Raw genomic sequence first — 53,570 nt, forward strand, 5'->3', positions numbered from 1 at the left:
TCCCCCGTCTCGATGTCGTCGGGAACGTCGAGATAGCCGAGGTCGGTTTCGAGGCGCTCGCCCGGCTCACGGAGGTACTCACGACCCTCGCCGACCAACAGGACGGCGGTCACTCCAGCCGCGAGACCGCCGCCGCGAGGTCGCCGTCCTCGGCTTCGAGGGCTTCGCGCGCGGTCTCCTCGGTCGCGCCGGTGCGCTGGGCGACGATCTCGACGTCGGCGTCCGGAATGCCGCCGGCATCCCCACCGGAATCGGCCGACTCGCTCCCGTCGTCGAGCGGGGTCGCCTCGACGGTGTCGCCCGCCGCGCGGCTCTCGGGCTCGCCGGTGATGGTGTAGGTCGCCTGGCCCTGGGCGTCCATCCGCTGGACCTCGGCGTCCGTGAAGACGAGTTCCTCGTCGGGGGTCCGGATCACGATCTCCTCGGCATCGATCTCCTCGATGTCGATCCCCATCTGTTTCATCATCTGCTGGAGCTTCCGCGGATTCATGCCGCCGCCTCCTCCGAACATGGTTCGACAGAACGAAGCCAGCGACTTGTTCCTTCCGGACCCACCTTTTGCTGCGGTCGCTCACTTCGCTCACGAGTCACTTCGTTCCTCGTTCGCATCCGAGGTTCTCCCTTCGGTCGAACCTCGCACCGCTCGCTCCCTGGCAAAATGTGGATCAAAAGCGCGTCGGGTTCCCTCCGGTCACCCTCGCGCTCGCTCACTCGCTTCGCTCGTTCGCGGTACAATTCCTAACGCCCTCCCTCCGCACCGCACAGCACCGCACCGCCGAAGCCCTCGCGCCCTCCGGGCGCTCGCCCTTCATCCACCAGGAGAGCACAGCTCTCCTGAGCCTCGGCTCGCTCCCGCTCGCCGAGACACCAGGACCGCCCCACAATCGCCAATCGCACCGCAACCGCCGACCGCACCGCGGCCGCTCGGCGACAGCCGAGCACCCGCGAATCCTACCGCTGGGTCGTGTTTCCGACCGGGAGATGCCGTCGGAGCCAGCGGTCCCAGCGCCACGTAATGGCGACCATCCCGAGACCCAACAGCGCGCTCCCGATCGCCATCGCCACGAGATCCGAGATCATCGCACGCACCTCGTCACGCACCGCCCGACGCGCTACCTCGTACACCTCACGCTTCTCCTTCGGATCCATCTTTCATCCACCACTCATCACTTGCGTGTAAATAACCATTTCCTGCCACCAGAATAGCACAGGGATCCCCGCTACCGTTCGAACAGAACCGCCTTAGACCAGCTACTCGACCGCGCTCGCCGCCCGGATGATGCTCTCCTCGCCGAAGGCCGGGCCGACGAACTGCGCGCCGACCGGCAGGCCGTCCGCCGTGCCCGCGGGCACCGATATCGCGGGGAGGTCCGCGAGGTTCACCGGCACCGTGTTGGCGTCCATGAGGTAGAGCTGGAGCGGGTCGTCGAGGCTCTCGCCGAGTTTTGGGGGCAGGACGGGCATCGTCGGCGAGGCCAGCACGTCCGCCTCGGCGAGCACGTCGTCGAAGTCCCGCTTGATCCACGCGCGGGCGTCCTGGGCTTTCTTGTAGTACTTGTCGTGATACCCCGCCGAGAGCGCGTAGGTTCCGAGGAGGACCCGGCGCTTCACTTCTGACCCGAAGCCCGCCTCGCGCGAGCGAGCGAACGCGTCGTTCCAGTTCCCGTCGTAGTCGCCCTCGTCCGACGCACCCGAGACCCCGTACCGAACCCCGTCGAACCGCGCGAGGTTCGAGGAGGCCTCCGACATCGCGATGACGTAGTAGGCCTGGACGGCGTGGGCGAGCGAATCGAGGCTCACCTCGCGAACCTCGGCTCCCTGGGCTTCGAGGTCCGCGATGGTCCCCTCGAAGGCCGCGGTCACGCCCTCGTCGGCTCCCGAGACGAGCTCCGAGAGCACCCCGATCGTCATCCCGTCGACGTCGCCGTCGGCGGCCGCCGCGTAGTCGACATCCCTCTCCTGCTTTCGCGTCGTCGCGTCGTGCTCGTCCGGCCCCGCGACCACGTCGAGGAGTTCGGCGGCTTCCTCGACTGTGGGCGCGAGCGGCCCGATCTGCTCCAAACTATTGGCGTAGGCGACCAGCCCGTAGCGCGAGACCAACCCGTAGGTGGGTTTGATCCCGACGACGCCGCAGAACGCCGCCGGACAGCGTACCGATCCTCCAGTGTCCGAACCGAGCGCGAGGTCGGCCTCGCCCGCCGCCACCGCCGCGGCGCTCCCGCCCGAGGACCCACCGGGAACGCGCTCCTCGTCGACGGGATTCGTCGTCGGCCCGAAGTGGGAGGTCTCCGTGGTGGTGCCCATTCCGAACTCGTCCATGTTGGTCTTGCCGACGATGGTCGCCCCCGATCCCTTCAGCCGCTCGACGACGGTGGCGTCGTAGGGCGGCACGTAGTCGGCGAGCATCGCCGAGCCGCACGTGGTCTCGACCCCTTGCGTGCTGATGTTGTCCTTCACCGCGACCCGTTGGCCGTCGAGCACGCCGGACTCCACGGCTTCGATCGTCTCGCGGCTGATGAACGCGTCGTGGCTCATCCGACCGGCGGCCCCTCGAAGTAGCCGTTCTCGGTCGCCGATGCGTTGCTGAGGGCGTCCGCCTGGGACAACCCCTCCCGTACCTCGTCGGTCCGGAGGACGTTCACGAGGTCGGGCTCGGCCTCGACCGCGGGCACCTCGTCGAGCGCCGCGAAGGAGTCGAGGATCTCGGCGAACTGCGCCGCGAACCGCTCGCGCTCGTCGGGCGTGAGGTCCACCCGCGCGAGCTCGGCGACGTGCTCGACCGTCTCGGGGTCGACCGCCGTTTCGCTCATATCCGACGACGGCGAGCACGACCACTAAGCGTTTCGAATGTCCGACCAACACGGGGATGCCACGTCCCCTTCCCGACAACTCTCCGGGACCGGAAGCTCGAAACCCCGACCGCTCGCCGCTCTCGTATGGAGACGACTCGGCACTTCACCGCCACCGTGTACCTCGTCAACGACGGCGCGGTCGCGCTTCACCACCACCCCAAACTCGGCATTCGGATCCCGCCCGGCGGCCACGTCGACCGCGACGAACTCCCGCACGAGACCGCGGTCCGCGAGGTTCGCGAGGAGACGGGGTACAAGGTCGACCTGCTCGGCGACGCCCCCGCGGTCGACGCCCCGGACGGTCGCGCGCTCCCGACGCCACGCTACCAGCTGTGCTACGACATCGACGTGGGTCCCGAGGGCGTCTATCACCAGCACATCGATCAGGTCTACTTCGCGCGGGCTCCCCACCGCGAGATCGCCCCCGCCGGTGACGACGAACCGGGCCCCGAGGCGTGGGACTGGTACACCTCCACGGATCTCGATGCGGAAGCAGGTAGCGACTCGCTGGGACGTGATACGGTCCGGATCGCGAAGGAAGCGCTCGCGGCGGCTGAGCGCGCCGATTGAGCACGCCGGCGGGAGCGACGGCGGCTAGACCGCCGAACTGCGACGTCCGTCTCGTCCCCGAAGCGGGCTATCCGGCCCGGTGGAAGGGTTGTCTGGCCACCGTCGCGGAGAGCGCCGAGAGGGCTTCGCGGTCGACGCCCTCGGCGAACTGCTCGACGATCGCGAACACTTCGGCCTGGGAGACCTTCACGCCGCCCTCGCGGATCACGTCCTCGGGTCGGTCGGTGAGTTCCCGGAGCGTGCCGACCGCGAGGAGGTAGGGGACCGCCCACGCCGCGAGGGTGTTGCCGCTGGTCTCGGGTGTGGCTTCGAGGTAGGTCCGCGCGCCGTCGAGATAGCCCGTGGCGTGCTCGGCGACGCGGCGAACGACGGACGCGACGGCCGGGACGTTCTCGTCGGCACAGACTCGCTCCTGGTCGACGTCGTGCTCGCGGAGCCACGCCGCCGGGAGGTAGACGTTGTTCTCCTCGTAGTAGTCGTCGGTGACGTCCTTCGCGACGTTCACGAGTTGAAGGAGGAGGCCGAACGCGCGGTCGTGTTCGCGGAGGTGGCGGACCCGCTCGGGTGGGGCGTCGCGCGCGAGGAGGTTGGTCACGAGGGTGCCGACGGTGCCCGCGACGTACCAGCAGTACTCCTCGAGTTCGTCGAGGCTCTCGATGCGGATGCCGCCCGTCTCGGTGTGGCGCTCGACGAACATCGCCATCCCGTCGACGAGTTCGCGGATCGGGTCGCGGACCGCCGCCTTCGCCGTCGGGTCGAGGCCGTCGAAGGTCCTGCCGACGCGGTCGGCTCGGGCGACCACCGTCCAGTCGTCGTCGAGGTCGGCCGGAAGCCACGGTTCGACGGCCGCCACGAACGCCTCGATCTCGGTGGCGTCGTCGGGGTCGAGCGCGCGGCTGTAGGTCGAGAGCAGTTCGGCCTGGTCCTCGTCCGGGATGTGACCGGCGTCCTCGACGGTGTCGGCGACCCGACAGAGGAGGTAGCTCACGCAGACCTCGGTCGCCATCGGTTCGTCGAGCGCCGAAACCGTGAGTGCGAACGTCCGGGAGGTGCCCTGCAGCGCGTCGTGGCACCACCGTCGGTCGTCGGCGTCGGTCGGCTCGCTGGCGGTGGAGGTCATTCTCACCCTCCCTTCGGGATCACGTCACAAAAGCCCTCACAAAACCGTCGGTCAGCGCACATCGATTTCGGATCTCGTCCGGCCTACCCGAAGAGACCCGTGACCCGGCTCCGGATCCGGCGTTTGACCCCGCCGCTCGCCTGCCGGAGGCTGATCCGCCACGGGGTCCGTTTGCCGATGACCTCGGTCCGTCCGGCCGTGACCCCGTCGAGCACGCCCGAGACGGTTCGTTCGGCGGCGTCGACCTTCGTCACGGCCTGACCGACCATCTCCGCGATGTGGGCGTCGCTCCCCGCGGTCATCGGGAGGTCGTTCGCGCGGGCGAACCGCTCGGCGTGGCGGTTCGAGCGCCCGGTCAGGAGTCGCGAGTTGTAGATCTCGATGGCGTCGGCGGTGGCGAGCTCGGCGCGCGTGATGTGGGGCGCGACCCCGGAGCGCGAGCGCTGGAAGGGATGGGGGACCACCGCGATGCCGCCCTGGTCGCGGATCGCGGCGAGGGTCTCGCCGAAGGAGAGCCCCGCCGGGACCCGCTCGTTGATCCCGAGCGCGAGGACGTGGCCCGCGGCGGAGGTGACCTCCGAACCGGGGATCCCGACCAGCCCGTAGTCGGCGGCCCGGTCGGCGGCCGCGAGGCTGGCGTCGATCTCGTCGTGGTCGGTGATCGCGAGCGCGTCCAGCCCGACTGCTTCGGCCTGGGCCAGGAGGAGGTCGACGGGGTCGCGACCGTCGAACGACAGCTCGGAGTGACAGTGTAACTCGACCGACAGCACGGGTAGCGGTTTGCGCGACGGAGCAAAAAGGACTCGGTGTTCGACCGCTCGCCCGGACGTACATCCGATCTCAACCGAGCGACTCTCGGTTCCAATCGCCGGTCGCTGTGGCGCGCGCACGCGTCGGCGCGAACGACAGTGAGCGCCGAGCGCGAATCGGCGTGCGAGGGATGAGCGGAGTGAGCGGTTGCGAACGGAGCGAATCGGTTGGGGAGGCGTGTGGCCGATGCGGAGCGGAGGCGGTGGTGGGGCGGTCCCTCGTTTGCATCGGGATTTGGGAATTATCCCTGTCACAGCTCGATGTAACGTACTCGGAGTCGTGTGGTTCAGTACTCGCGCATCAGGAGTTCGCCCCAGGGCTCGAAGCCGTGACGCCGGTAGACCCCGTTCGCGGGGCCGTTGTCGGGGTCGACGTCGAGCGCGACCCGGTCGAGCGGGAGGTCCTGGGCCTCGACACACGCGAAGGCCGCGTCGAGCAGGTCGTCGACCAAGCCAGTTCCACGGTGAGCCTCGCCGACGTAGAGTTCGTTCACCACCCCAGCATCCCAGATCATCGAGAGCTCCTCGGGGAGCACGAAGACGTAGCCCGCGAGGTCGTCCCCCCGCTCCGCCGGGTCGGCCACCGCGATGCAGTCGGGGTTCTGCTCGATGCACCACTCTGCCCAGTCGAGGTAGCGCTCGCGATAGCCCTCGGTGAGCTTGCCGTCGTAGCTATCGGCCTTCGCGTCGCCACCGAGCCCCCCGAGTTCCCGCTCGAAGCGCTCCTTCAGCCCCCACAGTACCCCCGAATCCTTGGCCGGGTCGTATCGCCTGGTCTCCATGCTGACCCGTGGCCGAGAGCGCAGTTACGCGTTCCGAGACCACCGGAAGGATTATTCGGAGTTCCTGTTATGCCGAACTGTGTCCCGACTCTCGGTGCTCGCCAGATACGTGCTTGTGTTTCTCGGGCTGTTCGCACTCGTTCAGCCGTTTCCGATGTTGACCGTCCCGCCGGATCCGTTCTCGGGGCTACTCGCGTCCGGAGTCGCCATCGTTCTCGCCGCCGCGGCGACGATAGTGTTCGTGCGGCGGTCGCTATCGGTCCAGCGTCTCTTCCTGTTCATCCTCTGTGTCTACATCGTCGCGTTCGCGGTGCTCGTGACTACCTCGTTCGTCTTCACTGGTCTCGGGGTTTCGGACGCGACCCTGGTGAGTTACAGTCTCTCGTCGGTCGTCTTTCAGGCGTTCTTGCTCCTCGTCTCGTACGCCATCGCCTTCCACCTCGTCTACCGTGGCGGCTACGCCCGACTGAAAGCCCGGTTCGCGTAGGTCTGCCGCCGCTCCCGGATTCGTGCGAAGGCCAGTAGGGTTTTATTCGGGCCGTAGGTGTGGTGGGTATGACCGACCGCGGCCCGCGCCGGGAGCTCGCGAGCAAGATCGCCGGCGACGTGGTGCTGAGCGACGACCCCGGCGCGACGATCCGAAAGTGGCGCACCGACTTCGACGTACCCCAGACGGCGCTCGCCGACGAACTCGACATCTCGGCCTCGGTGGTCTCCGACTACGAGAGCGGTCGGCGGCAGAGCCCCGGCATCGGCGTCGTCAGACGCATTGTGACCGGTCTGCTCGACATCGACGAGGCGCGCGGCGGCGAGCACCTCCGTCAGTACGCCCGCCTCCTCTCGGCGGGGTTCGACCGCGAGGTCGTCCGCGACCTCCGGGAGTACCCGACCCCGGTGCGGCTCAACGGCTTCTACGACGCCATCGACGCAACGGAGGTCGTCACGGGCTCGCACGACACCGTCGCGGGCCACACGGTCATCAACTCGATCGAGGCGATAGTGCGGCTCTCCACCGAGGAGTTCTACCGGCTCTACGGCCAGAGCACGAACCGTGCGCTCGTCTTCACCGGGGTCTCGAACGGCGAGGGGGCGCTGGTCGCCCTCCGCGTCGTCACCCCGACGCCGACCGCGGTGGTGCTCCACGGCCTCGACACCGAGGACCTCTGGGAGCACGCCCCGGCGCTCGCGCGTGCCGACGGGTTCTCGCTCGCGGTGGCCGACGGCGACCTCGAAACGATGCTCGACGCCCTCGGCGGGATGACCTGAGTTCGCGGTCCGATCCCGGATCGGTGCCCCGCATGGCGAATCGTTAAACCGGGTTCCCACGAACCCGGGACATGGCCGTACCCCAGGGACAGAACCGGTCCGTTTTCGACATCAGTCACACGGAAGCGCCCGACTCCGAGACGCTCGTCGTTGGTTTCGCGGAGTTCGGGCTCGCGGGGCTCACCGCCGCCGACTACCTCGTCGACCACCTCGAACTCGAGGAGATCGGCCACGTCACCACCGAGGGACTGCCGGCCGTGACACCGTTCGAGAACGGCGCGCCGCGCCACGCCTCGCGGCTGTTTTCTAGACCCGACCTCGACATCACGGTGTTCATGAACGAACTCTTCGTGCCGCCGTGGGCCACCGACGCCGTCGCGGAGTCCGTCCTCGACTGGACCGAGGCGAACGACGTCGACGAGATCGCGGTGCTCTCTGGTGTCCCCTACCAGCACGGCCCCGACGAACACCGGACGTTCTACGTCGCCACCGAGGACTACCGCGACCATCGATTGGGCGACACCGAGATCCCGCCGATGCCCGGTGGCTTCTTCAACGGCCTCAACGCCAAGCTCGTCGCCCGCGGCATGGAGTCGCCGCTCCGGACGGGCGTGTTCGTCACGCCGGTCCACGCCCAGGTCCCCGATATCGAGGCCGCGATACGGCTGCTGGAGGCGGTCGAGTCGGTCTACGACCTCGCGGCCGACACCGACCCGCTCCGGACGTACGCCGCGAACCTCCAGCAGTACTACGCCGGGCTCGCCGAGCAGCTCGCCCCCGAGACGGACGACTCGCCCGACTGGATGTTCGGCTAACCGGCACGAGTTCGGTTCGGTCCGACGGCCGATGCGGATCGGCCCCTGTGTCAGCGGCGACAGAACTATCGTTTCGCTCCGCCGACCAGGAGTATGATCAGCCGCCGAACGCGCGCCCGGTTCGAGTTCCTCGTCAGCCTCTGTTCGCTCCCCGTGTTGCTGGCGTGGGGACGGCTCGTGACGGACGAGGAGGAGTCGACGTTCCCGGACCCGCGCTGGCTGGTCGCCGGCTTCGTCTACCGGGTCGGCTACTCGTGGGCTTACGACACCGACCGCGGCGACCTCCGGACGTCGCGGACGCGGCGAGCCGGCGTCAAGGGGGGCGTGAACACGCTCGTCCGTCGACTGCCCCAGGGCCGGTCGGCGGCGCGCTGGAGCTTCTCGCTTGGGGCGCGGTTGGGTCGCGTCGTCTATCGACTTCGCTATGGCGTTCTCGGTTCCGTTCCCGACGACGAGAACTGAAAAGCCGGTCGGAGTTCTCGAACGGTATCCCGACTATTCGACGTACTCGTAGACCCGTTCGTCCATCGGGCCGCGCCCGCTCAGGACGAACTCGGCGTCGGGCGTCGTGAACGCCTCGAAGTCGGTCTCCTTGTCGTGGTTGTGGACGTCGTGGACCTGCTCGTACTCCTCGAAGGAGATGTCGTAGCGCGCCGCGAGCTGGTCGTCGATGTCGAGGGCACCGATCTCCTCGGCCCAGCCCTCGCGGACGGTCTCGGTGTGGATCTCGGCCTGCGCGCCGCTGCCGTAGGAGCCGACGAGGAGTTTCTCGTTCGTCATGTCGACGTCGTCTTCGAGCGCGCGCTTGAGCGCGCTCGCGCGGGCGACGTGCACAGAACCGGTGTACCAGTTCCCGACGTGGCGCGCGATGTCGAGGGTCGGTTCGATGGCCCCCTCGTACCACTCGCGGTACGCCTCGGTCTCCTTCAGGTCGTCCATGTAGTCACGGACCGCGTCCATGAACTGTTCCTCGTCGTCGAACGCCTCGATCCGGGGCTGGCGACCGATCTCGGGTGCGAGGTCGTCCTCGATCGAGGAGTCGCGGATCATGTGGCGGTAGCCGAGCATCGCGGCCTTGCGCACCATGCCCGGGAACGGCGTGTGGAACGGGATGTAGCGGAACTGGTCGGGGTGCGTGGGTTCGGCGACCGACTCGTAGTCCTCCAGCGCCTCGCGCATCCGGGCGAGGTAGACCTGGACCGACCGTTTGCCGTCGACGCTCGGGAACTGCTGGTTGGGTTTGAGGAAGTCGGTCTCGTCGGCGCTCCCGAAGCCCTGTTCGGGGCTGAGTTCGACCAGACTCGGGTCCTCGGTCACGAGCATCGCCACCGCGCCCGCGCCCTGGGTGGCCTCGCCGGCGTCGCCGCGGGCGTAGAGCGCGGTGTCGGTCGCGATAACGAGCGCCGCGCGGCCGCGGTGGCGGCCGGCCCGGATCCAGTTGTAGGCGTCGTCGAGGCTCTGGGTCCCCGAGATACACGCGAACTTACGCTCGCCCTTGTTTGCGTGGTGGAAGTCGCCCTCGTAGACTTGTTCGAGACAGCCCGCGATGTAGGTTGAGACGGGTTTGGAGTTGTCGAACGCGCTCTCGGTCGCGACGTCGATCCGGCCGATGTCGTCGGGTTCCAACCCTTTCCGGTCCAGCAGCCGGTGGGCGGCGTTCGCCCCCATCGTCACGATGTCCTCGTCGACGTCGGGGAACGAACTCGCGTGGAGGCCGAGGCCCTTGGTGTACTTCTCGGGTGCTTCGTCCATCGCGGGGGCGAACGTCTCCGCGAGGTCGAGCCTGAGCTTTCCGGCGTGGATGGCGACCGCGTCGATGCCGACGCTGTTCATGGACCCCGGTGGGACGAGCGGTCATATGCCTCTGTCGATTCGAATATCGTCGATCGTCGAAATCGGAGACCGATCAGTCGGAGGTCGAACCGTCGCCCTCGGCCGAGGTGGCGGTCGTCGGTTTCCCGATGTAGTTCCCGAAGAGCCAGTCGTTCCAGTCGAGGTCGGTCCGGTTGTACGCCCGGCTCTCGTGGGTGTGGCTGTAGTTCAACAGCGCGACCAGCACCACCCCGCCGACGGTGTTGCCGAGCGTCGCCGGCACGAGGAACTCGGTGAAGAAGGCGAGGAGGGACTCCTCGCCGGAGAAGACCACGTAGAGTGTCTCGCCCGCGCCGACGATGCAGTGGGCGAGCTCGGCGGCTCCCACGGCGTACGTGAGCGCGAAGATGACCAGCACCCGGGCGGCGGTGTCACGCGCGGCGTGGATCAGCCAGACCATGCCGGCGATGAGCACGCCAGCGAAGACCCCTTTCCAGAAGATGGCTCCCCACGAGAGCTCGAAGAAGTGGTGACCGATCCGGCTGGCCATGGTGGCGGCTTCCGGTTCGAGGACGTGGGTGTTGGCGAGGACGTACGCGCTCGCCGCCACCCCGAGGATGTTCGCCGCGAAGACGACGGCCCACACGCGGAGCATGGCTGGGATCGACGCGACCCGTGTCATCACCAGCGTCACCGGCGTCAGCGTGTTCTCGGTGAACAGCTGATAGCTCCCGAGCACCACGAACATGAACCCGACCGGGTAGAGCAGGTAGCCCGCGGCCGAGGAGGCCCCGTTCTCGCCGGGGATCAGCCCCGAGAGCGCGGCGACGCCGATGAACGAGAGGCTCATCGCGAACCCCGCCGCGAGGCCGCTCAGGAAGAGCAACCGAAAGCTTCGGTTGAACTCCTCGTCGGCGGTCGCGAGGATCCGTTGGAAGATCTCGTCGGCGGAGAACCGGTCACGAACCGCCGACCCCGCGGCCGGTGCCCCCTGCTCCGACTTGTCGATCGTGCTCCGGAGCGCGTCTTCCGTGGCGCTCTCCTCCTCGTTCTGATCCTCGTCGTCGAGTGCCGGTTCGGAGTCGTCGGTCGTGTTGGGCGGGCGCTCGCGGTCGCTCATTCGCCTTCTTCCCTACCGGTCCGTGTCCAGAACATCGTGTGCGGATCTCGTGATCAGCGCATCTAAGCGTTGGGTTTGCGGGCGATCCGGGTCTCGCCGGACACGGCACATGCAGGCACCACACCCAAGTATATTCGTTCCGCTCTCGGCCCGGAATCTTCGTGTCGCGAGGAACCCCGCTCGACGAGCGGGGACGACGGACGCAGCGAGGCCATCGGATCCCGGTATCCCTCAGCGGCCCGGATAGGAGGCCTCCGAGAACCTGACACCGAACGAAGAGGTGTTGCAACGGCGATAGACGGGGCCGACCTCACTCCGCGGTCGTGTTCATCGCTCCTCACCTCTCGCACCGCCGCCGAACATGCTCATGCCGGGGGGAAGTCCCTCACAGGTCGCCGCTGAACTCGCGGTCCGTCAGGCGAGCGGCCGTGTCGGCGTCGCCACGGATGACCGACGGCGAGTTCACCGTCGCCCGATACGCGTTGTAGGTGGCGTAGGACTCACCGTCGATCTCGTGGGTATCCGTCCCCCGCTCGCCACCGAAGACCGCCCAGTCGGACTCGTCCACCCCGGACTTCTCGGTGTTGAACCAGTTCACCATCCGGACGTCGTTGTCGTCGGCGAACGAGAACAACCGCCGCACCCACCGTGCCTTCGCCGACGGGGTGTAGTCGTCACCCCGGAACGACGACGAGGCGACCTCGGGGAGCGCGACCGGTTTCGCGGTCAATTCCCGCATCCGTTCGAGCATGGACCCGAATATCTCCTCGGGCGTCCGCCACTCCGAGTACGACTGGGAATCCCCGAAGTTGAACCCGTCGAGACCGACCCAGTCGACGTAGTCGTCGCCCGGGTAGTAGGCTTCGGCCCGCACACCGCCGATCTCGTCGGCGTTCGGTGACCACATCCACTGGGTCGTCGTCTCGTCCAGCCCGCTTTCCGTGAAGATCGTGTGGATCCGTCTCCACATCTCGATGTAGTCGTTCGTCGTCGACGACGAGTCGGCGCTCCACGGGAACCAGTTGCCGTTCATCTCGTGGCCGGGCCGGAAGTAGAAGCGCCGCTGAGTGCCATCGTCGATGGTCCAGTCCCTGAGTCGTGTCGCCCACCGCTCTATGAGCGCGTCGTGGTCCCCGTCGGCGACCTCGCGCGCGATGTCGTCGGCGGTCTCGGTGGTCGTGCCGGTCGATGGAAGCCATGTGACGACGGGGACGGAGCCGGCCTCCCAGATGGGTGTCATCCGATTGGCGAGGAATCGGCTCACGACGTCCCTCGATCGCAACCCCTCGACGAACTCCATCGTGAGTGCGGGCGGATGGCCGAGCCAGCTCTCGAACAGTTCGAGATTGCTGGCGTACGACCCGGAGCCACCGATGTAGGCCCCTGTGAGGAGCGGATCGGAGGGCGCAGAGGCCGCGTCCGCCGTCGATGTCGTCGTCGGTGTGGACGTCGACTCCGGGGTGGTCGTCGATCCGGTCATCGAGGCGGAAGCGGCTGTCGTCGGGGAGCGGACCCCGGTCCCAGTGGAGCACGTCGACGATCCGGGGAGGGTCCCCGTCGGCGAGGACGTCTCAGCCGTCGACTGGGAGCACGGACCGCTCGTTCGGCGGGTCCAGTTTCGGACCGTCGCGCCGTTGGTGGAGGACCGGTTCGACGGTGTGTCGGCCGTCCCCGGAATGGGAGTCGGTCCGACGGCGTCGGTGGTGATGATGGACTGCTGGCGCGGGTCGGTCGTGACCTCGGTTACGGTGGTCGCCTCCGGCCGCGTCTCGGTCGTCGGGGCCCCATCGTCGTCCGACGAACAGCCAGCACTCATCACGAGCGTTCCCACACCGATACCCTTCAGAAGTCCTCGACGCGAAACTGCTGCCCCTCGGCTATCCGGCCCGGGCTCGGTCATCGTATAAAAGTCAGCCAGCAGGTTCCATTAAGTGTTCGGCTTGGTCGATCGAACGTATCGATCGCCGACCGAAGCGTCCGTGTGGCCTAGATCAGATCCCTGACGAGCTCGAAACCCATCCCGGTTCGAGGAGAGTGGCTGTTGGACGGTGTGACCCCGCCGACCTCGGTAGTCAATGCTCTCACGGCTGGTCGGCTTCGGCGGGAAGTCGAAACGTGAGCACCGTAACGACGGCCATGAGCAGTGCCAGTGAAAGATACCCCTCGTCGAAGAACCCCCGCTCGGCTACCGCACCGAAGAGCACCGGTCCCATCGACGCGAGCAACGAGGCGCTCGACCTGACGGCCCCCAATCCGGTGCCCTCTATCTCCGGTGGGATCGTCTCGGAGAGGTACGACTGGGTGATCGCACCTGACCCCAGCATCGAGCTGATGAGGACCGTATCCGCGGCGAGCAACCAGAACCGATCGAGGAAGGGGAGGAGGGCGAAACCGACGACCGCCCCGCCGAGGATGACCGGGAGCGACCGCCGGATCCCGATCGCGTCGTACGCGACCCCGGCGAGCGGTTTCGCGACGATGCCGAAGGCGAAGAACAGGCTGAACAACGCGCTCGCCGTCGTCGCGGAGAACCCCTTCTCGTCGATCAGATACGTTGGATAGAACGCTGAGAACGTCTGCAGAACCCCGATGTACAGGGTCAGGATGACGACCATTATCACCAACGTTGGGTGGTAGAGCTCCCCGAGCACGTCCGTGGCCCGCTGGAGGGTCAGCTCCGTGTCCGCCGTCTCGGACGGGGCGGCCGGTGGGAGCGCTCGCCAGACGGCGACCGCGACCACCACGAGGAGGGGCACGACGAAGCCGAGGCCGACCTGCCACGCGAGGCCGACGAGAACGCCGGCGACCAACGGAAGGACCGTCTGGCCGGTGTCGCCCGCCGCCATCGTTATCCCCAACACACGACCGATCCGGTCGGGATAGAGGTCCGAGAGAGCGGTGATCCGTGCGACCGGATACAGGGAGAGCCCGACACCCACCAGTCCGGTTGCCGCGAACAGGCTCCACGTCGTCGGGGCGAGAACGACCAACGACACCGCACCGGCGACGATCACCAATCCCGTCGCCAGGATCGTCCGCTCACCGTACCGGTCGGCCAGCACACCGCCCGGGACTTGCCCGATCGCATAGGTGATCCAGATGAGGGTAACCAACAGGCCAGCGGTGGTGAGCGTGAGGTCGAAGCGCTCGCTCAGCGACGGCAACAACACCGGATAGATCATCCGCGTCCCGTTCAGGAGGCCCCAGCCGAGCGCTATCGCGACTAGCTGCTTCCCCTTTCCGCCAGCCCACAGTGTTCCTAGTTCCCGTCGAAGAGAGATCAGCGTGTTCAAGGACCCCAGTTGTTCGCCTCTACCCCGGTCGGGTCAATAACGCTTGCAGTGCCAGCACGAAAATCCGGTTACTGAGACGGAACGAAAAACTTCGAAGGGTGTAGCACCGTGGTTGATCGCGGATATGGCCGAGCGTGTGGGACCAGACGTCACGTGACTGCTGACGAAGGATGACCAATACCCTCCCAAATTCCGGCTGCCGACCGGTCGATAGCTGGACGACGCGAGAGCGGTACGACACGCGAATACCCGCTTGTCGTCGAGACCTTTTATGCGACGAGCGCCAAGCGAGGCTATGGGTGAGCGTGCGTGTTACCTGGCCATCTGTCCCCGCTGTGACCTCCGGGTGTCCATCGCGGAGACGGAGTGCCCCGACTGTGGGGCCGAGATCGACGAGGGGAATTCCTGAGAACTGTGTACTCGTATCTATGACGGAACGGGTACTCGTCCCGCTCACGGACTCGAATCACGCATGGCCGGGGCTCGAGTACGCACTCGAATTGTATCCGGAGGCGGACGTCACGGTGATAAACGTCGTCGACCCGGCTGGAGCAGGCTATGGAGAACGTTCGTCCGGCGACGAAAACGAACGAGGGACTCCGGAGGACCAAGCAGCGGAGTTGTTCACGGCAGCGACCGACCTAGCGAACGAATCCGGGCGGGACCTCACCACGACCCTCATAGAGGGTCGCCCCGCTGCGGCGATCGTCGACCACTCGGAGGACCACTCCTTCGATGCGATCGTGATGGGGAGTCGCGGGCGGTCCGGCGTCTCCCGCGTCCTCCTCGGAAGCGTCGCCGGAACCGTGGTGGAGAACGCTTCGGTGCCGGTCACCGTCGTCCCGTGAGTCCCCGTTGGCCGGAGCGATGAACGACCGGATAGCGACGAGCCTTCACACGGGACTCCTGATCGCGGTCCTGGGGACGCTCACGTGGGCGAGTGGGCTGCCGACGTTGTTCCCGAGTTTGGGCCCGTCGGCGTTCGTCCTCGCGATGTTCCCCGAGAGCGAGGCGAGCAACCCGAAGCGAGTGATCGGAAGCCACGTCCTCGGGGCGGTCGCTGGCTTTCTCGCGTACCATCTGTTCGCACCGGGAATCGTCGTGACGGGCCACATCCCCCCGTTTTCGCTCGTCGGACTTCGATTGGCCGTGAGCAGCGTCGTCGCCATCGTACTGACCGTGACCGGTATGCTCCACTTCGGGATCCGCCACCCGCCAGCCTGCGCGACGACGCTCATCGTCGCACTCGGGTTGCTCCCGACCGTCTCCGACGGGGTGGTTATCATCGTTGCCGTCGTCGTCATCGTCGCCGTTCAGTTGCTCCTGCTTCGTATCGACGAGTTCCTCGGCGACGTCACGAACACGAGCCTCTCGTAGGCCGGAACGAACCGTCAGGAGTCGCCGGTCGTCTCGGCCTCGAAGTCCACGTCCTGTCGTTCGCCGGCGAGTTCGATGTGGCCGTAGTTGAGCAACCCGACGAAGACCGCTCCCCCGATGACGTTCCCGACCGTCGTCCAGAGGAGGAAGTGCACGAAGTCCCCGATGGTCACGCCCTGGCCCAGGAACATCGCGGAGACCACCTCGGTCGTCCCGAGGATGGCGTGATGGAACGGGCCGAAGCCGATCGCCCCGGTGACGACCAACGTGAACACGATCCGTCCGACCGTATCACGGCTGGCCGCGACGAGCCACGTGGTCATCCCCATGAGCCAACCGGCCACGACGCCGCTCAGGAGGATCGTCCACCACGGGAGAGGGACTAATGCATCCGCGAGCGTTCCGAACGCCGACGGCGAAACGATCCCCATCGACGGCCCGAGAACGGCGATGAGAGCAGCGAATAGCACGCATCCAAGCAGGTTCGAAACGTACGTTGCACCCCAGAGTCCGCCGAGGTCGCCGAGCGAAGCCCGGCGGTCGAGAACCGGGAGCACAGCCATCGTGGAGTGGGCGGTGAACAACTCCGTTTGCCCGAGAACCACGAACAGGAACGCTATCGAGGAGAGGCTTCCCAGCGCGACCTGCTGGACCAACTCGGATTCGAACCCGCCGGAAAACGTCAACGCCATCCCCATGAACAGCGCACCGAAGCTCAGGTTCAACCCCGCCGCGAGCCCGGACAGGAAGACTCCCGCCGTCGGGCGAGCGATCTCCTGAAGCGCTTCCTCCATCTCCCGTTCGAGGATGTTCTGGTAGGAGAGGGACCCACCGGAGGGCTCGTCGCTCCCCGTCTCAGTACTCATTCGAGGGACACCAACACGGTTCGACGACGATACCAGTCCCGATGGTAAGTCGGTTGGGCTTGCTGGGACCGACCCAGCTCGAAACGATCGCCGAACAGTTGTTCCTGGAGTAGTTCGGCGAGTGGCCAGCCTACGACGGCGACCCGTACCCGGGGGTTCTCGAAGGACGAACGGTTATTCGACCGACGTCCGTCGCTCACCACGGAGAACGGTCCCGACAGAGCGAGCGGTGACCTACCCTTGAGCACGTCACTCGGTGAACGTCCCGGCCTCGAAGGTGACCGGTTCGAGCGGGCCGACGGACAGCCGTTCCCGCTCGGCGAGTTCGTTCGCGAGCGGTTCCGAGACGACCAGCGTGTCCGGTTCCATGGTGTTCTCGATCCGAGCCACCTGGAGGTCCGTCGGGTCGGCGACCCCCGTGGTCGAACAGGCGAGGGTCAGGGCCGTCAGGTCGTCCGGTACCACGAACGGGAGTCGCGCCCGAGAGGGTTCACCGCTGGTCGCGATGTTGGTGTACAGGTCGTCGAGGTCGAGCGCGGCGACGGCGTCCCGGTGGGCGAAGTCGGCGAGCCCGATCCCGAGCCCGTTGCCGTGTGACGCCGGCGTGATCGAGCGAACGTAGATCCGGGTGATGTTCGGCGAGTCGGGTTCGCTCTCGCCGTGAAAGCGCACCCGACCGACCACGTTGGTGTCCATCCCGGTTCCCGAGACGTCCTTCCCGATCTCGTCGAGGACCAACAGGTCGAGGTCGTCGACGGGCAGCATCGGGAGTTCCGCGCGAGCCCGGTCGAGCAGTTCGGGCTCCCGGTCGGGGATCCGGTCCGGCGGCACGCCCTCGACGACCGTCGCCCGGTCGGCGGCGTTCTCGACCAGCGCGACCCCGCCGACGACGCACTCGTCGACGATCATCCGGGCGCGCTCCTCGATGACCTCGCTGAAGTCCGCGGCGAGCCCCGCGTTGTGGAGCGACTCCGCACCGCGACGCTTCCCGAGCCCGATCACGGCCATCTTACAGAGGCCGCTCTCGACGGGGCCGTGGAAGTCGGTGTGGGGTTTGACGCGGTTCGCGAGCACGACGCCGTCGGCGGCCAGCGCGTCGTCGGCGACGTAGACCGGGCGGCCGAGCGAGTCCTCGCCGATCGCGGAGACGGCCATCGACGAGCGGATCGGACAGCCGAGGCGGTCCTCGGTGACCCCGAGCGTTTCGAGCGTCTCGCGCTGGCCGTCGGCGGTCGCGCCACCGTGTGACCCCATCGCCGGCATCACGAACGGTTCGAATCCTCGACGACCGAGCCCGTCGACGACCCCCGAGAGCAGGGCGGGCATGTCGTGAACCCCACGGCTCCCCGCCGTGACCGCCACCTCGGCACCCGAACACAACGAATCGAGGGCGAGGTCTTCGACCGCCTCGCGACCCGCGGCTTCGACGTCGTCGATCGAGTCGAGGTCGCGGTCGCGCTGCACACGGGCGAAGCGGGGGAGGTCCTCGCGCGTCACGTCGTTGGCCGCCCGCAGCGTTTCGGCGTCGGGAAAGTCGAGGTTCACGCGGGTTCACCCCGACGTTCTGCGCGGTCCTGACTACTGGCCATCTCGGCGGCCACCTCCACCGCATCGACCAGGCTCGCCTCGCTCGCGACCCCCTCGCCAGCGATGTCGAACGCGGTACCGTGGTCGACGCTGGTGCGCACGATTGGGAGGCCGATGGTGACGTTGACGCCGCTCACCGCGCCATCCCCCTGGAAGCCGAGCATCTTGATCGGGATGTGCCCCTGGTCGTGGTACATCGAGACGACACAGTCGGCGTCGCCGCGGGCGGCCCGGACGTAGACTGTATCCGGCGACTCCGGTCCGAACACGTCGATACCCTCCTCGCGAGCCCGCGAGACGGCGGGTTCGATCTCGGCTTTCTCGGTGTCTCCAAGCAACCCACCGTCGCTGGCGTGGGGGTTGAGCCCCGCCACTGCGACCGTTGGATCGTCGACGCCGAGGTCCGCGAGTGCGTCGTCGGTCACCCGGATCGTCTCCAGCACCGCCGCCTCGGTGACGAGGTCGCAGGCCTCGGAGAGCGGAACGTGGGTACTGACGTGGCTCACCCGGAGGTCCGCTTCGATCAGCATCATCGAGTAGTTCTCCGTCCCGGTCGCTTCGGCGAGCAGCCCGGTGTGGCCGGCGTGCTCGCTCCCCGCGAGCGCGGTCGCCTGTTTGTTGATCGGGGCCGTCGTCATCGCGTCGATCGAGCCGTCCAGCGCGAGTTCGATCGCGTGCTCAACGTACGCGAGACTGGCCCGTCCGTAGGACTCCCGGATCGTTCCCCGGTCGATCTCGTCGACGTTGTCGAGGTCGACGACGGGGATTCGGTCGGCGGTGAACGTAGCATCCGTCGGCGTATCGACGCGCTCGACGTCGAGGTCCGACGCACAGACGCGACACGCCGCTTCGAGCACGCCCGCGTCGCCGATCACGATTGGGTCCGCCACCTCCCGCAGCGCGCGGTATCCGTTGACGAGTATCTCCGGGCCGATTCCGGCCGGGTCACCCATCGTGATCCCGACCGTGGGTCGGTCAGTCATCGTCGCTACGGAGGGCGTCCAGACAGTTAATCACTGTTGACGGGGAGCCGAACCCGCCGGCCTTCGTGACCACTGGAAGCCCGTCGGCGGGACCGCCCGCGATCCGGCTGTGCGGGATCCCGGTCTCGACCGCCTCGCCCGACAGGACGAGTTCCGTGGCATCCAGTGTGTCGAGAACCGCCATCGCCACGTCCCCGCCGGTGACGAACAGCCCGCTCGCGTCCTCGACGGCTCGACGGGCGCTCTCGGCGAGCGCGCGTGTGACCCGCTCGCGGATCTCGGATTCGGCGAGGCCCAATTCGTTACCGACCGCGAGCGTCCGTTCGACCGCCGGCCGGTCCGGTGCAGCGGTGACGACCGTCGACTCCCCGTTCGTGAGACGCTTCACGGTCCGGTTGCCCATCCGTAGACCCGCCCGTTCGGGATCGGCGAGCAGCGACTCGGGACCGAACGAGAGCACTCGATCGTCGGGCAGCGCGGCCAACTGCTGGAGGGTCGTGTCGCTGACGCTGCCGACGATCCCGAGTGCACCGCCGCTGGTCGTCGCGTCGAGCACCGGAGGTTCGACTGTCGGTTCGTCGGTGTCACCCGGAATCGGGATCTCCGCCGCGAGTCCCGTGCTCCCGACGTAGACGACGCGGTCGTCGAACGACGCGCCCGCGCGGGCGACGGTCGCGAGGTGGCACGGGTGGGTGACATCACAGACCAGGAACGCTCGCTCGGGTGCAACGTCCGCGATCGCCTCGACGACGGCCTCCCTCCCGCTCGCGACCGTCCCGATGTCGAGGTGGGCCACCGGATACGTCGACTCGGAAAAGAGGGTGGGCAGGTGTGCCGTCGTCGGGTCGTTGGCATCGTCCGCGTACTCGGTGTCGGTGAGGAGGCGGCCGTCGACGAGATGGTAGCCGCCGGCCGTGACGCGCCCGAGCCCGGGCGCTGCGGGGGCGACGATCCCGAACCGTGCGTTCGTCGCGTCCATGGTGGCCTCCGCCTCCACGACGACGTTCCCGCGGAGCGTCGAATCGACCTTGCCGTAGACCAGTCCATCGAAGCCATCGACCGCTCTCGTGACTCGGTCGGCGGCGGTCCGGGGGTCGACGTACCGCGAGTCGGTGTTGACCACGCGGACGTTCGGGTCGACGACGGCTCCCTCCAGGGGTCGGACCGCCACACGGGTCGCCGCACCGCGGACCGCGAAGCTGTGACCGGTGTCGGTCGCCCCGGTGAGGTCGTCGGCGACGACCGTGACGCGTGGCATAGCCTCGTTTCGTGACGGACACTAATGTATCCGGAGGGAGCGAAGGTTCATGGCACGGGCCGGGGTTCGCGTAGTATGGACGTCCTCCTCACGGGCGCGGGCGGTGTCGTCGGCGGCGCGATCCTCGACCACCTGGGCGACGATTCGGCCTACTCGTTCACGTGTCTCGACACGGATCCGCTCCCCGACCGCGAGACGGTCGTCGCCGACGTGACCGACTACGAGGCGATCCGGCCCGCGTTCGAGGGTCACGACGCGGTGGTACACCTCGCCCTGGTCCCGGGGACCGGCGGAGCCAGCGCTCGCGACGTCGGGTGGTCCGCTCCCCTCGCGGCGAACCTCCGCGGGATCAACAACGTCTACGAGGCAGCCGTCGAGGCCGACCTCGATAGCATCGTCTTCGCCTCGTCGAACCACGCGGTCGGAATGGTCGAGGTGCGGAACGCACCTGGGGTCTACACCTCGGACTCCGGGGTAACGGCCGACGAAACCGAGCCACACCGACCGGATTCGGCCTACGGTCTCACGAAGTCGTACGGGGAGGACCTCGGTCGCCTCGCCGCGGAGGCCCACGACGTCCGCTTCTACGGGCTCCGTATCGGGGCGTGTCGGGAACCCGACTACGACCACCCGTACGGCGATGCCGAGCGCGGCGTCGACGATGGCACCATCGAACGGGGAAGCGACGAGTACGACGAGCAGGTCGCCCGGATGAAAGGGCTGTGGCACTCCCGGCGTGACCTCGCGCACCTCGTCGAGTGCTGCCTCCGGGACGACACGGTCGAGTGGGACCACTTCTACGGCGTGAGTGCGAACGACCGCCGGTGGCTCGACGACCTCGAACACGCTCGTGAGACGATCGGCTACGAACCACAGGACAACGGCGAGGAGTGGAGCTCCCCGCCCGAATAGCTCCGCTCCCTCGGAAGTTTCGAGGGTGATCCCGGGCTCTGACCTGAGGGGAGTCATCCGTCAGGACCGGTTACTCCACGCTCGCCTTCGATTTCGAGTCCTCGTGAGTGCGACCGTCGGCATCCGCCTTGTAGCGGACGGAATTTCGCGCCTGCTCTTTCTTAAGAGGATTATGTTGCCGCTTTCGGCCACCTGATATCGACGTCCGCCGACAGAGTATGCGCATGAGTGACGCACGAAAACCGAACGAGACGTCGACCGATGAGGCACAGCCGGGTGGCTCGGAGGGGCCGGGCTACACGACCCCGCAAGCCGCTATCGAGGAGTCCACCCCCGAAAAGGTCGCCTACGTGATGGGTCTCTACGTCGGCACGGACGTCGACGCGCCGGACTTCCTCGGCGTGGTGGACGTCGACCCCGATTCGGAGAGCTACACCGAGGTCATCGACCGCGTCGAGATGCCGAATCGCGGCGACGAACTCCACCACTTCGGCTGGAACGCCTGTTCGTCGTCCTGTCACGTGGAGGGGCTCGAACGCCGCCATCTCGTGATCCCCGGCCAGCGTTCCTCGCGGATCCACATCGTGGACACGAAGGACCGACGGAACCCCGAACTCACGAAGGTCATCGAGCCCGAGGAAGTGTTCGAACACGACCTCTCAGCGCCACACACCGTCCACTGTATCCCGGACGGGAACGTCCTCATCTCGATGCTCGGCGACCGGGACGGCGACCTCCCCGGCGGGTTCCTCGCGCTCGACGAGGACTTCGAGGTCGAGGGGCGGTGGGAGCCACCCGGCGAGATCGAGATGAACTACGACTACTGGTACCAGCCGCGACACGACGTGATGGTCTCGAGTGAGTGGGCCGCGCCCAAGACCTACTATCCGGGGTTCGATCTCGACGACGTCGAGGCGGGCGACTACGGCCGACGGATCCACGTCTGGAACTGGGAGGACAGGACCGTCGAACAGACGATCGACCTCGGTGAGGAGGGACTGATACCCCTCGAAGTCCGCTTCCTCCACAGTCCCGAAGCCACTCACGGGTACGTCGGGGCGGCGCTCTCCTCGAACGTCTTCCACTTCCACGATGCCGGGGACGAGTGGCGCGCGGAGCGCGTCATCGACGTCGAAGCCCGGGAACACGACGGCTGGGAGATGCCGGTCCCGGGGCTCGTGACCGACCTCCTCGTCTCGATGGACGACCGCTACCTGTTCTTCTCGAACTGGCTCCACGGCGACGTTCGAATGTACGACATCTCGGACCCGTCGAACCCACGACTCGCGGACCGGATCTGGGCGGGCGGGCACTTCGGCGACCCAGCGCCGGTCCAGGACCGCGAACTCGCCGGTGGCCCACAGATGCTCCAACTCAGTCTCGACGGGGAGCGTCTCTACTGGACCACCTCGCTGTTCTCGAGCTGGGACGACCAGTTCTACCCCGAGGAGGCCGAACGCGGCTCGGTGATGTTGAAGGCCGACGTGGACCCACGTCGGGGGACCATGCAGCTCGACGAGGAGTTCCTCGTGGACTTCGGGGAGCTTCCCGCCGGCCCGGCCCGTGCCCACGAGATCCGCTGGCCGGACGGCGACTGTACCAGCGATGTCTGGCGGTAGCGTCCACGAGACCGTCCTGTCGTGGTCGGCGGGCCGCGAAACGGTGATCGGGGTCCGTGCGGACGAGTCCGTTCTGGGCGCGGCCGAACGTGCGGACTTGGCGCTTCCCTTCGGCTGTCGAACCGGGGCGTGTGCCACCTGCACCGGACGAGTCGTCGACGGGTGGATCGAGCACACGCGCCCGCCACGCGCCCTGAAGGACCGCCATCTGGCGGCGGGCTACGTGCTCCTGTGTATCGCCGAGCCACGGTCCGACTGCCGGATCGAAGTGGGTTCGGACGTCCGGACCGAGCTGGTGTCGAACCCGTGGAAGTAAAGGGGAGAATCCGCACGGAACCCGGTGGACGCGGGACCGTGTCAATCGGTCGACTTTGTGTCGGCACCGACGACCGTGTTCTCCCGCAGGTCCGCTTCGATCTCCTCTAGGGAACGGTCCATCGTCTCCGGGACCCGGGTGTAGATGAAGACGAACGCGAGAACGGAGAAGACCCCGAGTATCCAGAACGAGAACGCCTCCCCGATCAGGTCGATAAGTGGCAGGAAGGTCAACCCCACGACGAAGTTCGAGCCCCAGTTGAAAACGCTCGCCGTCCCCTCGGCCGTCCCGCGGATACGGAGCGGATAGATCTCCGATATCATGAGCCAGAACACCGGACCGAGGCTGATCGCGAAGAAGGCGACGTAGAGGAGCATGCTCCCGAGGGTGACGTACCCGATCACGCCGGACAGTCCCGGAAGGAAGAACCCGAGGCCGAGGACCCCGAGCATCACCGCCATTCCGGCGGTCCCGACGAGCAACAGCGGCCGCCGGCCGACGCGGTCGACGAGCAGTATCGCGACCCCCGTCAGCGCCACGTTGACGACCCCGACACCGAGCGTTCCGACAAGGGACGCGATGTCGCCGAACCCGATGCTGCTCAGTATCGTCGGGGCGAAGTAGAGGATCGTGTTGATCCCGCTGAACTGCTGGATAACAGCCAGACCGATACCGACGACGAGTGCCGGACGGATCCACGGTTCCAGGAGGTCCGAGAGGCTCCCCTCCGATTCGGTTTCGCTCACTTCACGGATCTGCTCTATCTCGCCCTCGATCTCGTCCGTGGTTCGGATCCGAGCGAGGACGTCCCGGGCCTCGTCGACACGGTCGTTCTCGATGAGCCATCGGGGGCTCTCGGGCAGGAAGTACGTCCCTATCGCGAGGACCGCCGCCGGCACCGCGCCGAACCAGAGCATCCACCGCCAGCCGATGATCCCGAAGAACTCGGGGGCGAAGATGTAGTTCGAGATGTACGACCCCAGGATCCCGATCGTGATCATGAGCTGCTGGAAGAACCCGAGCGACCCACGGATGTCCGACGGGGCCGTCTCCGAGATGAGCAGCGGGCCGACGATCGACGCGATCCCGACGGCGACCCCCTCCACGACGCGCCAGAAGATGAGCCATTCGAGCGTCGGGGAGAAGGCCATCCCGAACGACCCGACGAAGAACACGACGGCTCCGACGAGCGTCAACCGACGACGACCGTATCGGTCGGCGAGCTTCCCACCGGTGGCGGCCCCGATCATCGCTCCGACGAGCATACTGCTCGTGACGACCCCTTCGAGGAACGGTGTGAGCGGGAACGTCTGCCCGATGTACAGGAGTGCGCCGGAGATCACCCCGATGTCGAACCCGAACAACAACCCGTTCAACGCCGCGATGAGCGCGATAGCGTAGACGAAGTTGCTGTGCTCGCGGTCCGCGTTGAGCAGGGAGTCGAGCACCCCCATTAGTGAACCAGTCCCGAACGGGTCGACGACCGTGTCTCAAGGAACTGACCGCTCGCTCTCCGTCCGATAGCGGGTCGCTTGAGACATGATAGTGGTACGCATGCCATGTGCCTGCACCTCGAAACCGGCGTCACGAATATATGTCGGTTCGCGTTAATTATTTCGAAAGAACAGGACGAACCACCGGACCCGACGATCCGCCGCGTCGGCGGCTCCGTCAACGGTGTCGGCAGCCCGGCCAGCAACACGGGCGTCGTTCCCCAGCTTCGAGTTCCTCCCTGGTCCGCCTGATCCGACGGTCCCGCGTTTCGGGCTTCTTGGCGTCCTCCACCCAGCAGATGAACTCGTTCCGCGCGAGCGGTGTGATGTCCTCCCAGGCCTCCCGAGCCTCCGGGCTGGAAACGAGCGTTGCTCGCAGGTCGTCCGGAAGCTCGTGTACCACCCCATCGGAGAGCGCTGTCGAAGCCACGCATGTGGTACGTGCACAACCGACCTAACCGTGCCGGTCGCAAACGGAGACACGAGCAAGAGGGCGTCAGAAGCCGACTTCGACGGGATGCGTCCGAGCGGGGATTCGGCGATTGTGGGTGTACTGCCCGAGACCCTCCGAGGATCGATCGCGGAGCACAGCCGGGTTGCAGCACCGATCCGTCGGCGCGTCAAAAATTCACCTCGTCACTGGCCCCCGCTCAGTTGGACTCTTCGAGCCGGATCTCGTCGTCCGTGACGGTTTCGACGGCATCGTTGTCCAGTTGGTAGGTCTCCTCGTCGGCGTCACCCCAGCCGAGTTCTGCGGCGATCTCTTCGGTGAGTCCGGGATCGGGCTCGACGTGTGCAGTCGCGTTGTCGGCGTCGACGACGGTTCCGACGGTCGTGCCATCGGCGGTCACGACGGTCTTGCCTTCGGCGCTTTCGTCAATGGTTGCCATGCCATCCGATCGGAGGGCGGCTACCCACCAGTAGGTACTGCCGGCACCTGCCGTTCTCCGAAGAGTTGAAAGGCGGCCGGGAGACCGATTCCCGACCGCCCGAGCCCAGAAACGCGTCGTTCGATACGTGTGGTCGGCCTATGAGCGGTTCGCTTTCGTTGGCAGGTTTGTTCCTCGATGCTGAGCGTCGACCGGAAGCGCTCGAAGTCGAGAACGCAGACGTACGTGCCTCCCGCTCCCGAGAGTCCCGAGTGGGTTTTTGGGAAGCTCTGCACTGGTCCATCGGTGTGGAATGCCACCTTTTTGGAGTCGACGAACGGCCGTAAGATTGGTACCGAACAGGATCCTACGGTACGAACCATGACGAACGAGAACACTGACCACTCGGAGAACGGCCACGTTCCGCTCATCGACACGGCGAACGTTACCCTGAGCGAGCAGGAGAGCGAGCTGGTAGATCGTCTAATCGACGGGACCGAGCACGGGACCTCCATCTCCGCCGACGAGATGGAAGCGGCGCTCGTCGACGCCGATATCAGTGATGAACACCGGGAGGCAACGACCGACGACCTGGTTCACGTCTACCGCCATCGGGTCGCCGACGCGGAGTGAGACGACGCAGCGGTCGGGTAGATGGGAGGCCGATATGCCACTCGACACCTCCCACCCGTATAACACGATAACCACAATATAACACTTTTGTATGTTATAATCTATATGGTTCTTGATGATAGAGTCCCGCGGGCCCGTTCCCCGTGCGACCGACGGGAACCCACACAAAACTTATTACGAAGCGGCGTGGAGAACGATGTAGGATCGACGGGGGACTCCGTTGCCTGGCATCACCTGTAACACGTCCCGACGATCTCACCCTTCCTCCCCGGTTTCACACCTGCTACCCCTCGGGCCGAACGCGAAGCGGGCCGCTTCAGTAGGTGAGAGCAGGTGGTAGCGCTGGAGGGTCCGTCGATGACGCTGGATCGGGGCCGACGGCCAACGGTCACGTAGGGTCGACGACCGTTCGTTCCGGGATCGATTCGTCCGGCCGGGGGTCGTGCGTGAGGAGGGTTTCGAGCGTCGTCAAGTCCTCGGGATCCTCTTTTTCGATGACTCGATACTCGACGACCACGGCACCGTCCTCCTCTGATATCCGAACGTAGTTCAGCCGGAACGAGGGGTAGAAGACCCACGGAAGCACGCCGAGTACGACGGACTGACGGTGGAGCCGCTTCAGCCACGTCCCCGTGTTCACGACGGCGCGGTCGTCGACCTCGGTGACCGACGCGCGGTGGGTGTGGCCGTAGACGAAGACGGCGACCTCCGGGTGGGTTTCGAATACCTCCCGTGCGTCTTCCATGTAGCTGTCCCCGGCCGTTCTCGGTTCGTCGAGTCGTATCAACCCGAAGCGGTCGAGCGTCTTCCGGACGTCCCTCACGAGGAAGAACAGCGGGACCGATACCAGAGCCAGGATCGCGATGACGACGAGGTTGACCACCAACACGACGTCGAGGAGTTCACCGACGACACCGAACTGGCGGAGCAGCGTGGTCACGACGTCCAGCGGTGCCGACCAGAGTCCCGCCCCATCGAGGAAGACCAGGGCGGCATAGAGGAGACTGAGGTTGAACAACAGGAGGAACGGGAGGACCGCGTATCGAAGGAACGGGCTCATCTCCCGATAGAAGTACTTCGAGACCATCCAGTCGGGGATCTCCTCCATCGGTGTCAGCGACTGAATGTCCTTCAACCAGTTGAACCTACCGCGGCCGGAGAGCTTTCCGGCCTTGCTCGTGACGTGTCGGTTCACGAAGTAGCCGGGTGGGTTGGCGTACGGGTTGCCGAAGTCGGGGCTCCGATTGTTCGGGTCGCGTTGTTGGCCGTGTTCGATCCAGACGACGTGGTCACCGACGTCGCGCGTGATGGCGACGTTCTGTTCAAGGCCGACGTTGTACTCGGCCAGCCGCTCGACGTACTCCGGGTAGCAGGCGAGTTCGTAGTCGTGGTTTCCCGGGATGAACGTTATCGGTATTCGCTCGCCGGTTGCCCGGAGCTGCTCGAAGAGCTCCGGATACCGTTCGAGCAGCGCATCGAACTTCTCCATCCCGTCGAGTTCGGTGAACTCCCACAACCCGAAGGCGTCGCCGTTGACGATGAGTTCCGCGTCCTCGTCGCTCGTTTCGAGTTCCCGGAGGAAGCCGAGGAGTTCGTCCTCGAACTCGACGTCCTGGAGCTGTTCGTCCCCACCGATGTGGAGGTCGCTGATGAAGTAGTAAGCGGTGGTCATCCTCCCTGTTCACGTTCGAGAGAGGGGACAACCAGTAAAAGTCGTTTCCGACGACGATTTCGCGCCGAGGAACGAATCGGATCGCCGCGGGACGAGACCCTCATTTCAGGAGATCGTCGACGTGGCGATGCAGCACGCCGTTGGCGGGACCAGCGGGCATGGCCGTTCGCGGGAGTTCGTCACCCGAGACTGTGACACGGCACACCTCCGGACGAAAAGACCTATGCGGAGTCTCGGTCTCGATCGACTCGTATGTGGCCATGGGGACATCTCGCGTTCGGCTACGTGCTCTGTTCGGTCTACTCCCGGCTCGTCTATCGGAACCCCCCGGACGCGGCTGCGGTTCTCGCTATCGTCCTCGGCACCCAGCTCCCCGACCTCGTCGACAAACCGCTCGCGTGGACCCTCCACGTGTTGCCGAGCGGTCGTTCGCTCGCACACTCGGTGTTCGCCGCCGTCCTCGTGAGCGCGATCGTCTGGGCCTACTGTCGAAAGCGAGGGCGCTCCGACCTCGGGGCGGTGTTCGCGATCAGCTACTTCTCCCATCTCGTCGCCGACGGCTACACCTACCTCTTCACCGGCGAGTACGCCTACCTCTCGTATCTCGGGTGGCCGCTCCTCCCGCCGCCACCGTTCGGCGACGAGGGCACCTTCCTCACTCACTTACAGGATATCTCACTCTCACCCGGGTTCGCCCTCCAACTCGTCATAGCGGTGGCCGTGTACGTAGTCTGGATCGAGGACGGGGCCCCCGGACGGGCGGCTGTCGGCACGTTCGTCGAACGGATCCGATCCTCGTCATGAGACGGTATCCGAGCGGCTCCTTTTCCCGTGCGATCCGTTCGTCATCGACTCGCCCCGTCTAGAGGAGTGCTACCTTCGACGATAGGGCGTACGGACACCGAGGGAATTCCGGCGTCCACAACGGTCCCGTGGACATCTTTCGAGCACTCCTGCACTGTCTACAACCGTGGAGTTCACCCTCTTTCGTCGCGGGCGGGGAAGAGTCCGAAACAGTCCGTTCTCGATTCGATAGCAGATTATTTATTCCGGACGGGTGCCAGTACGGACAGTGTCACTCGCTCCCCTCCAACTAACTGGAGACCTCCTTACTACCCTGCTGCCGTCCCTCTCGTCCTTGCTTCAGCTGTGTTTCGTCGCGTTCTTCGTCGGAACGGCGTTCGCGCTCGCGTTCCACCGGCACCGATACGTCAAGCGGAGTTACGTCGCGGGCTTTCTGGTCGTGTTCCTGGTCGTCAACCTCACGGGGCTGGCCGTGCTCCCGATGATGCACTGGCACAAGTTCTCGGAGCCGCGCCCGGAATCACAGACCCACCACTCGCTCCGGCTCGTCACCGCCGAGGGCGAGGAGCTGTCGTACCCGACCGAGGCGACGCTCTCGGCCGATTCCGTCTCCTTCTCCGCGCTCACACGGAAGATGCGAACGGAGTATTCGCCCGCCCAGAACCGCCGCTTGGTCCGATACCTCCTCGTTCGGGCGCGCGACCATCGTCAAGCGGCGCGCCACCGCTCGGTGGTGCAGTACCTCCGCTTCCCCCCCACACGGCTTCCTCGAATCGTGGGACGAAGCGACGATCCGATCGAACGTTCCCCTCGTCGGGCTCCGATTGTATCGAACGAACCTGACCACCTCCCCCGACGGGACCGAGGTTCTCTCGCGCTCCGAGACCCTCGTCGAGGGGTTCTATCCCGGCTGTGAGGGGACCGAAGCGGCCGCTAACTTCTCCACCGCCCCGTGTGCGTTCGACGGTTCCTCCACTTCGGCATCGCCATCGGCGACCAACAGGACGGGAGCCTGACCGCGTCCGATGGCGCTCTTCATCAACTACGTGCGCGACGAGACCCGTTCAACGCCGCTGAACCTCGCGGCGGCTCGGATGATCCTCGCCGGCTACCTGATCTGGAAGACGGTCTGGTACGATTGGCCTCGGTTGCTCGCGACGCCCTTCACCGTCGCGGACACCTACACGTTCCTCGTTCCCGCCTCGCCGACGGTCCTCGTCGTCGAGAAGTGGGCGCTGATCGGTCTCCTGGTTCTGGTCCTCGTCGGCTATCGACTCGGTCTCACGACGTTCCTGAGCGCGTTGCTCGTCGGGCACCTCGGTGCGGTCCGCTATACGGTGAACACCTCGGGCGGGACGACGGCGCTGTTCTTCAGCGTCTACTTCCTGATCCTCTTCGGTCTGTATCGCGACCAGGACGTGCTCACGGCGGCCGTCCTCTGGCGGGCGCTCCGACGGCGGCTGACCCAGGCCACCGCTAGTCGCTCGTCACCCGAGACGGCCACCCCTCGGTCCTCCGCTTCCGAGGACGCCGCCTACCCGATGACCGCACTGAAGTACAACCTCGTCGTCATCGCGATCGTCTACTTCGGCGGTGGTGTCGACAAACTCCTCAGTGCGGGGCTCGCGTGGGCCGGCCCCGCGAACCTCAGTCGGATCGTCCTCGTCCGCAACGCGCTCTACTCGCACCCGATACCGATCGGACCGTCGTTGCTCCAGTATCCCCTTCTCGTTTCGGCGGCCGCGGTCGGGACGCTGGTTCTCGAACTCGGGCTGTTGGTGGCGGTGGTGGCGCGGCTCCCGATAGACCCCTTCGTCGTCGGCGTGCTCGGAATGCAGGCCGTGATCGCAGTCGCCATCGGGCCGTTCTTCTTCGACGTGTTCGTGTTCTTCGCGATGTTCCTCCCCTGGGATACCCTCTGTTCCCGACTCGGACGTTTCCTTCCCCATCGACGGCCGACCTCGGGCGCGTGAACCGTCGCCGAACGGCACCCCACCCACAGATTCGACGGCTAACGTCTCGCGAGTGGGCCCAACAGTCGACGGGGTGAGGGGGCCTAGAACGTTCATGCTAAGAGTCAAATATCCCGTTTTCGTACTTTGGGCTAGTGGTAGTTGCACCAACTCGAACTCGGGCGGGAACGAATGGCTGAGGAGCGCCCGCACCGGTACGAGAGTGGGTTTCGAGCGCGACCAGCGACACCCGATTCACTCCGGGATGGGGTCTCCCGATATCGCTTCGTCTCGTCGGCCCCCGAGGACTGTCGTGCCATCCTGAGCGCCCCCGGGATCGACGCACAGGACGCGAAACGGACCATCGCCGAGCGTTGTGCGGAGCTCTCGACGACCGACCTCCACGAGATCTCCCGGGCCGAGGAACGCAAGGTCGTCGGCTGGGGTCGGACCGTATAGCGACGGCGTTTTGGGGTCAGGCGATCGTGTCGGCCTCGACGGTTCCGTCTTCGATGAGCCGCGCGACGGACTCCCGAACGGCCTGGAGCGACGTATAGCGGGGTTGGTATCCCAACGCGTGTCGTGCCTTCTCGATGCTGCAGTTCGGGCTGTGCGCGATGTGGTCCCACGTCGCCTCCGCCTCCTCGTCCGAGACCTGCTCGCGCCACTCCTCCCACGGGAGATACGAGAGGCTCGCCGACTGACCGAACCACCCGGCGACCGCCTCGGCGTAGCCTCTGAGCGTCACTGCGGACGGCGAAACCACGTGGAAGCTCTCCCCGACGGCCCGGTTCCAGTTGTTCAGCGCCGCCTCGAAGGCCTGTGCGACGTCGTCGGCGTGGACGTGATGAACGGTTTCCAAACCCAGGTTCGGCAGCGCGAGGTCGTCGCCGTTCGCCAGCCGCTCGAACACCTCGGGGGAGAAGTGACCCGCCGGGTTGAGTGGTTCCCAGCCCGGACCAACGATGTGACCCGGGTGGAGGACCGTCACCGGGAAGCCGTCGCGGCGAGCGACGTCCAGCAGGTAGGCTTCGATCTCGGCTTTCTTGCGTCCGTACTCGCCGAAGGGCTCCCTGGCCTGGTCCTCGGTCGTGGGCACCACTGCGCTCGGCCCGTGAACCCAGATCGTTCCACAGTGAAGCAGGTGCTGAACCGCCCCATCGAGCGCTCGCACCAACCGCTCCGCGCTGTCGAGTTCGAAGCAGATGAGGTCGATGACGACGTCGGGTCGGAGCTCGCGGATCCGCTCGCCGAACGTTCCCTCCGCCTCGGCCGCCTCGCGGTCGATCGAGACGTGCTCGACCTGCGACCACGAACCCGGCGACCGGTACGGTTCGCTCTCGCCACGGGTCACGGACACGACGTCGTGCCCCGCGGCGAGCAATCGTGGTACGAGATACGACCCGATGTGGCCGGTAGCCCCGATGACGACGGTACGCATCCGTCGATCTCCGGCGGCGACCACCATACGATTTCGCATACTGACAATTCGGACGGTCGGAAGCGGGAGGTCGCCGCTCACCGTTCGATACGACCGGACCGTTCCCCTGACCGCCCATGCGACTCGTATTTCTCGGCTCCACGTGATATCGCAACGCATGATCGGCTGTCACGAGTGTGGCCACCGGTTCGAACTCCCGGACGCGAAGTGTGAGGACCCGGAACTCGGGTACGTCTGTCCCAACTGTGAATTCTGGACGTGGGGATACGGGCGAAACGCCGTCGAACGAGGATAACTCCCGGCTCGTCGCCCGGCAGGGGAGAGCACCGCGAGTTCAGCGACGGCGATCCGTTCCGGACGACTCGCCGAACGTATAAAATTACATAAGTCTGGCCGGCACAAATCACGGCCATCGGAGAGAGGCCGACCAATGGGAGACCGCACCACCGGCGTCCGTGCTCGCTCGCTCTCGGCGCTCGCCATCGCTCTCGGTGCGGTGGTGCTCGCCACCGTCACACGGACCCTCGGACCCACGGTCTCGACGACGGTCGCTCCCGAACCACCGAGGTCGATGCCGCCGTCGTCCGGTGTCTCATCCGCGAACTCCTTTACTTGGTCATCAGCAGACTCCTCGCGCTCTTCGGGGTTACTCTCGATGCCCCGTCGGGTCGGGCCGCCGGAAGGGGGCTCGTTGGAGTCGTCATCGTCGTTCTCCAGTTCGTCTACCACCACCGTCTCGCGGTCGTCGCACTCCTCGTCTCGCTCACCGTCTCGGTGCTCCTCTATCAGTACCGCCATCGCCTCGCGGTTCCCCGCGTTTCGCCCTCGTTCGGCGAACGCACCGAACCGACCAGCCGGTCCCCGTCAACGGGAACCACGAACCCGGCGTGGTCACCCGAAACGGAATCGCAGTCGATCCGGGCGGTTTGGCTCGCGATGGTCCACCGCATCGACGACGGTGTCGAGGCCCCATCGTCGCGAACCCCGGGCGAATGGCAGCGACTCGCGGTCGACTCGGGTCTTTCGCCCGACGCCGTCGAGACGATAACTGAGGTGTTCTGTGCCGTTCGGTACGGCAACGCGTCCGAGACGGACGACCGTCGAAACGACGCCCGGGCCATGCTCGAACGGCTCGACGACAGGGGCGTTCCGGATGAATGAGCACCCCCGTCGCCGTGTTCGCCGTTGACTCGCGCTGACGGCGCTCGTCTTCGTCGTCGTTGCCGGCCTCCTCATCGGACTCGATGTCCCCTCTCCGTCGCTGCTCAACACGTTCGGCTACCCGCGAGGGGATGACCTCCTCGTCGTCGGGTACTGCCTAGTCGCGCTCTTCGTGGGATCGCTCCTCCTCGTTCCCCTGTATCTAGAGCCCGCAAATGCGACCGCGAACGCGGAAGGGACCGACGTGAGCCCCCACGTACCCGAGGGAGTACCCGACGTTCCGCGGACCGGTGCGAACCTCGAACCGTTGTTGGGGAACCCGCTTCTCGGACGTCACCTCGGCGACGAGGAGCGCGAAGCGATCCGAACGCGGCTCCGGGAGGCGGCTCTGGGTACTATCCGTCGCCGGACGGGCGTCGAGCGGGACGACGCTACCGCTCGTCTACGGCACGGTGACTGGACGGAGAACGCTACCGCGGCGTGGTTCCTCGGGGACACCTCGCCACCCCGGTCGGTCCGCCTCTACGCCCGAGTTTCTGCTAGCCACGCCTTCCGTCACGGGGCCCGCCGGACCATCGACGAGATCGTCGCCTACGACCGACGTCACGAGTCACGGAGGACCCACCGCCCGTGACGTCGGTCGAACGGACACATCGCTGGCGAGTCGCCCTCCTGTTCGTCCTCTTTACGAGCACGGCAGGGCTGTATCTCGAAGCGCCGTCGCTCTTTTCGGCGTCGCTTCTCGGCATCGCGTACGTGGGGTATCCGCTTCTCATCGGTCCGCCGACCGTCGACCTCGACCTCTCGCGAACCGTCTCCGACGGGACGGCCGCTCACGACGACCCCGTGGTGGTCACCGTCACGATAACGAACACGGGGTCGCGGACGCTCACGGACCTCCGGGTCGTCGACGGTGTGCCGCCCCTCCTCTCCGTCGTCGACGGGACACCGCGACACACGGCCGCTCTCCGTCCCGGCGCATCGACGAGCTTCCAGTACACGGTCGCGGCGAAGCACGGCAGTCACCGCTTCGAGCCTGCGACGGCGATAGCCCACGATATCAGCGGGAGCATGCGTATCGAGACCGAGGTCGGAGCCGACCAACGCCGACCCGCCCACGACGACGTCGAGTGTCCCCTCGCCCTCCACGCGTTTCGGTTGCGCCGGCGGACGGGCCAGTATCCCGGACGAACGCCGGCGGGGACGGGTGGGTCGGGGATCGAGTTCCAACGGGTGCGGGAGCATCAACGAACCGATTCGATACACCGGATCGACTGGAATCGGTACGCCAGAAGCGGCGAACTCGCGACGATGGCGTTCCGTGACGAACGCCGGACGGCCGTCGTGCTCTGTGTGGACGTCCGTCGGAGCGCGATTCGGTCCCCAGCATCGACGGAGCCACACGCGGTAGCCTACTGTGTCGCCGCCGCCCAGCGGGTTCGGTCGGTCCTACAAGAGCGGGGCGAACGGGTCGGCGTTGCCACCTTCGGTACCGAGTTCGAGTGGCGCGCGCCGAACGCGGGCCGCGAGCACGACGCCAGGATCGAGCGGCTGCTAGCGGACCACGAGCACGACGACCCGAGCCCGGCTGGAAACAACGACACCACGATCGCTGCACTGGAGCGGGTTCGACAGTTGATCGCACGAACCCACGAACCGGTCGAAGTCGTGCTGTTCTCGCCGCTCCTCGATGGGTTCGGAGGGACTGCTGCGCGACAGTTGGAAGCCCGGGGGTATCCAGTGACGGTCGTCAGCCCGAACGCGACGACGGACCGGACCGTCCACGAGGCGTTCGCCAGGGTCGAGCGCACGAACCGTGTCCAGTGCTTGCGGAATCGGGGGTGCCGGTCGCGGACTGGTCGCCCGACGAACCGCTGGTCTGGCCCGTCGGTCACGACGGCGGGGCGCGTCGATGACGGACGCACCCCTCGTGGCGCAACCGACGTACGCGGGGAGTACGCTCGCCGTGCTCTCGGCAGCCTGCGTCACCGGAGTCCTAGCGGGGTCGTTCACTCAGGGGCTGGTCGTCGGTGTCGAAACGGTCGGTGCCCTCCTGCTGTTGGGGAGCGGTCTCGTTCGCCGTCGCGGTCATCGTGTGCTCGGCGGTGGGTTCGTCCTCGTCGGGTGTGGTCTCGTCTGTTCGGCGCTCGGGATGGGGCTCCTCTCGACGGGTGGGTTGTTCGAGCGGATCGCCTTCCTCGGTGGAACGCTGGCGATGGCGGTCGTCGTTCTCGGCGTGTTTCCGCTTCGGGAGTCGTGGACCCGCACGCTCGTCGGCGTTGGGGTCGCGCTCTTCGGCTGTAGCCTCGTCCTCCTGACGTGGGTTTCGGACCCGGACGCGGTTCGATTGCTGGTCGGTGTCGGCTCGATGGTCCTCACGTGGGATCTGGCCGAGTACGCGACCACGCTCGGGGTCGACGTCGGGCGGAGCGCCCGGACCTACCCGGTAGTGCTCACCCATCTCGCCGGCACCCTCGGGACCGGGGCTATCGCAGGTGTGTTCGCGCTGGTCGTCGACGGGGTCCGGCTCCCGGCGATCCCGATCGCCGCGTTCGCGTTGCTGTTGGGTGCGAGCCTGCTGTCGTTGCTCGTGCTCTTCCTCGGGGACAGCGACTGGCCCTCCAGTACGTGACTCGTAGTCATTCCACGGACGGAACGACCGAGTGCCGTTTTTCACTCCTCGTTCGAGGCGTGTTCCTGTTCCCGGAGTTTTCGGCGTTGGATCTTTCCGGTCGTCGTCTGCGGGAGCCGTTCGACGAACTCGATCGCCCGCGGGTACTCGTACTTCGCGAGTCGGTCCCGGACACGGTCACGGATCTCCTCGCGGAGTTCGTCCCCGTTCTCGGTCGTATCGGTGGCCGACGTCGGCTGGACGAAGGCCTTGATTATCTCCCCACGGGTCTCGTCGGCGACCCCGATGACGCCGACCTGCTCGACGCCGGGGTGTTCGAGGATCGCGCGCTCGACTTCACCGGGGCCGACCCGGTAGCCGCTGGTGAGGATGAGGTCGTCGTCGCGGGACTTGAACCAGCAGTAGCCGGACTCGTCCTGCACCCCGAGGTCGCCGGTCAGATGCCACTCGCCGACCGTCACGCTCGCCGTCTTCTCGTCGTCGTTCCAGTAGCCATCGAAGACCACCGGGTCGTCGCCTCGCTCGACGGCGATCTCGCCGACCTCGCCGGTTGGCCGCTCGACGCCGGTCTCGGGGTCGACGACGGCGACGTCGTGGCCGGGAACGGGTTTGCCCATACAGCCCGGTTTGGCCGGGAACCACTCCTGGCAGTTGGTGACGAGGAGGTTGGCCTCCGTCTGGCCGTAGAGTTCGTTCACCGCGACGCCGGCGAGGTCCGTCTCGGCCCACTCCAGGATCTCGGGGGTGAGCGGCTCGCCGCCCGAACACACCGCCCGGAGCGAGAGGTCGTAGGTTTCGAGCGGATTCTCGACCCCCATCAACATCCGGATGGCCGTCGGCGGGATGAAGGCGTCCGTCACGTCGAACTCCTCCATGAGAGCGAACGACCCCTCGGGATCGAACTTTCCCATCGGGTAGCCGACGACGGGCCGTCCGTAGTGCCACGCCGGGTAGAGCAGGTCGCCGAGCGCCCCGATCCACGCCCAGTCGGCGGGTGTCCAGTAGACGCCTTCGTCGACCCGGCGCTCGAAGTACATCGAGAACGCCGGGCAGTGGCCGATCCAGACGCCGTGACCGTGCAGCGCCCCCTTTGGTGGCCCCGTCGACCCGCTGGTGTACATCACGATCGCGGGCGTCTCGGCCGTCGTTTCGGCGATCCCGTACTCCTCGAGCTCGTTCTCGACCAGCCCCGAGAACGTCGTCGAGGCGGAATCCGTTCCCGTATCGTCGTCCGTGACCTCGACGACGGTTTCGAGCCCCGGGCACTCGGCGGCCGCGCTCGCGACGGTCTCAACCACGTCCGCGTCGGCGACCACGGCTTTCGCCTCGCTGTCTGCGAGGCGGTGCCGGAGCGACTCGTCGCCGAAGAGCGGCGACAGCGGGAGCGATATCGCACCCATCTTCCAGCACGCGAGGTGGGTGAGCGGGTTCGCGGGTTTCTGCGGGACGACCACGCCCACTCGGTCGCCGCGCTCGACTCCCGCGCTCTCGAAGGCGTTCGCCACGCGGTTCGAGAGCCGGTCGAGGTCGTCGAACGTGTAGGTCTCACGACGGCCGTCGGGATAGGCCTGGTAGAGCGCGACCCGTTCCCCGGACCGGTCGTGTTTTCGGAGGAGGTCCCGCCCGAGGTTGTAGTCCGCCGGGAGGTCCCACCGGAACGACTCGCGCGCGTCCTCGTAGGTCTCCCCGTCGAGTGAAACGTGCCACGGCATACCACCGAGCTTCGAAACCGCTCTACAAATAGCTTGGCCGACTACAGAAACGTGCGCTCGACGGCTATCTCGACGTGCGCGAACCGCTCGTCGTCGGCGAGCGATTCGACGAACGTCTCGTGGGAGTCGCTCGCGCTGGTCGCTTCGAGGTCGAACTGCTCGTCGTTCCACGCGACGACCAACGACGAACGACGAAGGCGAGAGCTGGGCGAGAGCCGGATCGAATCGAGGTCGTCGAGCGCGACCACCCGGTTTCGGTCGTCGAACGCCGCCACCGCGTCGGGCGCGAGGGAAGCGATCTCCTCGCGGGCGGTGGTCCCCATGTCGGCACGGAGGAGCAGCGATCTGAACGACTCGCCGACGAAACACCAGATCAGGCGTTCGTCGGTGAGCACGCCCTCCCAGAACTCGAGCGAGACCGGTGTCCGTCGGTACCAGCCGCTGAACCGCCCGACGACCGACTCGGTCGCGGCCATCCTATCGCTCCAGCAGGGTGACGAGGTCGGCGGGCACGCTCCGGCCGCGCTGGGTCAACACCGAGACCCCCACCGTGAGCGCGATCGAGACCAGCAGGGCGACGGTCCCCACCGGGAACCCCTCGGCGAAGGGATAGAGCGAGAGTATCGTCTCGCTCACACCCGGTGCGCCTGCGGCCTCGGCGATCCGCGGGACCGCGCTGTAGAACAGGTTGACGACGAGGCCGCCGACGATCCCCGCGACCGCGCCCTCCTTCGTCGCGCCCTTCCAGTTCAACCCGAAGACGGCGACCGGGAAGAAGGCCGCCGCGAAGAAGCCCCAGCCGATCGTGCCGAGGATCCCCACGAGCGCGTCGGAGAAGAACACCACGAGCGTCGAGAGAACCGTGAGTCCCGCGAGCGCGATCTGTGTCACCCGAAGCTCGGTCGTCTCGTCGTCTATCGGTCGCCCGAACGCCCGCGGGAGGTCGCGCGAGACCGCGGCGGCACCGATGTTGAGGAACGAGTCGCTGGTGGACATGATCGCCGCGAGCAGCGCGGCGAGCACGAGTCCGGCGACCACGCCGGGCGTCTGGTTCAGCACGAACACTGGCGCGGCGATCGACGCGCTTCGGAGTTCGGGGATCGTCCCGCCCTCGACTGCCGCGCGCATCGAGAGGCCGGCCGAGAAGGCGATCATACTGGAGATCCCGTAGGATATCGCGGCGATGGGCGCGCCCCAGCGGAGGATGGTGAGGTCGCGGCTCATGTAGAACTTCGTGATGAGGTGGGGCTGGCCCGCCGACCCGATCGAGAAGAGGATCCACCACGCGAGGGCGGTGAAGGCGCTCGCGGCGGGCACACCGATCGCGCCGAACGGCGAGACGAGCGCGGGGTCGACGCTCGCGAGGTTCCGGGTGATGGTGCCCATACCGCCGCCGAACTCCAGCGCGAAGTAGAAGACGAACACCGCGCCGACGATCATCGTGATCGACTGGACGAAGTCGGTCCAGACGCCGGCGATCATCCCGCCGAGGACGCTGTAGGCGAGCAGGATCGCCGCGCCACCGAACAGCCCCCAGACGACGGGGATCCCGAATATCGCCCGCATCACGAACTGGAGCGCGGCGAGGTTGGTCGCGAGGTAGGCGATCACGCCGACGATGACCGCGAACGCGGTGAGGCCCCTGACCCACGCGCTCTCGTAGCGGACGTACATCCCGTCGGCGAGCGTGAGGACGTTCCTGATGTCGGCGAGGATCCGCATCCGGCGGGCGAGGAGCACCCAGGCGATGAGGAAGCCGAGCGGCGCGGTGAAGAAGATCCACATCCCGGTCATCCCGTAGGAGTAGACGAGTTCCGGACCGCCGACGAACCCGAACCCCGACTGGATCACCGAGAACGCGGTCAGCGCGAGCACCCACGTCCCCACGGATTTCCCCGTGATCAGGAAGTCGCTCGTGCTATCGGTGTTGAGGTATCCCCAGACGCCGATCGCGAGGACGATCAGGAGATAGAGCCCGCCGAACAGGAGCACGAACGGGTCGTCGGCGACCGGGATCGCCTGGAGGAGTTTCATTGCTCGCCCCCGTTCTCGGAGTCGACGCCCGGCGACTGCGACGGTGCGAGCGGGAAGTCGCCTTCACGCTGTGTCTGCCGCGCGTCGTCCATCACGTCGGCGACGAGATCCTCGTTGGCGGTATCGGAGAACACCGAGACCGCGTAGTAGACGGGCGCGAGAAGCGGCAGTAGCCAGAGGAACAGGATGTAGACGAACGTCGACTGTGGGACCCCGAGGACGTACGTCTCGCTCGCGGTGCCGGGCTCCCAGAGCAGCCAGATCCCGGTCAGCCCGACCGCGAACAGCAGCCCCAGACCCGCGACGAGCCCGGTGTACGGGGCGATATCGAGCTCTCGGTCGCCCCGCTCGACGGCCGCCAGCGGGAGTACCGCGACGATGAGCGCACCGGCGAGGTACGAGAACACGCGATAGAGACCGAGCGCGGCGACGAGCAACGCGGCGACCGAGAGGGTACCGACGGCCAGAGCGGTTCGGTTTCGTGCCATCCCAAGGATCGGTATCCCGAAGAATCATAACTGTTTCTCAGGGTGGTTCGATGTATCGCGTCTCCCCTCCGAACGCCCAGACGAAGCCGAAGCACCGATATGGCGCAGGGCGAAACGAACGATCGGTGAATCGACCTTCTCGTTCGTTCCGGCGACGAGCGGTCTACCGCGACGTCGCTCTGGGAACGCTGTTGGCCGGGAGCGGACTGCTCGGGGCGGGGGTACTCCTCGTCTGGCTCGGAACGCGCGGTCCGCTCCTCTCGGTCTCCCCGGCGGTCGGGTCGATCGCATTGCGGATGGCCGGTGCGGACAGATTGGTGGTGCTCGCCTACCTCGGTGTCGGGATCGAGCGGCTCTACCTCACCGGTCTGCCCCTCCTCTTGTTCTGTGTCGGGGTCGTGCTCCCGGTCCTCCGGGGGTGGTGGCGCGTGCCGGCCTCGATGCTCTTCGGTGCGGCGGCGGCCAGCACGGTGACCATTCTCTCCGGGTGTGCGTGCGCCAGCGGGTCGGCGACCTTTCTCGTCGTGCGGACGGTTCGAACCGTGCTGAACGGCCTCGCGCCACTCTAGCGTCTCCACCAGTCACCCCGGAATTCACGGTGGAGGCGCTAGCTCGCGGACTGCGGTCTACGATACGCGGAGCAGTCACCAGACCGCACATCGAGGTATAATAAAATAGTTATATAAACATCGACAGCCCGGACCCGAAAACTGGAATAAAGCTTGCATCAGCTAACCGGAAACTTATCCGTAGTCTCATCTAACATGGTTTATAGATAACTTATCAGAGAAGTGGAACGAAGCGCGCTCCACTTCACCGGTCTCGAAGCGTCGCTCGTACGAGCGGGTGAGAAACGGGACGAACGACCGAGGGAGAACGTGACTCGGAACAGCCATCCTCGATCGACGGAAGCCGGATCCGACGCGACCCGGCGGCGGTTCCTGCAGGCGGCGACCGTCGCGGGGACGGGTCTCGCGAGCGGCTGTCTCGGTGCCGCGAGTGGAACGGGCACGACGTTGACGATGGGCTATCAGCCGTTCTCGGCCCACGCGTGGGAGGCGTTGGTGATGAAGCACGACGACGATCTCGTGGACCGCCACCTCCCCGACGACTACTCGCTGGAGTGGCAGTCGGCGCTCCAGGGGTCGGTGATCGCGAACCGGATCAGCGTCGGGAAGAACCAGGTCGGATGGATGGGGGACATGCCCGCGCTGGTGACGATCGCCCAGACCGAAACTCCCGCGAGCCTCGTCGGGCTCGCCAACTGGTCGCGCGGCCAGCAGTGTAACCTCCTCATCGTCCCCCAGGACTCGCCGATCGAGCAGACGGCCGACATCGCGGGCAAATCCGTCGGCGTCACGACCGGGTCGTGCACCCACCGGTATCTCCTCCAGGTGCTCGACGCCGAGGGGATCGACGTCGAGATAGAGGACACCAGCATCTCCACGATCCTCGCGAACCTCCGAGAGGGACGGATCGCGGCGGGGCTGGGCTGGGAGCCATCGGTCGCGAAGTCGGTCTTCCAGGACGACCTCACCCGATACGTCTCGACCGGTGCGGAGTACGACGTGATCGACGCCGGTGGGATCCCGATGACCGATGACCTGATCGAGAATCACTACGAGGCGGCGAAGGGCATCATGAAGGCCGAACTGGAGGCCACCAGAATTCAGGCGACGGACCGACAGCGCACGCTCGATCTGGTCCAGGAGGAGGAGGACCTCCGCTACTTCAACCGGTCGTCGCTCAACTGGGGCGAGTACCGGCCTCCCCCGATCGTCGAGAACGTCGAACGCCTCCAGTTCGCGACCGACTTCGAACGGGCCACCGAGCCGGGTCGGTTGATGAAGGAGACCGCCCCGCAGTTCCTCACCGACCAGGGGGCGCTCGACGCCCCGCCGGCCGACGACCGCTATAAACCCGGCGTGCTCGACGATGCCGCCGCCGAACTCGCCGAGGAGGTCGAGTGGTCGCCGCGGCAGGCCGGCAACGGTTCGTCGAACGGCAGCGCCGGGACCGACGTCTCGGAGGCGATGCGATGAGCACTGACTCCGTGACCGATCGGCTCGGCGAGCAGCTGTCGGGCGCGCTGCCCACGCCGACGCGGGGAGCGCTCAAACTCCTCTCGCTCGTCGGCTTCCTCGCCATCTGGTGGCTCTGCTATCGGTTCGGCGTGCTCAACTTCGAGCACTTCGTGAGCCCCGTCACCACGATCGTCGAGTTCGGCGCGGCGCTCGCCGGGCAACCGTTGACCGAGGGTGGCGACACCATCTACCTCCACGCCGCCTACTCGACGGCTCGGGTAGCGATCGGCGTCGTTGCCGCGGCACTCCTCGCGATCCCGCTCGGCTTGCTCATCGGCACGAGCCGGACGTGGGAGAACCGGCTCTACCCCGCGCTCGAAGCGTTCCGGCCGATCCCGCCGATCGCGTGGCTGCCGATAGCCATCATCGTGCTCCCGACGCTGGCCCTGGGCGCGGTCTCGGTCCCGCTTCCCGCGCTGTTCGTCGTGTTCATCGGGGCGTTCTTCCCGATATTCACGAACACCATCGAGGGTGCGCGCAACATCGAGACCGAGTACAGTCGGGCGGCCGAGAGCCTCGGTGCGTCCTCGACCGACGTGTTTCGACACGTGGTCCTGCCGGCGACCATGCCGTCGATCATCACCGGACTGTCGCTCGGGGTAGGCCTCGGTTGGATCACGGTCGTGGCCGCCGAGCTCCTCACGGGCGGTCCCGGTCTCGGCTACATCATCATCCAGGGGTCGCGACTGTTACAGAACCAGATCGTCGTCATCGGCATGCTCTCGGTCGGCGCGCTCGGCTACGCCTCCTCGGCGCTGGTCGAGGCGCTCGGCAACGCAGTGATGCCGTGGGCGGCAACGGAGTAACTCATGAGCAAACACAACACCGACGCACGAACCGAGGCGGACGACCGATCCACGACTGGCGACGGGCGTCGGTCGTGGACCGAATCGAGCGGCTCCGGCACCGTCAACATCCAGGACCTCACGAAGGTCTACGGCGAGGGCGACGACGAACTCGTCGCGGTCGACGGGATGGACCTCCACATCGAGTCCGAGGAGTTCGTGACCGTGCTCGGCCCCTCCGGATGCGGGAAGAGTACCGTCATGGAGTGCATCGCGGGCTACCTCGAACCCACCGAGGGCGAAGTCCTCGTCAACGGGGAACCGGTGGAGGGACCGGACCCGAGCCGGGGCGTGGTCTTCCAAGAGAACCGGCTGTTCCCCTGGAAGACGATCAACCAAAACGTTCGATTCGGGCCACAGATGCGCAACGCGGTCGACGAGGACCGGGTCCACTCGCTGTTCGGGCAGATGGGGCTCGAAGGGTTCGAGGACGCCTACCCCCACGAGCTCTCGGGCGGGATGCAACAGCGCGCCGAGCTCGCCCGACTGCTGGCGAACGACCCCGACATCATGTTGATGGACGAGCCGTTCAGCGGGCTCGACGCGATGACAAAGGAACTCATGCAGGAGAACCTGCTCGACGTCTGGGAGGACGACGACCGGACGGTTCTGTTCATCACCCACGACGTCGAGGAGGCGATCCTGCTCGCCGACCGGGTCGTCGTGATGACCGCCCGGCCGGGCCAGGTCAAGGACGTCATCGACGTCGACCTCGACCGGCCGCGTGACACCGACGTCGTCACCACCGACCGGTTCAACGAACTCCAGCGTCGGGCGAGCGAAAGCATCCACGACGAGGCCGAACGCGCGATGAAGCAGGCCGAGGGGCGCACCTGATGGCCGCCACCGGCTACCGGCGGCGGCTCGAACAGTCGGCGTCGCTGCTCGCGCTGCTCGCCGTGTGGCTGTTCGCCACCACCGTCGTGGCGGTCGTCCCGAGCCTCCCCTCCCCCGTGGAGGTGCTCGTCGCCCTCGCGAACACCGTCACCGGGCCGTACTACTGGGAGGAGGTGCTCCGGAGCACGTTCCGGGTCTACCTCTCGTTCGTGCTCGCGGCGGTCATCGGGGTCCCGCTCGGGATCGCGATCGGCCGGAGCCAGGTCTTCGCGGACCTCACGTTCCCGGCGCTCGAAGTCCTCCGACCGATCCCGCCGATCGCCTGGTTCCCGGCGCTGACGATAATCCTCCTCAGCGCCGAGAACATCGTCCGGTTCATCATCTTCCTCGCGGCCTTCTTCCCGATCCTCCTCAACACCATCGAGGGGGTCAGAGGGATCGAAACGGAGTACGCCCAGGCGGCGAGTTCGCTCGGGGCGAGTTCGTGGCAACGATTGCGCCACATCGTGTTGCCCGGCGCGCTCCCGTCGATCTACACCGGGTTGGTCAACGCGATGGGGTTGGCGTGGGTGAGCCTCGTCGCGGCGGAGCTCCTCTCGAGCAGCGGCATCGGCTACTTCATCTGGAACGCCTTCACCGCCGGCGCGTACCCGAACATCGTCGTCGGCATGATCACCGTCGGCGCGCTCGGCTATGCATCGTCGACGCTGGTCCGCTGGCTCGGTGCCCGCCAGCTCCCGTGGATGCAGACCGGGGAGTAGTTTCGAACCGACCGACCCCCGCTACACGACCTGATTCGCGAGCTCCTCCTCGCCGTTCAGCCGGCGGACGTTCTCCTGGACGAGCGCCGCTATCCGCCGATGGTACTCGTGGGTCGCCGCCGCGGTGTGTGGAGTGACGACCACGTTCTCCATCCCCCAGAGCGGCGAGGCTGCTGGGAGCGGTTCCGTCTCGAAAACGTCGAGGGCCGCCCCGGCGAGCGCCTCCGACCGCAACGCGCCGACGAGCGCCGACTGGTCGACGACCGCACCGCGGGCGACGTTGATCAGATAGGCGTCGTCACGGAGCGCTTCGAACTCGGATTCGGCCATCAGCCCCCTCGTCCGGTCGGTGAGCGGCACCGCGAGCGCGACGAACCGTGCGTCCTCGATCGCCTCGTGGAGCTCCGTCGTCGGGTAGACGGTGTCGACGTGATCGACGGGTGTCGGCGTCCGTTTCACGCCGACGACGTCCATCCCGAGGGCGTCCGCCCGCATCGCTACCCCGCGTCCGAGGGTTCCGAGCCCGACCACACAGAGCGTGCTCCCACGAAGCGTGAACGCCGAGTCCCACTCCGGGTAGGACCACTCTCCCTCGGTCTGGTTCGTCCGGTGATGGTGCAGCCCTCGGGCGAACTGCAGCATGTAGCCCGCGACGGTCTCCCCGACCGTGTCGCCGTGGATACCCGCACTGTTCGTGAGCCGAACACCGTGGTCTTCGAGTTCGTCGAACGGGAACCGGTCGACGCCCGACTGGATCGAGTGGATCCAATCGAGGCCGGCCGAGAGGAACGCCTCGTCGTACTCGAACGTGATGAGTCCGTCACACTTCCCGAGCGCGGTCTCGGTACCGACGATCCGGACTGCCGCATCGACGTCCGAGAGCGCGTCCCGGAGGACGGTAGGTGGGAAGAGTCGCTCGATCGAGGGGTGGATACCGACCTGTGAGACCATGTTCGTCTGTCCCTCGACCCCCGAGCTCGAAATACCCTCGGTAGCCTCGATGCTCGTGAACACGACGTCAGGTTCTACTACCGCCCGTCGTTACCGAGGACGATGTCCGGCTCAGCGCTACTGGATTCCATCGAACTCTCACGCGAGTTCTTCGTCTCGCTCGGAGCACCGGGACTGCTCGCCGTCGCGTTCTTGGAGTTCTTCTTGCTCCCCGTGCCACCCGACCTGGTGCTCGTTCCGCTCACGGTCGTGCGACCGGAACTCGGCCCCCTCTATGCGGCCGTCGCGACCGTGGGATCGGTGTCGGCGGGAGTGATCGGCTACACCGTCGGTCGAAAGGGCGGTCGACCGGTGCTCGAATCCCGATTCTCGGCGGCCCGTGTCGAGCAGTCCGAGGCGTACGTCGAGAAGTACGGGTTCACCGTCCTCACCTTCGGCGCGTTCGCGCCCATCCCGGAGGGATACGAACTGCTCTCGGTCGCAGCGGGTGTCTCCGACCTCCGACTCCGGTCGTTCCTCCTGGCGTCGATCCTGGGACGGGGCGGACGATACCTCCTCGAAGCGCTCCTCGTCGTCGTGGTCGGGGACGCCGCCCGCTCGCTGACGGAGGTCGAACTCTACACCGCCGTCGGTGTCGTGTCGCTGCTGGCGGTCTGTGGTTATCTCCTTCGAGACTGGTGGCTCCCCGCGTCCTGGCTGGAATCGAGGTGAGTGAGACGGCTTCATCCGGAACCCACGAGCGCCTCACCGCGATCGCGTATCAGAGGCGTGGTCGGCCCTCGAGAGACCGGGCACCAACCGAACGGCGGTCACACTACGGGTTTCATCCGTCGACCGATATGGCCCGCCGTCGCAAGCAATCCCCTTTCACCGCTCTGGAACGATAGACGGATAGTACGATGTTCGGACTCACACTGGGCAAGAAAGCGCTGAAATTCGGCTACAAACGGGCCGGGATCCCCGGTGCGATCGCCACGGGGAGCGCCGCGGCAGCGGGGTACGTCCTCGTCAAACGCGGTCTCAAATCGAGTACCGGCGAGGAAAACGTCGACGCCGCGATCGACACTCATCGGATCAAATCGGCCGTCGACGAAGACGGGCTCGGTGCGGTCACGGACCGGGAGACCCTCGAATCCGCGATCGACGAGGACGAACTCGGAACCGACGTCGACATCGAGGAGGTTCGATCCCAAGCGGAGGAGCAAGCCGAGGACGGAGACCGGGACGCCGATACGGATGTCGATACCGATACCGACACCGACACGGATGCCGACACCGATACGGATACCGACACCGATACCGAACAGTAAGCGGTCGACGTTGCGAGGGGGGACACGAGCTGTTCGTCGGGACCGCGTTTTTTGGCGGCTCTCTGGTCAAGGCTACAGTCGTGGGATGCTCACGTCGCTCCGCCTCACTCGGTCGCGGATACGTGAGAGGCGCGGGAGGTGGCTCCCGCCGACCTCGACGAGGCCGACCCTCGCCGCGAGAACGTAGATACCCAGCGCGAGGACGTACACGACCGGCGTCACGAGGAGCTGCCAAGCGAGCGTCGCCGAGAGGTCGATCCCGGTCTCGACCTGGAGGAGTCGCCTGAGGACCACGAGCGCCCGAAACACCGGGAAGTGGACCAGATAGACCCCCACCGCGTACGGGCCCAGCTTTTCGAGGACGGTGCCGCGACCCCAGTCTGGGTTCGAGAGCGCGTAGCCGAAGAGGGAGAGCACGAGAAACACGGTCGCGACGGTGTACTCCGTCGTGTACGTCGCCTCGGGTATCGTGACGCCGCGGCTGAGGAAGTTGACGAAGTACTGTTCGAGCAGCTGTGCAACCACCGCCAGACCGAACGCGCCGAGATAGAGCCGGCTCCGGTCCCGATTCGGGCTCCAGTCGATCGTCCGCAGCTGAAAGCCCAGCGCGGTGTAGAAGAACCCGAAGAAGAGCGCATCACGGGTCGGAAACGAGACCGAGACGAGCGCCGGATAGTTCTGGACGACCAGTCCGACGAGGTGGACGCCCGCGGCGACCGGGAGGAGATATCGAACCTTCTCAGCGACGACGAACAGCGATATCGCACAGATCGAGAAGAACAGCGCGGTCAGGAACCAGAACGGCGGGGCGACCGCGTCGCCGTAGTAGAGCACCCCGAGCGGTGAGAGGCCCTCCACCAGACGGTTGACGAGCGGTGCCGCCAGCCGGCGGCCGGAGAGCGCTGCGACGCCGATCGAGAACACTACCGCCGAGAGATAGGTCAGTATCCCGAACCCGTAGAGCGAGCCCAGTTTTCGGAACGAGTGCTTCACGTACGACCCGACCTTGCCGGGTTCGAGCTTCGGCGCGAAGAAGTAGCCGGCCGTGACGAAGAAGAACGGCACGTCGAACTGCCCGATCGTATCGAGAACGACGTAGAGGTAGTTCCCGTCGGCTCCGTACCCGACGAAGGGCCGAACGTGGGCGAGCACGACGAAGAACACGGCGACTGCACGCAGACAATCGATGCTGGCGATGCGCTTGCCCATCCGCCGAGGTTCGCGGACGGGTTCGTATGAGTCTTCCTTTTAGCGCCGACGTCGTTCCCCTGCGTTCGGCATTGGGGTCGCGGGTCGATCCTCGAACGGGCGTCCCACCGCATCCGCTGACGATCAGATCCCCAGAAAACCGTCTCTCGGCGATAGCTCGCCGACCTACTCGATGAGGGGGAGCCCCTCGACCTCGAAGCGCTGAAAGAGCGTGACGAGCGCGTAGCCGAGCACGACCACCGCGCCCATGAGCGCCACCGGCGTCACGGAGAGCTCGTGCATCCCGGACGACGCGAGAAACAGCGACGCCGCGACCGTCGCCAACGTGACCGCCAGCACCGCTCTTAGGGTGACGTCGCTGAGCGTGAACCAGGTCGTTTCCGGCACCACCCGCCCGCCGGTCGAACGGTATGCCATATCCACGCCTTCCACCTATGGAATTATAAGTTTTCTCCTGGGGCGAATTTCGGGATTTATGACACCGGAGTGTGTAGAGGCTCCTATGGCGTCGTTGTTCGAGCGCGATCGGTCGACGGTTGGCACCGCAGTCGGACTCGCGGTCTGTCTCGTCGCCGTACTCGGCTCGCAGCTCCTCGGCTGGGAGTGGGGCTCCGGCCAGTTCGTCCCGGCCGTGATCGGGGGTGCGGCGGTCGTGGCCGCTGGTGTGCTGGCCTATCGGCGGTTCCGTCGCTAAACGATTGTGGGGATATCCTCACTCGGTAGCAGGCTCGCGCGCTCCGGACTCGGAACCGGGTAGCGGGTGGAGAAGCCCGAACCACAGCCGATAGACGACGAGCCCACACACGCTTCCGAGGCCGTAACTCACCTCGAACGATTCCGGGGCCGACGTGAACCGAGCGAACACCCCACCCTGTCCGCTTCTGACGAGTTCGAACAGGATTCGGCGGCGTCGATTCGTGCGAACTGCGAGCACGTCCAGGTCGGAGAGCCACGTCGTGACCAGCGACATCACCGCGCCGATAGCGATCCCGTTCGGCGACAACGGCACGGGTCCGTCCTCGTCAACTTCGTCGGCGTACTCGGCGAGGGACTTCCGCGTCCGAAGTACGAACCGCAGCACGAACACACCGAGAGCGAGCTCAAAGATGGCCTTGATTCGTCGGCGGACCATGCCCCCGGTAGAAAGTGAGACCCCATGTAACCCAGTGGTCGTTGTTAGCCGTTCACGGGTTCGGTGGACCGACCGGGACGTCGGCGGCCGTCACGGTCGAACCGTTGCTGGCGGTCCGTTGACTGTCGCCACCGTCGCGAACGGAGTCCGTTCACACGAGTGGTCTATGGAACACTGCTTCGAGGTAGCTGATGAATCCCTGGCCGTGTCCGTTACGACCACGAACTCATATACGGGCCGGCCGATGGGCTGGCGTGTCCGATCATCGTTGCCCGGACTGCGACGTCGAGATGGAAACGACGACCGCGACCGCCGAAGGCGTGGGCGATATCTACGTCGAAACCGAGCGCGAGGACGGCATCCTCAAACGGCTCGGCGTCGGGTCGCGGACACCGCTCACCGCGTTGCTCTGCCCCGAGTGTGGGCTGACACGGTTCTACGCCGATATCCCCGAGTGAACCCGAGGTGGCTTCGCTCCCGCCCCTGACTACTGGTCGTCCGGCATCGAGATGGCCAGTACCGGACCGTCCCCGAGACGAACGACGCGTTCGGTGACGCTTCCGAGCAGGTACCTGTTGAGTCCGGTCCGACCGTGGGTGCCCATCACGACGAGGTCGATGGCGTGGTCGTCGGCGTAGTCGAGGAGCGCCCGCACCGGGGTTCCGTTGAGGACGGACGCTTCGACCGGCCGGACACCGGCGTCGTTGGCCCGAGCGACGGCGTCGTCGACCGCCTGTCGACCCTCCTCCCGTAGCGCGTCGATGACGAGCGGACTCCCCTCGCCCCAGGCCACGGTGAGGTCGACCACGTGAACGACGTGCAGCGCCGCGCCGGTCGCCGCGGCGAGCGCGACCGCGCGGTCCGCGGCGATCTCCGCCGTGGGGCTCCCGTCGGTGGGGAGGAGGATGGTCTCGATCTCCCGGTCGAGGGACGTGTTCTCGTGAACGGTGAGAACGGGTATCGGCGAGACACGGAGCGTCCGCTCGGTGACGCTCCCGACGATAAAGCGACCGATGCCGGTGCGGCCGTGCGTCCCCATCACGATCCCATCGATCGTGTTATCGATGGCGTAATCGACGATCGCGTCGTGGACCGGGGCCGTCGTTTCGAGAACCTGCGTCGTCACGGCGACGCCGCTATCGGCGGCCAGGTCGGCGACCGTCGACAGCGTGGCTTCGGCCGCGTCGGTCAGTTCGGCCGCAGCCTCGGACTCGACGTCCGCCGGGAGGTCGCCGCGCTTGAGAACGTGGATGGTGTGGATCGAGGCGTCGAACTGGCGGGCGAGCACGAGCGCCGATTCGGCCGCCGCCTCGGCGGCATCGCTTCCGTCGGTCGGGACGAGAAGTGTATCGTACATGGTGGGATCCATGAGGGGAACGCGACTCCTCACGTCATGGTCGTCGTGGTCGTGTCGTGCCCTCACGTGTAGATAGCGTGGCGGACGGCATAGCTGGAACGCCGATTCCCACCGAGGAGGAATCGCCTCCCGTCGGAGTATCGTTCCCCGAGAGCCGTTCAGACGGAGAGCACGGGCTGTGTCGCGTAGTCGACGACGAAGCCGGCCGCTTTCTCGAGCGAGGTCTCGGGGGTGCCGCTGACGGACACCCGCGGCAGCACGATGAAGTCGATCTCGGCGTCGTCGGCGGCGTCGAGGACCGCCTTCCCGGGGTGGAGGCTCTTCATCGTCGGCGAGAACCCGAAGGCCGTCGAGTGGGAGACCGGAACGTCCTCGGCGCGCGCCTCGATCGTCGCCATGAACGATTCGCTCCGCTCGACGGCCGCATCGGCCTCCGCGCCGTCCAACGCGACGCGCTGTCCCAGTATCTCGTTGAGGACGTACAGAACGTGAACACGGGCCTCGTAGCGCTCGGCGATGGCGAGCGCGTACTCGGCGGCCCGCTCCGAGTCCTCGCTCCCGTCGACCGGCGCGAGGACGGTTTCGACGACGATGGGCTCACCCATGGACGACCCTGAACGGGGGGACAGTAAAAATTCATCGAGCGACCTCGGGCTCGATCGACGACGCCGGTCCGAGCCCGGGTCGTGAGCCGACCAACGACCGGCGACCGACGGATCGTATAGAGCTTTATGGCTCGATCCCCGATCCCGACCCATGATCGAGACGGTCGTCGTCGCGACGGACGGCTCCGCGAGCGTCGAACGGGCGGTGTCGGTGGCGCTCGACCTCGCGGACCGATTCGAGGCCACGGTACACGCCCTCTACGTCGTCGACGAGGACGACATCGCCGAGGAATCGGTGGACCAACGCGAGGAGGCCCGAGAAGCGCTCACGGACCGTGGTGATGACTCCCTCGCGGCGGTCCGCGAGCGGGCGGGCCGCGAGGTCGTCACCGAGGTCCGCGTGGGGCGTCCCGCGGATGAGATCTGCACCTACGCCGACGAGAGCGACGCCGACGTGGTCGCCATGGGAACCCGGGGACGACACGGCGAGTATCGGTTCCTCCTCGGCAGCGTCGCGGAAGCGGTCGTCGACTCGTGTCCCGTCCCGGTCCTCACCGTCCGCCAGCTCGCCTCCGCCTGAAACCACCGGTCGGACCGTCCATCACGGACACGAGCGGTTCGGTGGTCGACGGGCGTGATCTCTCGGTTCACCGCCCGTCGTGTTCGTCCGTCGCCACGAGGTTGCCGAGGAGGCGGTCGCCGAAAGCGAGCACGAGGAGCGCGCCGAGGAGGTCGAACGTGAGGTCGGCGGCCACGTCGGCGCTCCCGTAGGAGACGAGGATCGGTTCGACCCCCAACCGTTTGGCGACCGCGTGGATGACGTACTCGAAGACTTCCCAGAGGACCCCGAGGCAGACCACGACCGCGACGACCCGCGGGCGGGGGTCGCGGTCCCGCCGACGAGCGGCCGCGAAGACCACCCCGCCGAGAAGCGTCGCGGAGCACGTGTGTGTGATGTTGTCCCACCACCAGACGTCGTCGTACGGGCCGAGCATCCCGATTGCATGGGTCAGCATCCCGGTGTCCACGTAGAGGCGCTGCCAAGCCCGAAGTTCGAGGTCGTACCGACGTTCGAGACGGCGTGGAAGGGCGGTGACGAAGAGCGCACAGACGGCGTTGACGACCGCACCCGGACTCCGTCGACGAAGCCCGACGACGAAGACGGTGAGGATACCGGCTTGGAGCCCGCGTTCGGCCGCTCGTTTCACGGAGCGCAGCATACCTTTCGAGGGCTACGTCGCCTCGGAAAATCAAGATACTGGTCGGGAGCCGAGCCCTTCGAACGGGGTCGCTACGGGAGCCCGTGTCCGCCCGAGTAGCGTGCGGGAACGTGCGCCAGCAGTCGGTCCGGAAGCGCCTGGACGAGCGAGTGATCCACGAGCCAGGTCGCGACCGACGGGAGGAGGCGGCGGACGACGGTGTAGGCGGCCGCGACGACCAGTGCCGAGACGACCGTCCATCGGAACACGCCGTCGAGCGCGACCAGGAGCGGAGCGGCGACCACGACCGAGAGGAGGAGGTCCTCGGGTGCCCCGTCGTACCGCACCCACCGACGGGGAGCCAGCCACTCGCCACGACGGTGGTCGTAGACGGCGCGCTCGGAGGTCGCCTCCCACGGGCGCAGCTCCAGTCCCCCGCCGAAGACGTCCATGACGCTGTGGACGGCTGCGGCGAGCAGGAGGCAGGCCGTGGCGACCGTGGGTTCCGTCGGGGCGGCCACCCCGAGTACGACCGCTCCGATGGCCGCCATCGAGAAGTACTCGGGGTAGTGAAGCGTCCGTCGATGCCCGACGTAGAGGTCGAGGTCTGGAAGGATACCGCCGATTAGCCCACCCAGTAACGCAGCGGGGGCGAGTTCGGGGACCACGAGGGCGACGGGTGTCGCAAGCGCCAGACCGACTAGCGCGTGCGTTGGGAGCATCATCGAGGAATAAACAGGGGATACAGCCGTTTGAGTCCGTCGGTGGGTCGCGGCCCGTCCCTGGGTCGATTCGCTACGGGAGATCCGCACGGACACAGGCCGCGGTGTGTTCCCCGCCGATCAGACAGATCGGGACGCCGACACCCGGGTTCGTCGCCGATCCCGTATAGTAGAGCCCGTCGATGGCAGTCGAGCGGTGGCCGGGGCGGAACGGACCGGTCTGTCGAAGCGTCTGTGCGAGTCCGAGGGTTCCGTTCCGGACGTTGTAGCGGTCCACGAAGTCCGAGATGGAGAGGGTCCGTTCGAACAC

Annotated in this window: 64 protein-coding genes and 1 pseudogene (2 of these 65 only partly in view); 31 read left to right on the forward strand and 34 right to left on the reverse strand. The window is 66.5% G+C overall.

From position 1 onward, the window contains the following. The 5 genes from GT355_RS04220 to gatC form a co-directional block, all read right to left on the reverse strand. Positions 1 to 113 carry the start of a methyltransferase domain-containing protein gene (locus GT355_RS04220; RefSeq protein ID WP_160133467.1) on the reverse strand. The gene continues 625 nt to the left of window position 1, outside the view, so the window shows 113 of its 738 coding nt (coding positions 1-113); its start codon is at positions 111 to 113; the stop codon falls past the left edge of the window. Then, a complete protein-coding gene (locus GT355_RS04225; RefSeq protein WP_160133468.1) occupies positions 110 to 511 on the reverse strand; it encodes a nascent polypeptide-associated complex protein in 402 nt (133 codons plus the stop codon). The genes GT355_RS04220 and GT355_RS04225 overlap by 4 nt, the downstream gene beginning before the upstream one ends. 440 nt (positions 512 to 951) lie before the next feature. Then, complete coding sequence (locus GT355_RS04230) at positions 952 to 1,149, reverse strand: hypothetical protein (RefSeq protein WP_160133469.1); 198 nt, start codon at positions 1,147 to 1,149, stop codon at positions 952 to 954. Between the two features lie 102 nt (positions 1,150 to 1,251). After that, complete coding sequence (gene gatA / locus GT355_RS04235) at positions 1,252 to 2,535, reverse strand: Asp-tRNA(Asn)/Glu-tRNA(Gln) amidotransferase subunit GatA (RefSeq protein WP_160133470.1); 1,284 nt, start codon at positions 2,533 to 2,535, stop codon at positions 1,252 to 1,254. Further along, entirely contained in the window at positions 2,532 to 2,810 is a 279-nt protein-coding gene (gene gatC / locus GT355_RS04240; RefSeq protein ID WP_160133471.1) for an Asp-tRNA(Asn)/Glu-tRNA(Gln) amidotransferase subunit GatC, read from the reverse strand. The genes gatA and gatC overlap by 4 nt, the downstream gene beginning before the upstream one ends. 126 nt (positions 2,811 to 2,936) lie before the next feature. Between gatC and GT355_RS04245 the strand changes: the two genes are divergently transcribed. Then, positions 2,937 to 3,422: an NUDIX hydrolase gene (locus GT355_RS04245; protein WP_160133472.1), complete on the forward strand. Its 486-nt coding sequence runs from the start codon at positions 2,937 to 2,939 to the stop codon at positions 3,420 to 3,422. Positions 3,423 to 3,489: 67 nt separating this feature from the next. On the opposite strand, the gene GT355_RS04250 is transcribed toward GT355_RS04245, so the two are convergent. The 3 genes from GT355_RS04250 to GT355_RS04260 form a co-directional block, all read right to left on the reverse strand. Further along, entirely contained in the window at positions 3,490 to 4,542 is a 1,053-nt protein-coding gene (locus GT355_RS04250) for a phytoene/squalene synthase family protein (RefSeq protein WP_160133473.1), read from the reverse strand. Positions 4,543 to 4,625: 83 nt separating this feature from the next. After that, entirely contained in the window at positions 4,626 to 5,312 is a 687-nt protein-coding gene (locus GT355_RS04255; RefSeq protein ID WP_160133474.1) for a PHP domain-containing protein, read from the reverse strand. A 326-nt stretch (positions 5,313 to 5,638) separates the two neighbouring features. Then, a complete protein-coding gene (locus GT355_RS04260) occupies positions 5,639 to 6,133 on the reverse strand; it encodes a GNAT family N-acetyltransferase (RefSeq protein ID WP_160133475.1) in 495 nt (164 codons plus the stop codon). Between the two features lie 79 nt (positions 6,134 to 6,212). Here GT355_RS04260 and GT355_RS04265 point away from each other — a divergent pair, with 79 nt between their 5' ends. The 4 genes from GT355_RS04265 to GT355_RS04280 all read left to right on the forward strand — a co-directional run bounded on the left by GT355_RS04265 (position 6,213) and on the right by GT355_RS04280 (position 8,676). Beyond that, entirely contained in the window at positions 6,213 to 6,620 is a 408-nt protein-coding gene (locus GT355_RS04265) for a hypothetical protein (protein ID WP_160133476.1), read from the forward strand. 68 nt (positions 6,621 to 6,688) lie between these two features. Beyond that, positions 6,689 to 7,399, forward strand: coding sequence for a helix-turn-helix domain-containing protein (locus GT355_RS04270; RefSeq protein ID WP_160133477.1), 711 nt, complete (start codon positions 6,689 to 6,691; stop codon positions 7,397 to 7,399). A 71-nt stretch (positions 7,400 to 7,470) separates the two neighbouring features. Next, complete coding sequence (locus GT355_RS04275; RefSeq protein ID WP_160133478.1) at positions 7,471 to 8,214, forward strand: proteasome assembly chaperone family protein; 744 nt, start codon at positions 7,471 to 7,473, stop codon at positions 8,212 to 8,214. 93 nt (positions 8,215 to 8,307) lie between these two features. After that, positions 8,308 to 8,676, forward strand: a complete 369-nt coding sequence (locus tag GT355_RS04280) for a DUF8097 family protein (RefSeq protein WP_160133479.1) — start codon at positions 8,308 to 8,310, stop codon at positions 8,674 to 8,676. A 33-nt stretch (positions 8,677 to 8,709) separates the two neighbouring features. On the opposite strand, the gene hmgB is transcribed toward GT355_RS04280, so the two are convergent. The 3 genes from hmgB to GT355_RS04295 form a co-directional block, all read right to left on the reverse strand. Next, positions 8,710 to 10,047: a hydroxymethylglutaryl-CoA synthase gene (hmgB, locus tag GT355_RS04285; protein WP_160133480.1), complete on the reverse strand. Its 1,338-nt coding sequence runs from the start codon at positions 10,045 to 10,047 to the stop codon at positions 8,710 to 8,712. 73 nt (positions 10,048 to 10,120) lie between these two features. Further along, positions 10,121 to 11,146: a formate/nitrite transporter family protein gene (locus GT355_RS04290; RefSeq protein WP_160133481.1), complete on the reverse strand. Its 1,026-nt coding sequence runs from the start codon at positions 11,144 to 11,146 to the stop codon at positions 10,121 to 10,123. 385 nt (positions 11,147 to 11,531) lie between these two features. Further along, positions 11,532 to 12,626 (reverse strand): glycoside hydrolase family 26 protein, encoded by a 1,095-nt coding sequence (locus GT355_RS04295; RefSeq protein ID WP_240145706.1) that lies wholly within the window; start codon positions 12,624 to 12,626, stop codon positions 11,532 to 11,534. On the opposite strand from GT355_RS04295, the gene GT355_RS04300 reads away from it, so the two are divergent. Then, complete coding sequence (locus GT355_RS04300) at positions 12,607 to 13,053, forward strand: hypothetical protein (protein ID WP_240145707.1); 447 nt, start codon at positions 12,607 to 12,609, stop codon at positions 13,051 to 13,053. The two genes, GT355_RS04295 and GT355_RS04300, sit on opposite strands and share 20 nt — an antisense overlap. A gap of 174 nt (positions 13,054 to 13,227) precedes the next feature. Here GT355_RS04300 and GT355_RS04305 read toward each other — a convergent pair whose 3' ends face one another. Next, entirely contained in the window at positions 13,228 to 14,328 is a 1,101-nt protein-coding gene (locus tag GT355_RS04305) for an MFS transporter (protein WP_160133483.1), read from the reverse strand. Positions 14,329 to 14,867: 539 nt separating this feature from the next. Here GT355_RS04305 and GT355_RS04310 point away from each other — a divergent pair. Beyond that, complete coding sequence (locus GT355_RS04310) at positions 14,868 to 15,287, forward strand: universal stress protein (protein ID WP_160133484.1); 420 nt, start codon at positions 14,868 to 14,870, stop codon at positions 15,285 to 15,287. Between the two features lie 19 nt (positions 15,288 to 15,306). Further along, positions 15,307 to 15,816, forward strand: coding sequence for an HPP family protein (locus GT355_RS04315; protein ID WP_160133485.1), 510 nt, complete (start codon positions 15,307 to 15,309; stop codon positions 15,814 to 15,816). 14 nt (positions 15,817 to 15,830) lie between these two features. Here GT355_RS04315 and GT355_RS04320 read toward each other — a convergent pair whose 3' ends face one another. From GT355_RS04320 to GT355_RS04335, 4 genes are all read right to left on the reverse strand, one after another. After that, the gene (locus tag GT355_RS04320) at positions 15,831 to 16,682 is read right to left on the reverse strand and encodes a formate/nitrite transporter family protein (protein ID WP_160133486.1); all 852 of its coding nucleotides are present in this window, start codon (positions 16,680 to 16,682) and stop codon (positions 15,831 to 15,833) included. Positions 16,683 to 16,931: 249 nt separating this feature from the next. Further along, a complete protein-coding gene (locus GT355_RS04325; protein WP_160133487.1) occupies positions 16,932 to 18,227 on the reverse strand; it encodes a nickel pincer cofactor-dependent isomerase, group 22 in 1,296 nt (431 codons plus the stop codon). Beyond that, positions 18,224 to 19,252: a 4-hydroxythreonine-4-phosphate dehydrogenase PdxA gene (gene pdxA / locus GT355_RS04330; RefSeq protein ID WP_160133488.1), complete on the reverse strand. Its 1,029-nt coding sequence runs from the start codon at positions 19,250 to 19,252 to the stop codon at positions 18,224 to 18,226. Before pdxA ends, GT355_RS04325 begins: the two co-directional genes overlap by 4 nt. Then, entirely contained in the window at positions 19,245 to 20,510 is a 1,266-nt protein-coding gene (locus GT355_RS04335) for a four-carbon acid sugar kinase family protein (RefSeq protein WP_160133489.1), read from the reverse strand. Before GT355_RS04335 ends, pdxA begins: the two co-directional genes overlap by 8 nt. Positions 20,511 to 20,585: 75 nt before the next feature. Between GT355_RS04335 and GT355_RS04340 the strand changes: the two genes are divergently transcribed. The 3 genes from GT355_RS04340 (at position 20,586) to GT355_RS04350 (ending at position 23,357) form a co-directional block, all read left to right on the forward strand. Next, entirely contained in the window at positions 20,586 to 21,422 is an 837-nt protein-coding gene (locus GT355_RS04340) for an NAD-dependent epimerase/dehydratase family protein (protein WP_160133490.1), read from the forward strand. A gap of 224 nt (positions 21,423 to 21,646) precedes the next feature. After that, the gene (locus tag GT355_RS04345; RefSeq protein ID WP_160133491.1) at positions 21,647 to 23,041 is read left to right on the forward strand and encodes a selenium-binding family protein; all 1,395 of its coding nucleotides are present in this window, start codon (positions 21,647 to 21,649) and stop codon (positions 23,039 to 23,041) included. Then, entirely contained in the window at positions 23,028 to 23,357 is a 330-nt protein-coding gene (locus GT355_RS04350; protein WP_160133492.1) for a 2Fe-2S iron-sulfur cluster-binding protein, read from the forward strand. The genes GT355_RS04345 and GT355_RS04350 overlap by 14 nt, the downstream gene beginning before the upstream one ends. Before the next feature lie 41 nt (positions 23,358 to 23,398). Here the strand turns inward: GT355_RS04350 and GT355_RS04355 are convergent, their stop codons facing one another. The 3 genes from GT355_RS04355 to GT355_RS04365 all read right to left on the reverse strand — a co-directional run bounded on the left by GT355_RS04355 (position 23,399) and on the right by GT355_RS04365 (position 25,740). Then, positions 23,399 to 24,811, reverse strand: coding sequence for a sugar porter family MFS transporter (locus GT355_RS04355; RefSeq protein ID WP_160133493.1), 1,413 nt, complete (start codon positions 24,809 to 24,811; stop codon positions 23,399 to 23,401). 217 nt (positions 24,812 to 25,028) lie between these two features. Then, entirely contained in the window at positions 25,029 to 25,280 is a 252-nt protein-coding gene (locus GT355_RS04360; protein ID WP_160133494.1) for a YdeI/OmpD-associated family protein, read from the reverse strand. 220 nt (positions 25,281 to 25,500) lie between these two features. After that, positions 25,501 to 25,740 carry a hypothetical protein gene (locus GT355_RS04365; protein WP_160133495.1) on the reverse strand — a complete coding sequence of 80 codons (240 nt, stop codon included), beginning with the start codon at positions 25,738 to 25,740 and terminating at the stop codon, positions 25,501 to 25,503. 177 nt (positions 25,741 to 25,917) lie between these two features. Between GT355_RS04365 and GT355_RS18185 the strand changes: the two genes are divergently transcribed. Next, positions 25,918 to 26,352, forward strand: a complete 435-nt coding sequence (locus GT355_RS18185; RefSeq protein ID WP_240145708.1) for a hypothetical protein — start codon at positions 25,918 to 25,920, stop codon at positions 26,350 to 26,352. Positions 26,353 to 26,740: 388 nt separating this feature from the next. On the opposite strand, the gene GT355_RS04375 is transcribed toward GT355_RS18185, so the two are convergent. Continuing rightward, positions 26,741 to 28,024 carry a metallophosphoesterase gene (locus tag GT355_RS04375; protein ID WP_160133496.1) on the reverse strand — a complete coding sequence of 428 codons (1,284 nt, stop codon included), beginning with the start codon at positions 28,022 to 28,024 and terminating at the stop codon, positions 26,741 to 26,743. Positions 28,025 to 28,276: 252 nt separating this feature from the next. Here GT355_RS04375 and GT355_RS04380 point away from each other — a divergent pair, with 252 nt between their 5' ends. The 4 genes from GT355_RS04380 (at position 28,277) to GT355_RS04395 (ending at position 31,239) form a co-directional block, all read left to right on the forward strand. Further along, positions 28,277 to 28,828, forward strand: coding sequence for a metal-dependent hydrolase (locus tag GT355_RS04380; protein ID WP_160133497.1), 552 nt, complete (start codon positions 28,277 to 28,279; stop codon positions 28,826 to 28,828). Positions 28,829 to 29,096: 268 nt separating this feature from the next. Next, positions 29,097 to 29,744 carry a hypothetical protein gene (locus tag GT355_RS04385; protein WP_240145709.1) on the forward strand — a complete coding sequence of 216 codons (648 nt, stop codon included), beginning with the start codon at positions 29,097 to 29,099 and terminating at the stop codon, positions 29,742 to 29,744. Between the two features lie 109 nt (positions 29,745 to 29,853). Further along, on the forward strand, positions 29,854 to 30,801 hold the full coding sequence (locus GT355_RS04390; RefSeq protein WP_160133498.1) for a hypothetical protein: 948 nt from the start codon (positions 29,854 to 29,856) through the stop codon (positions 30,799 to 30,801). Positions 30,802 to 30,972: 171 nt separating this feature from the next. Then, a complete protein-coding gene (locus GT355_RS04395) occupies positions 30,973 to 31,239 on the forward strand; it encodes a hypothetical protein (protein WP_160133499.1) in 267 nt (88 codons plus the stop codon). 16 nt (positions 31,240 to 31,255) lie between these two features. Here the strand turns inward: GT355_RS04395 and GT355_RS04400 are convergent, their stop codons facing one another. Continuing rightward, positions 31,256 to 32,221, reverse strand: a complete 966-nt coding sequence (locus GT355_RS04400; protein WP_160133500.1) for an NAD-dependent epimerase/dehydratase family protein — start codon at positions 32,219 to 32,221, stop codon at positions 31,256 to 31,258. A 142-nt stretch (positions 32,222 to 32,363) separates the two neighbouring features. Between GT355_RS04400 and GT355_RS04405 the strand changes: the two genes are divergently transcribed. The 5 genes and pseudogenes from GT355_RS04405 to GT355_RS04425 all read left to right on the forward strand — a co-directional run bounded on the left by GT355_RS04405 (position 32,364) and on the right by GT355_RS04425 (position 36,014). After that, positions 32,364 to 32,516 (forward strand): hypothetical protein, encoded by a 153-nt coding sequence (locus tag GT355_RS04405; RefSeq protein WP_160133501.1) that lies wholly within the window; start codon positions 32,364 to 32,366, stop codon positions 32,514 to 32,516. A 317-nt stretch (positions 32,517 to 32,833) separates the two neighbouring features. Further along, complete coding sequence (locus tag GT355_RS04410; protein ID WP_160133502.1) at positions 32,834 to 33,382, forward strand: DUF4129 domain-containing protein; 549 nt, start codon at positions 32,834 to 32,836, stop codon at positions 33,380 to 33,382. A 34-nt stretch (positions 33,383 to 33,416) separates the two neighbouring features. Further along, a complete protein-coding gene (locus GT355_RS18190; protein WP_420825958.1) occupies positions 33,417 to 34,016 on the forward strand; it encodes a DUF7269 family protein in 600 nt (199 codons plus the stop codon). A 215-nt stretch (positions 34,017 to 34,231) separates the two neighbouring features. Next, positions 34,232 to 35,056: pseudogene (locus tag GT355_RS18195) on the forward strand (DUF58 domain-containing protein); the annotation flags it as partial. Positions 35,057 to 35,294: 238 nt separating this feature from the next. Continuing rightward, a complete protein-coding gene (locus GT355_RS04425; protein ID WP_160133503.1) occupies positions 35,295 to 36,014 on the forward strand; it encodes a DUF7519 family protein in 720 nt (239 codons plus the stop codon). A gap of 41 nt (positions 36,015 to 36,055) precedes the next feature. On the opposite strand, the gene GT355_RS04430 is transcribed toward GT355_RS04425, so the two are convergent. The 4 genes from GT355_RS04430 to GT355_RS04445 are packed head-to-tail and all read right to left on the reverse strand — an operon-like array spanning position 36,056 to position 40,248. Then, entirely contained in the window at positions 36,056 to 37,726 is a 1,671-nt protein-coding gene (locus tag GT355_RS04430; RefSeq protein ID WP_160133504.1) for an AMP-binding protein, read from the reverse strand. Positions 37,727 to 37,767: 41 nt separating this feature from the next. Next, positions 37,768 to 38,202, reverse strand: coding sequence for a hypothetical protein (locus GT355_RS04435; RefSeq protein ID WP_160133505.1), 435 nt, complete (start codon positions 38,200 to 38,202; stop codon positions 37,768 to 37,770). A gap of 1 nt (position 38,203) precedes the next feature. Further along, the gene (locus tag GT355_RS04440; protein WP_160133506.1) at positions 38,204 to 39,760 is read right to left on the reverse strand and encodes a sodium:solute symporter family transporter; all 1,557 of its coding nucleotides are present in this window, start codon (positions 39,758 to 39,760) and stop codon (positions 38,204 to 38,206) included. Next, on the reverse strand, positions 39,757 to 40,248 hold the full coding sequence (locus GT355_RS04445; RefSeq protein ID WP_160133507.1) for a hypothetical protein: 492 nt from the start codon (positions 40,246 to 40,248) through the stop codon (positions 39,757 to 39,759). The genes GT355_RS04440 and GT355_RS04445 overlap by 4 nt, the downstream gene beginning before the upstream one ends. Positions 40,249 to 40,373: 125 nt before the next feature. Between GT355_RS04445 and GT355_RS04450 the strand changes: the two genes are divergently transcribed. The 5 genes from GT355_RS04450 to GT355_RS04470 all read left to right on the forward strand — a co-directional run bounded on the left by GT355_RS04450 (position 40,374) and on the right by GT355_RS04470 (position 44,775). Then, positions 40,374 to 40,817: a hypothetical protein gene (locus tag GT355_RS04450; RefSeq protein WP_160133508.1), complete on the forward strand. Its 444-nt coding sequence runs from the start codon at positions 40,374 to 40,376 to the stop codon at positions 40,815 to 40,817. 309 nt (positions 40,818 to 41,126) lie between these two features. Beyond that, complete coding sequence (locus GT355_RS04455) at positions 41,127 to 42,290, forward strand: ABC transporter substrate-binding protein (RefSeq protein ID WP_420825951.1); 1,164 nt, start codon at positions 41,127 to 41,129, stop codon at positions 42,288 to 42,290. Further along, positions 42,287 to 43,138 carry an ABC transporter permease gene (locus GT355_RS04460; protein ID WP_160133509.1) on the forward strand — a complete coding sequence of 284 codons (852 nt, stop codon included), beginning with the start codon at positions 42,287 to 42,289 and terminating at the stop codon, positions 43,136 to 43,138. Before GT355_RS04455 ends, GT355_RS04460 begins: the two co-directional genes overlap by 4 nt. Before the next feature lie 3 nt (positions 43,139 to 43,141). Next, the gene (locus GT355_RS04465; protein ID WP_160133510.1) at positions 43,142 to 44,014 is read left to right on the forward strand and encodes an ABC transporter ATP-binding protein; all 873 of its coding nucleotides are present in this window, start codon (positions 43,142 to 43,144) and stop codon (positions 44,012 to 44,014) included. Then, positions 44,014 to 44,775, forward strand: coding sequence for an ABC transporter permease (locus GT355_RS04470; RefSeq protein WP_160133511.1), 762 nt, complete (start codon positions 44,014 to 44,016; stop codon positions 44,773 to 44,775). Before GT355_RS04465 ends, GT355_RS04470 begins: the two co-directional genes overlap by 1 nt. Before the next feature lie 21 nt (positions 44,776 to 44,796). Here GT355_RS04470 and ddh read toward each other — a convergent pair whose 3' ends face one another. Continuing rightward, a complete protein-coding gene (gene ddh / locus GT355_RS04475) occupies positions 44,797 to 45,726 on the reverse strand; it encodes a D-2-hydroxyacid dehydrogenase (protein WP_160133512.1) in 930 nt (309 codons plus the stop codon). 102 nt (positions 45,727 to 45,828) lie between these two features. Here ddh and GT355_RS04480 point away from each other — a divergent pair, with 102 nt between their 5' ends. Further along, complete coding sequence (locus GT355_RS04480) at positions 45,829 to 46,437, forward strand: YqaA family protein (protein WP_160133513.1); 609 nt, start codon at positions 45,829 to 45,831, stop codon at positions 46,435 to 46,437. A 188-nt stretch (positions 46,438 to 46,625) separates the two neighbouring features. Further along, positions 46,626 to 47,036, forward strand: a complete 411-nt coding sequence (locus GT355_RS04485) for a hypothetical protein (RefSeq protein WP_160133514.1) — start codon at positions 46,626 to 46,628, stop codon at positions 47,034 to 47,036. A gap of 72 nt (positions 47,037 to 47,108) precedes the next feature. On the opposite strand, the gene GT355_RS04490 is transcribed toward GT355_RS04485, so the two are convergent. Both GT355_RS04490 and GT355_RS04495 read right to left on the reverse strand, forming a co-directional pair. Next, entirely contained in the window at positions 47,109 to 48,245 is a 1,137-nt protein-coding gene (locus GT355_RS04490; RefSeq protein ID WP_160133515.1) for an acyltransferase, read from the reverse strand. 165 nt (positions 48,246 to 48,410) lie between these two features. Continuing rightward, entirely contained in the window at positions 48,411 to 48,662 is a 252-nt protein-coding gene (locus GT355_RS04495; RefSeq protein ID WP_160133516.1) for a hypothetical protein, read from the reverse strand. Positions 48,663 to 48,747: 85 nt separating this feature from the next. Here GT355_RS04495 and GT355_RS04500 point away from each other — a divergent pair, with 85 nt between their 5' ends. Beyond that, the gene (locus tag GT355_RS04500; RefSeq protein ID WP_160133517.1) at positions 48,748 to 48,939 is read left to right on the forward strand and encodes a multidrug transporter; all 192 of its coding nucleotides are present in this window, start codon (positions 48,748 to 48,750) and stop codon (positions 48,937 to 48,939) included. 18 nt (positions 48,940 to 48,957) lie between these two features. Here the strand turns inward: GT355_RS04500 and GT355_RS04505 are convergent, their stop codons facing one another. Next, on the reverse strand, positions 48,958 to 49,377 hold the full coding sequence (locus GT355_RS04505) for a DUF8097 family protein (protein ID WP_160133518.1): 420 nt from the start codon (positions 49,375 to 49,377) through the stop codon (positions 48,958 to 48,960). Positions 49,378 to 49,631: 254 nt separating this feature from the next. Between GT355_RS04505 and GT355_RS04510 the strand changes: the two genes are divergently transcribed. Beyond that, positions 49,632 to 49,835, forward strand: a complete 204-nt coding sequence (locus GT355_RS04510) for a hypothetical protein (protein ID WP_160133519.1) — start codon at positions 49,632 to 49,634, stop codon at positions 49,833 to 49,835. Between the two features lie 29 nt (positions 49,836 to 49,864). Here the strand turns inward: GT355_RS04510 and GT355_RS04515 are convergent, their stop codons facing one another. Together GT355_RS04515 and GT355_RS04520 are read right to left on the reverse strand one after the other, a co-directional pair. After that, the gene (locus tag GT355_RS04515) at positions 49,865 to 50,746 is read right to left on the reverse strand and encodes a universal stress protein (RefSeq protein WP_240145712.1); all 882 of its coding nucleotides are present in this window, start codon (positions 50,744 to 50,746) and stop codon (positions 49,865 to 49,867) included. A gap of 146 nt (positions 50,747 to 50,892) precedes the next feature. Then, positions 50,893 to 51,339: a universal stress protein gene (locus GT355_RS04520; RefSeq protein WP_120070526.1), complete on the reverse strand. Its 447-nt coding sequence runs from the start codon at positions 51,337 to 51,339 to the stop codon at positions 50,893 to 50,895. A gap of 151 nt (positions 51,340 to 51,490) precedes the next feature. On the opposite strand from GT355_RS04520, the gene GT355_RS04525 reads away from it, so the two are divergent. Beyond that, entirely contained in the window at positions 51,491 to 51,919 is a 429-nt protein-coding gene (locus GT355_RS04525; protein WP_160133520.1) for a universal stress protein, read from the forward strand. Positions 51,920 to 51,986: 67 nt separating this feature from the next. Here GT355_RS04525 and GT355_RS04530 read toward each other — a convergent pair whose 3' ends face one another. From GT355_RS04530 to GT355_RS04540, 3 genes are all read right to left on the reverse strand, one after another. Next, entirely contained in the window at positions 51,987 to 52,559 is a 573-nt protein-coding gene (locus tag GT355_RS04530; protein WP_160133521.1) for a DUF2238 domain-containing protein, read from the reverse strand. A gap of 71 nt (positions 52,560 to 52,630) precedes the next feature. Next, the gene (locus tag GT355_RS04535) at positions 52,631 to 53,263 is read right to left on the reverse strand and encodes a metal-dependent hydrolase (RefSeq protein ID WP_160133522.1); all 633 of its coding nucleotides are present in this window, start codon (positions 53,261 to 53,263) and stop codon (positions 52,631 to 52,633) included. A 70-nt stretch (positions 53,264 to 53,333) separates the two neighbouring features. Next, a protein-coding gene (locus GT355_RS04540) for a phytoene desaturase family protein (RefSeq protein WP_160133523.1) crosses the window boundary here: on the reverse strand, positions 53,334 to 53,570 show its 3' portion. The gene runs 1,236 nt beyond the window's last position; the window shows 237 of its 1,473 coding nt (coding positions 1,237-1,473); its start codon lies beyond the right edge, outside the window — the gene reads right to left on this strand; its stop codon occupies positions 53,334 to 53,336.

Origin of the sequence: Halococcus salsus (genome assembly GCF_009900715.1) — an archaeon.
GTDB lineage: Archaea > Halobacteriota > Halobacteria > Halobacteriales > Halococcaceae > Halococcus > Halococcus salsus.

Bases quoted from the DNA above. Each gene is read 5' to 3' on its own strand.
- pdxA (WP_160133488.1), bottom strand. From the start codon at position 19,252: ATGACTGACCGACCCACGGTCGGGATCACGATGGGTGACCCGGCCGGA.
- GT355_RS04525 (WP_160133520.1), top strand. From the start codon at position 51,491: ATGATCGAGACGGTCGTCGTCGCGACGGACGGCTCCGCGAGCGTCGAA.
- GT355_RS04530 (WP_160133521.1), bottom strand. From the start codon at position 52,559: ATGCTGCGCTCCGTGAAACGAGCGGCCGAACGCGGGCTCCAAGCCGGT.
- GT355_RS04305 (WP_160133483.1), bottom strand. From the start codon at position 14,328: ATGATCTATCCGGTGTTGTTGCCGTCGCTGAGCGAGCGCTTCGACCTC.
- GT355_RS04250 (WP_160133473.1), bottom strand. From the start codon at position 4,542: ATGACCTCCACCGCCAGCGAGCCGACCGACGCCGACGACCGACGGTGG.
- hmgB (WP_160133480.1), bottom strand. From the start codon at position 10,047: ATGAACAGCGTCGGCATCGACGCGGTCGCCATCCACGCCGGAAAGCTC.
- GT355_RS04535 (WP_160133522.1), bottom strand. From the start codon at position 53,263: ATGATGCTCCCAACGCACGCGCTAGTCGGTCTGGCGCTTGCGACACCC.
- GT355_RS04335 (WP_160133489.1), bottom strand. From the start codon at position 20,510: ATGCCACGCGTCACGGTCGTCGCCGACGACCTCACCGGGGCGACCGAC.
- GT355_RS04350 (WP_160133492.1), top strand. From the start codon at position 23,028: ATGTCTGGCGGTAGCGTCCACGAGACCGTCCTGTCGTGGTCGGCGGGC.
- GT355_RS04425 (WP_160133503.1), top strand. From the start codon at position 35,295: ATGACGGACGCACCCCTCGTGGCGCAACCGACGTACGCGGGGAGTACG.
- GT355_RS04470 (WP_160133511.1), top strand. From the start codon at position 44,014: ATGGCCGCCACCGGCTACCGGCGGCGGCTCGAACAGTCGGCGTCGCTG.
- GT355_RS04380 (WP_160133497.1), top strand. From the start codon at position 28,277: ATGTGGCCATGGGGACATCTCGCGTTCGGCTACGTGCTCTGTTCGGTC.
- GT355_RS04445 (WP_160133507.1), bottom strand. From the start codon at position 40,248: ATGGCACGAAACCGAACCGCTCTGGCCGTCGGTACCCTCTCGGTCGCC.
- GT355_RS04395 (WP_160133499.1), top strand. From the start codon at position 30,973: ATGGCTGAGGAGCGCCCGCACCGGTACGAGAGTGGGTTTCGAGCGCGA.
- GT355_RS04355 (WP_160133493.1), bottom strand. From the start codon at position 24,811: ATGGGGGTGCTCGACTCCCTGCTCAACGCGGACCGCGAGCACAGCAAC.
- GT355_RS04230 (WP_160133469.1), bottom strand. From the start codon at position 1,149: ATGGATCCGAAGGAGAAGCGTGAGGTGTACGAGGTAGCGCGTCGGGCG.
- GT355_RS04430 (WP_160133504.1), bottom strand. From the start codon at position 37,726: ATGCCGTGGCACGTTTCACTCGACGGGGAGACCTACGAGGACGCGCGC.
- GT355_RS04460 (WP_160133509.1), top strand. From the start codon at position 42,287: ATGAGCACTGACTCCGTGACCGATCGGCTCGGCGAGCAGCTGTCGGGC.
- GT355_RS04290 (WP_160133481.1), bottom strand. From the start codon at position 11,146: ATGAGCGACCGCGAGCGCCCGCCCAACACGACCGACGACTCCGAACCG.
- gatA (WP_160133470.1), bottom strand. From the start codon at position 2,535: ATGAGCCACGACGCGTTCATCAGCCGCGAGACGATCGAAGCCGTGGAG.
- GT355_RS04280 (WP_160133479.1), top strand. From the start codon at position 8,308: ATGATCAGCCGCCGAACGCGCGCCCGGTTCGAGTTCCTCGTCAGCCTC.
- GT355_RS04485 (WP_160133514.1), top strand. From the start codon at position 46,626: ATGTTCGGACTCACACTGGGCAAGAAAGCGCTGAAATTCGGCTACAAA.
- GT355_RS04440 (WP_160133506.1), bottom strand. From the start codon at position 39,760: ATGAAACTCCTCCAGGCGATCCCGGTCGCCGACGACCCGTTCGTGCTC.
- GT355_RS18185 (WP_240145708.1), top strand. From the start codon at position 25,918: ATGCTGAGCGTCGACCGGAAGCGCTCGAAGTCGAGAACGCAGACGTAC.
- GT355_RS04260 (WP_160133475.1), bottom strand. From the start codon at position 6,133: ATGGAGACCAGGCGATACGACCCGGCCAAGGATTCGGGGGTACTGTGG.
- gatC (WP_160133471.1), bottom strand. From the start codon at position 2,810: ATGAGCGAAACGGCGGTCGACCCCGAGACGGTCGAGCACGTCGCCGAG.
- GT355_RS04245 (WP_160133472.1), top strand. From the start codon at position 2,937: ATGGAGACGACTCGGCACTTCACCGCCACCGTGTACCTCGTCAACGAC.
- ddh (WP_160133512.1), bottom strand. From the start codon at position 45,726: ATGGTCTCACAGGTCGGTATCCACCCCTCGATCGAGCGACTCTTCCCA.
- GT355_RS04435 (WP_160133505.1), bottom strand. From the start codon at position 38,202: ATGGCCGCGACCGAGTCGGTCGTCGGGCGGTTCAGCGGCTGGTACCGA.
- GT355_RS04505 (WP_160133518.1), bottom strand. From the start codon at position 49,377: ATGGTCCGCCGACGAATCAAGGCCATCTTTGAGCTCGCTCTCGGTGTG.
- GT355_RS04340 (WP_160133490.1), top strand. From the start codon at position 20,586: ATGGACGTCCTCCTCACGGGCGCGGGCGGTGTCGTCGGCGGCGCGATC.
- GT355_RS04520 (WP_120070526.1), bottom strand. From the start codon at position 51,339: ATGGGTGAGCCCATCGTCGTCGAAACCGTCCTCGCGCCGGTCGACGGG.
- GT355_RS04480 (WP_160133513.1), top strand. From the start codon at position 45,829: ATGTCCGGCTCAGCGCTACTGGATTCCATCGAACTCTCACGCGAGTTC.
- GT355_RS04465 (WP_160133510.1), top strand. From the start codon at position 43,142: ATGAGCAAACACAACACCGACGCACGAACCGAGGCGGACGACCGATCC.
- GT355_RS04390 (WP_160133498.1), top strand. From the start codon at position 29,854: ATGGCGCTCTTCATCAACTACGTGCGCGACGAGACCCGTTCAACGCCG.
- GT355_RS04295 (WP_240145706.1), bottom strand. From the start codon at position 12,626: ATGACCGGATCGACGACCACCCCGGAGTCGACGTCCACACCGACGACG.
- GT355_RS04310 (WP_160133484.1), top strand. From the start codon at position 14,868: ATGACGGAACGGGTACTCGTCCCGCTCACGGACTCGAATCACGCATGG.
- GT355_RS04275 (WP_160133478.1), top strand. From the start codon at position 7,471: ATGGCCGTACCCCAGGGACAGAACCGGTCCGTTTTCGACATCAGTCAC.
- GT355_RS04500 (WP_160133517.1), top strand. From the start codon at position 48,748: ATGGCGTCGTTGTTCGAGCGCGATCGGTCGACGGTTGGCACCGCAGTC.
- GT355_RS04270 (WP_160133477.1), top strand. From the start codon at position 6,689: ATGACCGACCGCGGCCCGCGCCGGGAGCTCGCGAGCAAGATCGCCGGC.
- GT355_RS04375 (WP_160133496.1), bottom strand. From the start codon at position 28,024: ATGACCACCGCTTACTACTTCATCAGCGACCTCCACATCGGTGGGGAC.
- GT355_RS04495 (WP_160133516.1), bottom strand. From the start codon at position 48,662: ATGGCATACCGTTCGACCGGCGGGCGGGTGGTGCCGGAAACGACCTGG.
- GT355_RS04315 (WP_160133485.1), top strand. From the start codon at position 15,307: ATGAACGACCGGATAGCGACGAGCCTTCACACGGGACTCCTGATCGCG.
- GT355_RS04400 (WP_160133500.1), bottom strand. From the start codon at position 32,221: ATGCGTACCGTCGTCATCGGGGCTACCGGCCACATCGGGTCGTATCTC.
- GT355_RS04490 (WP_160133515.1), bottom strand. From the start codon at position 48,245: ATGGGCAAGCGCATCGCCAGCATCGATTGTCTGCGTGCAGTCGCCGTG.
- GT355_RS04515 (WP_240145712.1), bottom strand. From the start codon at position 50,746: ATGGATCCCACCATGTACGATACACTTCTCGTCCCGACCGACGGAAGC.
- GT355_RS04320 (WP_160133486.1), bottom strand. From the start codon at position 16,682: ATGAGTACTGAGACGGGGAGCGACGAGCCCTCCGGTGGGTCCCTCTCC.
- GT355_RS04365 (WP_160133495.1), bottom strand. From the start codon at position 25,740: ATGGCAACCATTGACGAAAGCGCCGAAGGCAAGACCGTCGTGACCGCC.
- GT355_RS04345 (WP_160133491.1), top strand. From the start codon at position 21,647: ATGAGTGACGCACGAAAACCGAACGAGACGTCGACCGATGAGGCACAG.
- GT355_RS04225 (WP_160133468.1), bottom strand. From the start codon at position 511: ATGTTCGGAGGAGGCGGCGGCATGAATCCGCGGAAGCTCCAGCAGATG.